The organism is Palleronia abyssalis, from assembly GCF_900302445.1.
In the GTDB taxonomy this organism is placed as follows: domain Bacteria; phylum Pseudomonadota; class Alphaproteobacteria; order Rhodobacterales; family Rhodobacteraceae; genus Palleronia; species Palleronia abyssalis.
Window position 1 is genome coordinate 504970 of sequence record NZ_ONZF01000001.1, and the last position, 55082, is coordinate 560051.

Sequence of the window (55082 nt, forward strand, 5' to 3'; positions counted from 1 at the left end):
TGCGGACTGCCCCGCGATCGCCTTCGTGCCGGGCCCGAACTTCGCCTACCTCACCGACGTGACCCTTGCCCTGATGGAACGGCCCACGATCCTGATCGTCACCGCCGCGGGCGAGATGCACGCGGCGATTCCAGCGCTGGAGCGGGACCGCTGGACCGCCGAGGTGCCGCAAGCGCAGACGATCTTCTGGCAGGATTCCGACGGCTATTCCGATGCCCTGGCGGCACTGGCGCGGCAGACCGGGCTGGATGGCATCGCGGTCGAGGGGAACCGGATGCGCCATTTCGAAGCCGCCGCCCTGGCCGAGGCGTTCGGCACCGCCCCGACCGACGGCACCGCGATGCTGGCCCCGTTGCGCCTGCTGAAGGATGCCGGGGAAGTCGCCGCGATCGAGACGGCCGTGAAGATCAGCGAGGATGCGCTGACAGCGACGCTGGCCGAGATCGGCGCGGGGATGACGGAAACGGAAATCCGCGCGAAGCTATACATCGCGATGCTGGAACGTGGCGCCGACGGGCCGGCCTTCGACATGATCGTCCTGGCGGGCGGCGCCGCCGCCGATTGCCACGGCGTCCCTTCGGCCCAACGGCGCCTGTCGCGGGGCGATGCGCTGTTGTTCGATTTCGGCGCGACCCTGGACGGCTACAGCGCCGATATCACCCGCACCTACTTCTGCGAGGAGATCCCGGATCGGCACCGCGCCCTCTACGACACCGTGATGCGCGCGAACGAGGTCGGGCGCGAGATGCTTCGCCCCGGGCTGACCCCGCACGAGCTGGACGAGGCCGTGCAAGGCGTGCTGCGCGATGCGGGATTCGCCGACAACATCCGTCACAAGGTGGGGCACGGTCTGGGGCGCGACATCCATGAGGCACCACAACTGATGATCGGGAACCACCAGCCGCTGGAAGCGGGCATGGTCCTGACGATCGAGCCTGGGCTCTACGATCCGGGCGTGATCGGCGTCAGGATCGAGGACGACATGCTGGTGACCGAAGACGGCGCACGCGCCCTGACCTCCCTGCCCCGCGGGCCGCAGATTCTTGGATGACCGGAAGGATGCGCAGATCCGACCGGCGGGGTTAGGATCGCGGCGTGTTGGAGTGCGCATCACCCGGCAATCCACTGCGCGGCGGTTCCGCACCACGCCGGTTCATGCGTCCGTCAGGCCGACCAGTCCGCGTACCAGGCCTTGAACTGGGCATATTGCCGCTCGACATAGACGCGTTGGGCGTCGGACAGCGCATCGCTCTCGTTGAAATGCAAGCGGTATTCCTCGTCCCCGTTCAGGACCATCAGATACTTGTAGAACAGCACCAGATCGACACCCTCGTCGAAGGTGGACAGCACCATCAGCGCCTCTTCCAGTTCCTTCGCTTTGGCCCGCGCGGTTGCATCGCCGGTGGCGGCGGCCTTCGACAGCTCGACCAAATGCAGCACCTCGCGGGGCAGCGCGTTGCCGACCCCGGTGATGGCGCCGGTCGCGCCGCAATTGACGAAACCGTGGTAGACCTGCGTGTCGACGCCCACCATCAGGGTCAGATCCGCGCTGCCCGAGGTGATGTGCTGCGCGGCATAGCTCAGATCGTCCGCGCCGCCGAATTCCTTGAAGCCGATCAGGTTCGGATGCGCCGCGCGCAGGTCGAAGAACAGATCGGCGCGCGTGGGAAACCCGTAATATGGGCTGTTGTAGATGACGGCTGCCAGGTCAGGCGCCGTGTCGAGCACGGCGGCGAAATGCGCCCTCTGCGCCGCGACCGAAGTGCCGCGCGACAGCACACGCGGGATCACCATCAGCCCCTGCGCCCCGACCTTCGTGGCATGGGCGGCGTGGGCGACCGCGGACTTCGTGTTGACCGCGCCGGTGCCCACAATGACCGGCACGCCCGCCTCGACCAGCGCCTCGACCCCCGCCATCCGCTGGGCATCGGTCAGAAGCGGCCAATCGCCCATCGATCCGCAATAGACGACGGCGCTCATTCCAGCTTCGATCAGCTCCCGTCCTTTCCTGGCCAGGGCAGCAGGGTCAGGGGTCCGGTCGGGGGCGCAGGGCGTCATCAGCGCGGGTATGCATCCGCTGAAGATCTCGGTGTTCATCTGGGGTCCTTTCGAAAGCCGGGTCTGCGCCAAACAATTGCGCACCGACCGTGTGCCGTTGTGTTGTGTCTAGCCGACTTTCTGTCGACATGAAATATATTAGGGCGATCTGTTCGACCCGGGTGAGGGCCATAGATGACGCAATTACGCGGGATCGGATCCGCGGCGTCCTACAGAACGAGGCTGTTGCTATTGCGCCGGTCCGCCGAGATATAGGACTGGATCTGCCGCACGATCTGGTCCGCGTGGGCGATGGCCAGCGCGTCGGCCTTCTCGACATCCTTCGCCGCGATCGCCTCGATCATCTCGTCATGCTCGACCACATACCGTCGTGGAAGCACGTCGTTGAAGGTGGAATAGTACAGCCGCAGGATGCGCCGCCCCTCGTCCAGCAGCCGCGCAAAGAGCTCGGTGTAGTAGCCGTTTCCGCCGGCCCGCGCGATGGCGACGTGAAAGTCGCGGTTCGTCGCGATCATGTCGAAGGCATCCCCCGCTTCGACACTGCGTGCGAAGGCATGCTGGCACGCGCGGATCTCGTCGAGGGCGGCCTCGTCCCGCCGGGTGGCCGCCTCGCGAATGGTGACGCGATACATCAGGGTCAGGGCGTCGAAGAACGCGGACAGGTTCAGGAAATCGATCGGCGCCACCACCGTCGCGCGGTTCGTCAGCGTGACGATCAAGTTTTCCGATGCCAGCCGGACCAGCGCCTCGCGGATGGGGGTACGCGACATTTGGAACCGCTCGGACAGGTGTGCCTCGTCGATGGGACTTCCGGGCGCCAGCGTCAGGTCGATGATCTCGCGACGCAGCGTTTCATAGACGGTCGAAACGCCCGATCCCCGCTTGCGCTCGGGGCCGGTTGCAGTCTTCGCGCCCGTCCGCATACGCCCACCTGTCCGCTATCAATCGTACGTCCGTTATCGGCCAATCCCGCCAAAGTTCAATTCGTATTCTCCTTGTCGACAGACTGAACCTTCGGGAATATGGGGTAAATCTACCCACCGGGAAAGGTCGTGCCGTGCGGATCTGTGTCGTAGGAGCGGGGGTGATCGGCGTCAGCGCTGCCCACGCCCTTGTGCGCGACGGGCACGACGTCGTCATCTATGATCGCGCCGGTGTGGCGGCGGGCGCGTCGGGCGGGAATGCGGGTGCGTTCGCGTTCTCGGACATCATCCCGCTGGCCAGTCCCGGAATGCTGCGGCAGGCGCCGCGATGGCTGCTGGATCCGCTGGGCCCCCTCGCGATCCGGCCTGCATATGCATTGCACGCCCTACCGTGGTTCCTGCGCTTCGCCCGTGCCTCCCTGCCCGGTCCCTTCGCGGCGGCGCGCGATGCGCAGGCGGCGTTGATGCGCCTTTCCGCGACCTCACTCGATCATCTGTTGGACGCCATCTGTGGCGAGCGTCTTCTGCGCCGCGAGGGGCAGCTTCAGATCTACGACAGCGCGGCCGAACTGCGCGCCGCCAAACCGGGCTGGGACGCGCGAGCCGAGGCCGGGATCGACTTCCGGATCCTCACGTCGCCCGACGCGATCCGCGAGATCCAGCCGGGTCTCAATCCTTGTATCCAGACTGCAGTCTTCACCCCCGACTGGATCAACGTGACCGACCCCAAAGCCTGGGTCGAACACCTGGCCGAGGATTTCACCCGTCGCGGCGGCCGGATCGAACGGAAGTCGGTGCGCGCCCTCCAGCCCGATGGCGAGGGCATGGCCGTGGCGACGGAGGACGGGCGCACACCCTTCGAACGGGTCCTGTTGGCGACCGGCGCCGAGGCGAACGCCCTTCTGCGCCCCTTGGGTGCGACGGTCCCGCTGGATACCGAACGCGGCTATAACACCACCCTGCCCGCCGGCGCGTTCGACCTGCGCACGCACCTGACCTTTGCCTCGCACGGTTTCGTCGTAACCCGGATCGGCGATGGCGTGCGCGTCGGCGGCGCGGTTGAGTTCGCAGGCCTGACCGCGCCGCCCAACATGAAGCGGGCCGATGCGATGCTGGGCAAGGCTCGCAGGTTCCTGCCCGACCTAGACTCGGCAGGCGGGACGCAATGGATGGGGTTCCGCCCCTCGATGCCCGACAGCCTGCCGGTGATCGGCGCCGCGCCTGGCCATCCCAGCCTGCTGCTTGCCTTCGGCCACGGGCATCTGGGGCTGACGCAATCCGCCGGCACCGCTGACCTGATCGCGGATCTGGTTGCCGGACGCCCGCCTTCCATCGACATGGCCCCGTATCGCGCGGGCCGATTCCGGAAAACCGCCGTATGACGAACCACACCTTCAGCTGCATCGACGGTCACACCTGCGGCAATCCCGTCCGGCTGGTCGCCGGGGGCGGTCCGCGCCTTGACGGGGCGACCATGACCGAGAAGCGCGCCCATTTCCTGGCCGAGTTCGATTGGATCCGCACCGGCCTGATGTTCGAGCCGCGCGGCCACGACATGATGTCGGGCTCGATCCTCTACCCCCCGACGCGCGACGATTGCGATGTCGCCGTCCTGTTCATCGAGACGTCGGGCTGCCTGCCGATGTGCGGGCACGGCACCATCGGGACCGTGACGATGGCGCTGGAAAACGGGCTCGTCACCCCACGCGAGCCGGGCAAGCTGGTCCTCGACACACCGGCGGGTGTCGTCACCGTGGCCTACCGGCAGAAAGGCCGCTTCGTCGAAGAAGTCCGGCTGACCAACGTGCCGGCCTACCTGCACGCCCAAGGCCTGACCGCTACGGTCGACGGGTTGGGCATGGTCACCGTGGACGTCGCCTATGGCGGCAATTTCTATGCCATCGTCGAGCCGCAGGAGACCTTCCGCGACATCGCCGATTTCACCGCCGGCGAGTTGATCGGCCTCAGCCCGAAGCTCCGCGCCGCGCTGAACGACGCGCACGCGTTCGTCCACCCCGAGAATCCCGCGATCCGGGGCCTGACGCATATCCTTTGGACCGGCGCCCCCACCCATCCCCGCGCGACCGCGCGCAACGCGGTGTTCTACGGCGACAAGGCCATCGACCGCTCGCCCTGCGGGACTGGCACGTCGGCCCGCATGGCGCAATGGGCCGCCCGCGGGCAGCTGTCGGTCGGAGATGACTTCGTCCACGAAAGCATCATCGGCAGCCTGTTCGAGGGCCGCGTCGAGGCCGCGGCGACCGTGGGCGACCACACCGCCATCGTTCCCTCGATCAGCGGCTGGGCCCGCCAGACCGGCCTCAACACCATCTTCATCGACGACCGCGATCCTTACGCGCACGGATTCGTCGTCACCTGATAGATGGACATGGCCTGAATCGCCTTCCTGGCTGCATACCCCGGCCGACCACAACGCCGGGTTCGGTGCGCCACGGGACAGTTCTCCCCTCGGGCGACTGCATGATGCAGCTTGGCACGCCCGCGCTGTTCGCCCGGCAATACGGCCTGCTAATCATTCTGGTCGCGCTTCTGCCTGGCCTCGGCATCGCGCCCCAGAGCTTCTTCACCGCGCATGCGAACTGTTCGGTCCGACAACACGCGGCCAAACCCAACGATGGGAAGGTGGGACCTGATCACCACCCGCGACGATCACGCCTCGATCGAGATCTGCTGCAGCATCCATCCGGATTTCTTCCTCCTGAACTCCGAAAAGTCCGCCCTTCGTGCCTCATTAACTGCCGCGCGAGATCGAGGTTCGGGAACTATCAGGGCCAGGAGGTAACGCCTGTGTCCTATGACTGGCCGGATGAAACGCTGGAGCCGTTCAGGAGCAATAAGCGGCAACATCAGCCCGCTTTCGTCGCGGTGCAGAAAGTGGACCAGGATGGTCCCTATCACCCTGGTCGAAACCTGTCCCGCCTCATGCTTCTGAAGCGATGCTGGCAGGATGTGACCACGACCGCCGTCAACCGCTTGCTTGGCCGGATCAACCGCAATGACTTCGGCGGCAGCACGGTCTAGGCGGACATACGCGCTGGACACGAGGTTCGAAGCCTCGTCGACAAGGATGGGCGTCTCATCGGTCGAGGTTGCCCGGCATCATTCGCATTGCCAGCTCGCACAGGATCAACGCGCCTAAGCTGGCGTCGGTGAACCGCGGACGCGACCCGCGCGACTTCGCCCTCGCGGTGTTTGGTGGCCGCGGCTCGGTGCATGGCGTCGCGTTAATGGAAGCTTGGGGCAAAAAGTCGTGGTTCCGTGCGGAACGCAGGCCCGCCCTAAGGCTTCCGACTAGCGCCGCGACGACGACTCAGCCCCGCTTTTGGGGTGCCAACGTCATCAAGGGGCTAGACCAGACGCTGCACAGTGTGGTGGAACTTGAACGCGACGGGATCGCCGCCAACGGCTTGGACCTCAGCGCGACCTCGCTGATCCCGCTGAGCCACTACCGCTATCAGAACCAGGAATTTGAAGGCGAGTTCGAGGGCACGCGGGCTCGACACACGTAAGACGATCCCCCCAAGTATCGTTCCGTTTTACTCAACCTATGAGCGTGGCCGAACCCGGGGCGCATCGGACGACCACACGTCTGAGTGCATCGTCCGCAACAACCGCGGAGCCGACTTCAAGCTCTTACTAGCCCGACGGGACGGCTGACCGGGTCCCATTTCGACGGACTCAATCCCCTATGCCCGGCGCGGCGCCTTCGCCCGGGTATCTTCCACCGCCTGCGTATCTCTGAAGTGCGCGACATTCCGGTCGCACCGTCTGGCAAGCATGACAGCGGCACCCCTACCGATGCCTCTATTCATCCACCGTGCTTCGCAGCTCAGGCGTCGTCACCGCTGAGGACTGGGCGAACCGGGGTTCATCGACCCGGCGGCCCTGAAACGCCATGGCCCGAGGCATGGTCACGGCCGATCGTTCGCCGAGAGCGGGAACGAAGCCCAAGGGATCAGCCAGGGTCAGTTTCTGAGTCTCCTCAAGTCCCCGCGGCATACGCTGTTCGATTAGCGCCCATTTCGTGTGTAATCCCAAATGTCCCCTAGCAAACCGCGATAGCTGTCGGTGTTTGCAGGGCGGGGCGCAGTACACCCCAGGGTTCCTTCCGGTGCTGACCATCGGCTTTCCCTATACTTTCGACGTGGATTCGATGACATTCGGTAGGAGAGCCACGATATTGGCCCGAAAGCTATATACCTGACGGCTTTCTCCGCAATTTTGGGCCCAAGCGTCGCCGGCAGGCTGCTCTTCGAAACTCTTGATTGCGTCCGCGGCGATATCGGGGCCAGCCTCTTTATTCGCAACCTTAATGCGTAATCGAACAACCGCCTGATCAAGACCAGCCGTCAACCCCTTTTCGCATATCCCGCCGCTTGGTCTTCCATGGTACCAGAAGGACGCGGTCCCAAACCTCCACGATAGTGTACTCGAGCGAAGGCACGCGCTTTGCCCAACCTCTGCACTCCCTCGTCGCACTTTGAACCCGGTATTTCGACGCTGCATTTCTCACAGAACTGCACGAGCTGCGTGGCGCGGTGACCTCATGGCCGAGGCGGCCGGTCTTACATCTCGGACCGACCTATCGCAAAGACGCAAGGTTCTGCGATCGGGTCCATCGCCAGAGATGCCTTTTCTGGACCTGCGACACTGTAGACCCGCATCTCGCTATCCGAGTGCTGCAGTCGCGTCTCCCAGGTAGTCGGTCACGACGCGCTTTAACGTGGTCATGTTCACCGGCTTGGCAATGAGCGAGTCGAACTCGGCCAGCGCGTAGTCGCCCTGGTGCCGGCTGTCGGGATAGGCCGTGACGGCGACGATCGGGATCCGAACGTTCGGGTGACGTGCGCGTATGGTGATTGCGGCTTCGATGCCGTTCATGCGGGGCATGTTGATATCCATCAGGATGAGCCGCGGAACATCGATCTCGGCCAGCGCGACCGCCTCGATCCCGTCCACAGCAGTTGCGGGGCACAACCCCATCTTCTTCAGCATCGCTTCCAGGACCAAAAGATTGCTTTTGCTGTCGTCCGCGACGATGATGTGGGTCCTCTCATACCTCCGTTCGGTTCTTGGTCCCGTCCGGGTCATGCCACCAGTCTTTCGGCGCAGTCGGCCGCAATTTCGGTCGGAATGCGGACGGTAAAGACCGTTCCCTTGCCCGGAGTGCTTTCCAGCTGGATCTGACCTTCCATCATCTCGACGATGGACCGGACGATCGAAAGACCCAGACCGGTGCCGGCAGCCCCGATATTCAGGCCCTCGCGCGTTCGGACGAAGCGATCGAAAATCCGGTCGTGATCCGCGTCGACGATGCCGATCCCGGTATCGCGCACCCGGAGGAGAAGCAGCGACCGCCCGACATCCGGCACGAGGTCGAGCGAGGCGCGTACCTCACCAGCCTGGGTGAATTTCACGGCATTTCCGAGCAGGTTCAGACAGACCTGTCGAAATGCGTATTCGTCACCCAGGACCTTGGGCATCGACGACGAGATAGCTTCCACATCAAGGACCAGGCCCTTGCGCTGAACCTCGGGTTCGAGAAGAACCGCAGACTCGTGCAGAACGGAGGCCGGGCAGAATGGCCGACGGTCCAGACGCGCCTCGCCGCTTTCGATCCGGGTCATGTCCAGAAGCGAGTTCACCAGGGTCATCAACTCGCAACCCGACGATTGCAGAACGCTCAGTAGTTCACGTCCGTCGTCGTCGAGTTCCTGGTCTTCCAGCAGTTCAGCCAAGCCGACGATGCCGTTCAGTGGGGTCCGCAGTTCGTGGCTGACATTGGCGAGAAACTCGGTCTTGGCCGCATCGGCAGACACGGCCCGCTCTCTCTCGATCTCAAGTTCGAGGTTCTGATGTCTCAGGCGGCGATGAACGATGATCAGGGCGACAATCGGAGATGCGACACCAAGGATGATCAGGGTCAGGATGCTGAGGCCGAACACGGCGAAATCCCGTCGCGTCGCGGCCAGCGCCTCGGTCTGGTCGAGATACACTTCGACGGCCCCGATGACACGGCCGTCCTTGTGAACGGGCAGATACGTTTCGCTATAGAGATCGGGCCGATCCGGCCTTTCCGAGCCGTCCTTGACGCGGCTATCCGGTGTCAGCGTCTCGATTACGGCGGCCGCGGTATCACTATGGTTTCGACGGTCGGCCTCGGGGGAAACCGGATTGTCCGAGACGAAACGCTGGGCGCCTTCGGGTCCAAAAAGCTTGAACAGGAAGACCTGTCCGAAGGTCTCCATCTCGGCAATGGCGCGCAAATCATCCGCGTCGGGGGCGGCCCCCTGGGCCAGTTCCTCGATCCGTGGGATTCGGTGGACGGCATATTCGGCCCAGGCGATGGACTGCCGTTCGGCATCGCGCACCACGCTGCGTTCGGCGAGGATGTAGAAGAGCCATAGCGCCGTCGCCGCGATCAACACGGCAAAAGCTATGAATCCTATGAGCCTGCTAAGCTTCATCTAAGGCCAATCCCGTACCACAGGGAGCCGAAAGCCCCATCGACCGTTAGATCGGCAAAGTGTGAACATAGCTTTAAAAGTTGAAAAGCGGCCCGCGCGGACCATCACGCGCCCCGTGGGTAGACCGCTGAGACATTGCCGGTCCAGCACGCCGCCCAAGCGACCGGCTTCCCTGAGCACAATTACCGCGGACGGCGATACAGGCCGAAACTCGGGCGCTGTTAACCCCTCACGGCCCAATAGATACCCTTTGCATAGGCTTAACTTTTGGGGCGTAGGGTTCGTTGCGAGCAAGCAGACAGGGTTCTCGCACGATGTCCCGGAAAATTTGGCACCTGGTTCCAGCGATCGCTGCGGTCATTCTTGGCTGCACGCATTCCGCCGCCGCCGAGCCGGTGAAGGTTGGCGGAACGGGCGGATCCCTCGCCTATCTCAGATTCCGTGGGTGGGTCGATGGCGGTCGAGGTCGTGGAAGGCCTGGGAAGCAGCGGCGCGAACCGGGCGGTGATCGCCGGAGCGCTCGACGTGTCGATTCCCGGTCGCCCCCTGAAGCTGGCCGAGAAAGATGCCGGGCTTGTCGCGCGCCCCTTGCCGAACACAGCCTTCGCCCTCTTCACGTCCCGCAAAGAACCGGTCGATATACCAAGTTCACGCGTCTGGGAGCTTTACGAGAATCCCCATAATGCCGAATGACCTGTTCGGCGACCAGCCGGTCCGGGTTATCCTGAGAGCAGAGGCCGACAGCGATCAGGCTTTTGCCAAGGCAAGCTTCGATGGTTTCGAAGCCGCCTACGAGGCCGCGCGTTCCGTGCCGGGCGTTCCTCTCGCCCAGACCGATCAGGACAATGCGGATCTGGCAGAAAAGCTGCCCAATTCCGTGACAACCGGGACTTTGCTTCAGATGATCAGTGAAGGCCGCGATCTGCGCCCGGTCAGCATCGATGGTGTGCTGCCTTCGCCACAGACGATCCGAAGCGCAGAGTATCCCTATGTGAAGACGTTCTACGTCGTTCACCGGCCCGATGCGGCCGCCGACGTCGCCGCATATGTCGATTATTTGTTCTCCCCGCCCGGAATCGGTAAGGCGGAGGAACTCGGCGCACTGGTCGTCAAGTAGCCTTCATGGCGATCGAAGTGCGCCCGGGTTCGGCCATTCTGGACGATCAAAACCAGATTCGTCGGATCGTTCGTTGGCTCGGACGCGCTATCATGATCCTGATGGGTCTCGTCGTGCCCGCCCGGGATCTCGGTGATAATCGTTCTCAATGTCTACTGGGAACGCCATGACGACGCCTCAAGGGCAGCTGGCACGATCGCCGGACACATCTACAGTACCCCGGGATTCTGGCAGTATCAGACCGAGCGCCTGGAAGGCCTTCTGGAGGGTGAAGGACGGCACGAAGTTGCGGTCGCTTTCACCCTCGAAGACGACACGGGAACGATCGCGCGGTCCCATGAGATTGTCGGCCCGGTTGCCATGACGGTGTGTCATCCCGTCCGGCTACAGAATACCAGCGTCGCCCAAACCTGCGCCTCCTCGGATGCGCTGCCCATGGTCGGAGGGCCGGGGGTGATGTGGCTGATATTCTTGGCGATAGGAGCCGCGGCGTATGAATTCCTTTCCGTCCGCCCGGTCGAAATCCTGGATTCGACAATTGCCAACCTCAAGTCGAAGGCGGAGGAGGCAAAATCTGTAGACCTCGCGAAAACCGAATTTCTTTCGGTCATGAACCACGAAATCCGAACCCCGATGAACGGTATTCTGGGCATGGTCGAATTGCTGCAGGACACGCGCCTGACGCCCGATCAGAAGGTTTTCATGGAAACGATCCGATCCTCCGGCACCTCGTTGCTCGCAATCATCAACGACATTCTCGACTTCTCCCGGGTCGATGCCGGCCACCTGCGCCTTGCCGATGAAGAGTTCGACCTGGGACGGATCGCGGACGAGGTTGGCAGGCTGCTTGGACCCTTTGCCCGCGAGAAAGGGGTCGAGCTGATGATACGTGTCGTATCCCAACCTCCCCCTGATGCTACGCGGCGATCCCTGCCGATTGCGCCAGATCGTGCTGAATTTGACGACGAACGCCATCAAGTTCACCCCGGAAGGGGAAGTCTTGCTGGATCTCTCCCGCGACGCGCAGGCTGCGGGTGATGGCATTGGGCTCCGCGTTTCGGTGCGTGATACCGGCGTGGGTCTTCCGGACGAGGCGCTGGCGACGATCTTCGACAAACTCACGCAATTGGATAGCTCGTACTCCCGCAGCCAGGAAGGAACCGGGCTTGGGCTTGCGATCAGCAAGGCCCTGGTCGAAGCCATGGGCGGCCGGATTTACGCGGAATCCAAACTGGGAGAAGGCTCTGTCTTCTGGTTTGCACTGAATCTCGGGCCCGCAGGATCGGCCGTGCGTCGCGCCGATACAGCCTTGCCATATACCGGGATCGTCGGTCGCCGGGTTCTCCTGATCAGTGACGCGTCGACCCGGCAATCGATCCTGACCGAGATGCTCGAAGCCTGGGGATTGGTTGTAAAGGTGCAGGGATACTTCTCTGAAATCATGGCAGGTCTGGCCCAGGCGTCGGAGCCGGAGGACTGGTACGATCTTCTTCTAATCGATGACCCCGGATCGGCCAACGCAGGCTCGGCCGAAACCCTGCGGGCACGGGCGGAGTCATCGGGGCTTCCGGTGATCTCGATATGCTCGCTGCGACATTTCCCGTCTGACGAGAGGCAGCATTCGACCCCGTGGTCGACCGTGGCAAAACCCGTCGTCGCGGACGAGTTGCTCGCCGAGATCGTTCGATCTCTGAGGCTGGATCAAAGCCGTGACCCGCAGATACACCCCGTAGATAGTGCCGAAAAAACGACGACCGCGGTCCCGACTGCGGCTGAAGGGCAACCGCCCGTCCTCGTGGTGGACGACAGTGCGACGAGCAGGCAACTGGCCCGAGCATTTCTGCACAAGATGGGCTTGGCAGCTGCAATGGCCAAAAATGGCGCGGAGGCGGTAGAGTACGTCCGAAACAGTCGACCGCGCATGATCCTTATGGACGTCTCGATGCCGCAAATGAACGGGCTGGATGCCACCCGGGCGATCCGGGCTTGGGAAGACGAAACGTGCGACCGCGCATTCATCGTAGGCCTTACCGCCCATGCGATGCCCGGGGATCGGGACGTCTGCCTTGAAGCGGGCATGGAGGAATATCTTTCAAAGCCCTTCAGGCTAGTGGATTTTAAGCACCTTCTTGGAAAGATGGAAGGTCCGGAGAGTACCCCCGACCCGGCATAGCTCCCGCTCTGCGGTGGGCGACAGTAACGCCTTCAGGTTTCCACTCGAACCTCGGAATGGCGGTTCGCGCGTCTGCGACCGATGGCCGAACTTCTGGACGAGAGTTTCGCCCTCCTCCCGGAAGATGTCGCCGACGAGCCGTCCGACGGCGCGTATCGCTGGGGTATCCAACCCGTCTGTATTCGGACGACAAACAGAGCCCCGGCCTGGTATCATGTGAACGAGGCGTCCAAGGGAAGGACCGGCCAACGGCAAAACGGATCAGGAATACCGCGAACTATGGGCGTCAGGCCCTCGGGGGAGCGGGACAGCTGGTACAATCCGCGCGCGAAGCGACGGGAAAATGGCAGCTTGAGAGGATTGTGGCGCACCCATCAGGATTCGAACCTGAGGCCTTCGCCTTCGGAGGGCGACGCTCTATCCAGCTGAGCTATGGGTGCGTGCACGTTTTGACAACGTGCGCCGTGCCTACACGATCCTTTCCCCGGTGAAAAGGCCAGATCAAAGGGGGCGCCACCTTTCCCCGGGTGTCCGCCGTCCGTGCGCGCGCCGGGCCAACGCGATTTTTACCGAAGCCCGGATAAACCCGCCCGGCGCACACAGGAAGACCAGCGAAATCGGGAGGGGCCGTCCGGCCTGGCAATCGGGCAGTCCTGATCACGGGTTTCACCGGTGAAATCGACGGCCGGGGGTGACGCCCCGTCCCAGACTCGCGACCGGGCGGCGCCGCCCCCTTCGTAGCATCAGACCAGACTGCACGGGATCGCCCGGCGCCGGACAGCGGCGCGCGGGACCTTCAGCGTGGGAAATTTTCGGATCGAAAATTTCCGGCGCGGCTTCAGGCGAACAGCTCGTGGCAGAGCTCCAAAGCGTCGACAAGTGTGTCGACCTCGGACCGCGTGTTGTAGACCGCGAAGGACGCGCGGCACGTAGCCGTTACCCCCAAATGGTCCATCAAAGGCCCCGCGCAGTGATGGCCCGCCCGCACCGCAACGCCCTTCTTGTCGAGCACCGTCGAGATGTCATGCGCATGCGCCGCCCCTTCCAGCGTGAAAGAAAAGATCGCCCCCTTGCCCGGCGCGTCGCCCTGCACGTTCAGCCAGTTCAGGCCGAACAGCCTTTCGCGCGCATAGTCGCGCAAGGACACCTCGTGCGCAGCGATGCTGTCCATCCCGACGCCCGTCATCCAGTCGAGCGCCGCGCCCAGCCCGATCTGGGCGACGATGCCGGGGGTGCCGGCCTCAAACTTCATTGGCGCGTCGTTATAGGTGATCTCGTCGCGGTGAACCTCGCGGATCATATCGCCGCCGCCCATGAAGGGACGCATCTCGGCCATGCGCTCGGGACGGATGTAGATCGCGCCGGAACCGCTCGGCCCATAGAGCTTGTGGCCCGTGATCGCGTAGAAATCGCAGCCGATATCGGCCACGTCCACCTTCATGTGAACCGCGCCCTGGCTGCCATCGACCAGCACAGGCACGCCCTTTGCATGCGCCCCCGAGGTGATCGCCTTCACGTCCACCACGGTGCCCAGCACGTTCGACATATGCGTCACCGCGATCAGGCGGGTGCGGTCGGTCACGGCCTCCAGCACCTTTTCCGCCGGCAGCGATCCGTCGGCCTCGGGCTCGACCCAGACCAGCTTGACGCCCATCCGCTCGCGCAGGAAATGCCAGGGCACGATGTTGGCGTGATGCTCCATGACCGACAGGACGATCTCGTCGCCGGCCTCCATCCGCGGCATGGCCCAGCCATAGGCGACGGTGTTGATCCCCTCGGTCGTGCCGGTGTTCATCACGATCGACGCCTCGGACGCCGCCCCCAGGAAATCGGCGATCTTGCCGCGCACCGCCTCGTAATTCTCGGTCGAGATGGTGGACAAGGTGTGCAAGCCCCGGTGGACGTTGGAATAGTCCTCGGCATAGGCGCGCTGGATGGTGTCCAGCACGACCTGCGGTTTCTGGGCCGAGGCGCCGCTGTCGAGATAGACCAGCGGCTTGCCATTCACCTCGCGCGACAGGATCGGAAAGTCCTTCCGGACCGCGTCGATATCGAACATGGGGGGTCCTCCTTACCGGGGCACCGTGACCCCGGTGAGGGTCAGAATGAAAGAGAGACCGAGTGCCACACCCACCAGCACGACAAGGATCATGCCGAAGACCCGGCCCATCGAGGCAAAGCCGTGCAGCTCGGCCACGAAGGCCGTCAGCAGGTAAAGAAACAGACCGATCCCGGCGATCAGGATCAGCCCGGCGACACCCGGCAGGATGAACAGGAACGCTGATTGGACGACCTGAAGGCAGATCATGATGAACTGAAGCCAGACGACGGCCAGAAGCGCGTCCTCGACCCGCCCCTCGCCGCCCATGGCGCGGCCGACGCGGTCGATCAGAATGACCGATACGGCAAGGATCACGAATTGCAGCGCGCCGAAGACGAAGGGACTGAGGAATTGCGGTGCGTCGGTCCCCTCGGGGATCGTCGCCAGAAGCAGCATGTTGCCAAGCTCGGCCATAAGAACCGAGACGACGACGACCAGAACCAGCGCTTCCCACAGGGCGCCCTGCGGCAGGTCGAGGTTGCGCAGCCGCGCGAAAGTCACACGCGGATCGCGCACGGTTTCGCCCGCAAGGCGCAAAAGGGTGCCGAAAGACAGATCGCTCATCCGCGCTCCACAGAATAAAGACCGCCCGCCCAGACGCCGAGGAACGCCAGAAGCGCCACAATCCCCACGACGTCGAGAGCCGGCCCGGGTCCGACGAACCCGGCCACCAGCCCCCACAGAAGCCACAAGGGGGACGCGGCCAGAAGCGCCCAGAACAGGGCCATCCGCGCCTCGGTATAGGTGGCGTGCCCGCCGATGCGGCGGGCGACGAAATGCGTCAGTCCCGCCAACCCGTAAAGGGCCAGCGGAACGATGAATATCCAAGCCAGAAGCGCGCCGCCCAGCATGGGTTGCAGCTCTTGCCCCGTCAGAAACGAGTCCCGCGACAGCCGCGGCCACTGCGCGACGAAGATCAGGAAGCACGCCAGGAACACCGTGATCAGCGCACGCGCCTCGGCCCGCTCGCTGCTGCCCAGGCGGCGTCGGACAACGTCGCCCGGCCTCCGGTAGGACGCCACGATATCCCTTGCCAGTGCCACGTCAGTCCGCGTGCCGGTCGAGCCAGTTTTCCAGCCGCGTGCGCAGGCTTTCAGCGATGTCATCGCTCTCGATCTCGTGCAGGGATTCCGCCAGGAACGCCAGGACAAGAAGGTCCATCGCGCGCCGATGCGGCACACCGCGAGCCTTGAGGTAGAACAGCATGTCCTCGTCGATCGAGCCGGTCGTGGACCCGTGCGAGCAAGCCACGTCGTCGGCATAGATCTCAAGCTCGGGCTTGGCGAGGAACTGGCTGTCGTCGTCCAGCAACAGCGCCTGGCTGATCTGATAACCGTCGGTCTTCTGCGCGCCGGGCTTGACCAGGATCTTGCCTTGGAACACTCCCACGGCACCGTTCTTCAGCACCTTCTTGAAGACCTGCCGCGATTCGCAATTTACCGCGTCATGAGTCACGAACACCGTGTCGTCATGGTGGAACGGGGCAATCCGACCGTCCCCAATGGCGGCGCCCGCAACATGGGCCACGGCATTGTCGCCGGTGAATTCCACGATATGCTCGTTGCGGGTCAGCGCGCCGTTCAGCGAAAGCGTAAAGGATTTCAGCACGCTCTCGCGACCCAAACGGCCGAAGGTGTGGGTATTGGCACGACGCTCGCGGTTGCGGCCCTGCGCGCGAACGTGGTGGAACGTGCCCGTGTCGGCCACATCCGCCTCAAGCACGGTATTGAACCGCGCGCCCGGGGCCCCGGCTTCCAGCAGTGTGACCGCGGCGCCTTCGTCCACCTTCACGACGTGGTGCAGGATCGGGTCGCTATCGGACTTCTCATGTACGTAGCGGATGCAGATCGGCCGCGTTCCGGTGCCGGTGGCGTGGATCAGCACGCCGTCAGCGGCGAAGGCGGTGTTCAGCGCCGCGAAGGGACGCCAGACGGGATCCTGCCCCTTGGCCTCCAGCGTGCCGTAAAGGTCCTTGGCCCAGTGGATATCCGCGCCCTGAACCGAGGCAAGGCGCGAGATCTCGACCCCTTCGAGCCTCAGATCGTCCGAGGCGTCGGCGTCGAACACACCGTCGCGGAAGACCAGCGTCAGTGCGTCGATCCCATCGAATATCGGGGCCTCGTCGCTTTCGTCCATGGGCGCCGCGCCCGGCACCTCGGTCGCGTTCAGGTCGGTCGGCCGGGTGAAGCGCCAGTATTCGTCGCGCGCGGCCGGCAGGCCCCGGGCCGTCAGCCGCGACAGCGCATCGGCGCGCGCAGACCGGGTCCAGCCGTCCTGCACCGGCAGGCTGAGCGTCGACAGCCGCGCGTCGGTGGCGTCCTGCTTGACTTGCGGCAAGGCCATCATGCGCTCTCCTTCATGATGTCCGCATAGCCGTTCTTCTCGACCTCGAGGGCCAGCTCGGGGCCGCCGGTCTTCACGATGCGACCGTCATACATGATGTGCACGACGTCCGGTTTGATGTGGTCCAGAAGCCGCTGGTAGTGCGTGATCACAAGGAACCCGCGATCCGGGCTGCGCAGCGCGTTCACGCCGTCGGCCACCAGCTTCATCGCATCCACGTCAAGGCCGGAATCGGTCTCGTCCATAATGCACATCTTGGGTTCCAGCATGGCCATCTGCAGGATCTCGTTGCGCTTCTTCTCACCGCCCGAGAAGCCCACGTTCACGGGCCGCTTCAGCATGTCGGCGTCGATCTGAAGATCCTTCGCCTTGGCCCGCACTTCCTTGAGGAAATCGGCCGAGGACATCTCCTCCTGACCGCGGGCCTTGCGTTGGGCGTTCACGGCTGTGCGCATGAAGGTCATGTTGCCGACGCCGGGGATTTCGACCGGGTACTGGAACGCCAGGAACATGCCAGCGGCGGCGCGTTCCTCGACTTCCATGCCCAGGATATCCTCGCCCAGCAATGTGGCCGATCCGTCGGTGACCTCATAGCCGTCGCGGCCCGACAGGACATAGGACAGGGTCGACTTGCCCGACCCGTTCGGGCCCATGATGGCATGCACCTTGCCGGCCTCGACCGTCAGGTCTACGCCCTTGAGGATCGCTTTATCCTCTTCCTCAAGTTTGCAGTGCAGGTTCTTGATCTCAAGCATCTTTTCTTCCTTGCATTCTGTATCGGTCAATCGACCGTGACGGCCGTTCCGGAGGCCGAGACCATCAGCATGGACCCTTCCTTCCCGATGACCTCGTAATCCAGATCGACACCCACGACGGCATTCGCGCCCGCGTCCCGCGCCCGATCTTCCAGTTCCTTCAGCGCGGTCTCGCGCGCCTCGTTCAGCGATTTTTCGTACGACCCCGAACGGCCGCCCAGCACGTCAGTGATCCCGGCGAAGAAGTCGCGAAAGACGTTCGCGCCCAGGATGGCCTCGCCCACGACGATGCCGCGGTATTCGGTGATCCTGCGCCCCTCAATACCGGGGGTGGTGGTGATGATCATGTCCGATTTCGACCAGATGCTCATTTCCGTCTCCGTTTGAACATGAGCCGCCCGGCGACCCATCCGATGGCGGCCGACACGGCCAGAACAATCAGAACGCGGGGCATGGGGCTTTGCAGCCACCACGCCAAGCTTGCGATCAGGCCCATGACCACCGCGACGCCGACCGTCAGGGTGACGAAGAACCGCGCCTTTTCCGGCGCCCTGATGGGGTCCAGTTCACCCAATTCAGCCCACCGAACCTTCGAGGCTGATCGCGACCAGCTGCTGCGCTTCCATCGCGAATTCCATCGGCAGCGCCTGCAGGACCTCCTTGCAGAAGCCGTTGACGATCAGCGCGACCGCTTCTTCCTCGTCCATGCCGCGCTGTTGGCAATAGAACATCTGGTCGTCATCCACCTTCGACGTCGTCGCCTCGTGCTCGACCCGGCTGCTGTTGTTCTTGACCTCGATATAGGGAACCGTGTGGGCCCCGCACTGGTCGCCGATCAAAAGGCTGTCGCACTGGGTATAGTTGCGGCTGTTCCTGGCCTTGGGGTGCATCGACACCAGCCCGCGATAGGTGTTCTGCGCATGGCCCGCGCTGATCCCCTTCGACACAATCCGCGACCGGGTGTTTTTCCCAAGGTGGATCATCTTGGTGCCGGTATCGGCCTGCTGCCAGTTGTTGGTGATGGCGATCGAATAAAACTCGCCCTGGCTTTCGTCGCCGCGCAGGATGCAGGACGGGTACTTCCACGTCAGCGCGGACCCGGTCTCGACCTGCGTCCACGACACCTTCGACCGGTCGCCCCGGCAATCGGCACGCTTGGTGACGAAGTTGTAGATGCCGCCCTTCCCGTTCTCGTCGCCCGGATACCAATTCTGCACGGTGGAATACTTCACCTCGGCATCGTCGAGCGCGACGATCTCGACCACCGCAGCGTGCAACTGGTTGGTGTCGCGCATGGGCGCCGTGCAGCCTTCGAGGTAGCTGACGTAAGAGCCTTCGTCGGCGATGATCAGCGTGCGCTCGAACTGGCCGGTATCGGCGGCGTTGATGCGGAAATAGGTCGACAGCTCCATCGGACACCGCGTGCCCTTGGGAATGTAGACGAACGACCCGTCCGAGAACACGGCCGCGTTCAGCGTCGCGAAGTAGTTGTCCTGCACCGGCACGACGCTGGCGAGGTATTTCTTCACCAGATCGGGGTGCTCGCGCACCGCTTCGGAGATCGAACAGAAGATGACGCCCGCCTGCGCAAGCTCCTTCTTGAAGGTCGTGCCGACGCTGACGCTGTCGAACACCGCGTCCACAGCAACCTTGCGCCCGCCGCTTGCGTCATCGTCGATATCCTTCGATTCCGCAGGGGTCTTGCCCTCGGCGCCTTCGACACCGGCCAGGATCATCTGCTCCTTCAGCGGAATACCCAGCTTTTCATAGGTCTCCAACAACTTGGGATCGACCTCGTCCAGCGACTTGGGCTTCTCTTTCATCGAAGACGGCTTGGCGTAGTAATACTGCTCCTGGTAATCCACGGGCGCGTATTTCAGCATGGACCAGTCCGGCTCGGCCATCTGCTGCCAGCGGCGGAACGCGTCCAGACGGAACTCGAGCATCCACTCAGGCTCTTCGTTGCGTTCCGAGATCAGGCGCACGATGTCCTCGGTCAGCCCCTTGGGGGCGAAGTCCATCTCGATCTCGGTATTCCAGCCATGCTTGTAGGCCCCCGAGAGTTGCTTGACGGCGTCGACGGTTTCCTGGTCGACACCTTCCTTCACTTGCGAGTCCAGAACGGTCTGATCGGTCATCCGAGTTCTCCTTGCTCAGGCGGCGCGCGCCCGGTGCTTGTTCCGTTGGGCCAGCCACGCCTCGGCGAAGCGGCCCAGATCATCTTCTGTCGTGTCCGGCCCGAGGGAGATGCGGATCGCGCATCCCGCGACATCAGGGTCGATCCCCATCGCCGCCAATGTCCCCGACCCGCGCAGCTTGCCCGACGAACAGGCCGACCCGGCCGAGACCGCGAAGCCCTTAAGGTCCATCTGCATCACCTGCGTCTCGCCCTTCCAGCCGGGGCTGACGATCAGGCTGGTATTGGGAAGGCGGGTCGCGTCCTTGCCCATGCAGATAAGATCGCCGTCGCCATCCATCAACGCGGATTCCAATCTGTCGCGCCGCGCCGCGACGTCGTTCCACACCCCGGCGTCCAGGTCGGACGCAGCCGCCGCGGCCGCGGCACCGAAGCCCGCGATCGCGGCCACGTTCTCGGTCCCCGCGCGGCGCCCCATCTCCTGCCCGCCGCCCTTGGTGCGGGCGGCGATGTCGAGGCCCCGTCGCAGGAACACCGCGCCAACCCCTTTGGGTCCGCCGATCTTGTGGGCCGAGACGAAGGCCAAGTCCGCCCCGGTCCAATCGAAAGCGAAGGGAAGCTTGCCGAACGCCTGCGTGGCGTCGACGACGGCCAGCCCTTCGGGCAGGGCCTGGACCACGCCGGTTTCCGAATTGGCCGCCTGAAGCGCGGTGCGGGCGGGGTCGGTCACGGTGACGCGGCCCTGCCCGTCGACGGGCAGCGACGGGTCGCACCAGGCCAGCACGGCCTCATGCTCGACCGGGGCGCAGCTCAGGTCCCGCCCCGCGCAGGTCAGTGCCGCGGCCTCGGTTGCGCCCGAGACGAACACGACGTCGGCCGCCGATGCCCCGGCCGCCGTGGCGACCTGCGCCCGGGCGGCTTCGACAAGCGCACGGGCCGCGCGCCCTTCGGCATGGATCGAGGACGGGTTGCCCGTCACGTCAAGCGCTTCGACCATGGCCGCGCGCGCCTCGGGCCGCATCGGCGCCGTGGCGTTCCAATCGAGATATGTTCGCGTCCGGCTCATCGGGTGATCTCAGGCCTCGTCCACGACCTGGAACAGCGCGGGCACGGCCGGACAGGGGACCAGCGCATTGCCGACGATGTCCGAAAGCCGGGTCTGGTGGAGGAAGACATAGACATGGGCCGACAACCCCTCCCACAGGCGGTTGTTCAACGATTGCGCGCGGGTACCTGACAGGCCGCCCTTGGCCCCTGCCCCGGTCTCCATCGCCGACACGGTCTCGTCCACCGCTTCCAGCACGTCCGAGACGCGGATCTCCGATGTCGGCTTGGCCAGGCGGTATCCGCCGCCGGGGCCGCGGACCGATTCGACCAGTCCGGCGCGCCGCAGCTTGACGAACAGTTGTTCAAGATACGCCAGCGACACGTTCTGCCGCTTCGACAGCTCGCCCAGAGAGACCAGTCCATCGCCACCTTGCAGGGCAAGATCGGTCAGCGCGACCATGGCATAGCGTCCCTTCGTGCTCAGCTTCATTCCAGCGCGCCCCCGGCCATTGACGATAGTCCGCCCTGCAGCTACCTGCATGCGTCGATTGCGGACCCCGCGTCCGCATGAATTTAGAAAGGTTCTAAGGTTTCCGATCAATGGCGTCAACATTGACCGGACCCCCGGCCTTCCTTGCTAGAACGGAGCGCCCCATATGCCCGAGGTGATCTTTCCCGGCCCCGAAGGCCGACTGGAAGGCCGCTACCACCCCCAGCGCAAGCACGATGCGCCCATCGCCATCGTCCTGCATCCGCATCCGCAGTTCGGCGGAACGATGAACAACCGGGTGGTCTACAACCTGCACTATGCCTTCCACAGCCTGGGCTTCACGGTCCTGCGCTTCAACTTCCGTGGCGTCGGCCGCAGCCAAGGCGAATACGACCAGGGCGTGGGCGAGCTTTCGGACGCGGCCTCGGCGCTGGATTACCTCCAGTCGATGAACCCCAACGCCAAGCATTGCTGGGTCGCGGGGTTCAGCTTCGGCGCGTGGATAGGGATGCAGCTTCTGATGCGCCGCCCCGAGATCACGGGCTTCATCAGCGTCTCGCCCCCGGCCAATATGTACGACTTCTCGTTCCTGGCGCCCTGCCCGTCTTCGGGCCTGGTGGTCAACGGCACCGCCGACCGCGTGGCGCCGCCCAAGGACACGCACAGCCTGGTCAAGAAGCTGCACGAGCAGAAGGGCATCACCATCACCCACGAAGAGCTTGAGGGCGCGGGCCACTTCTTCGAGGACCCGCACATGGAGCCGATGATCGGCATGGTGCAGGACTACGTGAAGCGCCGCCTGACCGAATCCACACGCTGATCTGATGACGATCACCGTTCACCACCTGGAGAACTCTCGCTCGCAACGCGTGTTGTGGATGCTGGAGGAACTGGGCGAGACCTACGAGGTGCGCCGCTACGAGCGGAACCCGAAGACGATGCTGGCCCCGCCGGAGCTGAAGCAGGTCCACCCGCTGGGCAAGTCGCCGGTCATCGAGGATTCCGAGACCGGGCTGGTCGTGGCCGAAACCGCGGCGATCCTGTCGTACCTCGTGGACCGCGCAGGTGGGGCGTTCGGCGCGCCGATGGATGACGAGGACGGGCTGCGCTGGCGCTTCTGGATGCATTACGCCGAAGGGTCGATGATGCCGCCGCTTCTGCTGAAACTGGCAATGTCGAAGGTGCCGCTGATGGGGCGTCTGGCGATGAAGCGAATTCAGCCGATGATCGACGTGCATCTGGACTTCGTCGAGGGTGAGCTTGCACAGCGATCCTGGTTCGCGGGCGAGGAGATCAGCGCGGCCGACGTGATGATGAGCTTCCCGCTGGAAGCCGCGACAAGCCGCGGCGGGCTTGATCGGTCGCGCCCGGCCACGATCGACTGGCTGGACCGGATCCATGCCCGCCCTGCGTTCCAGGCCGCGCTGGAGCGCGGCGGACCTTACGCCTACGCTTGAAGGGGCATGCCATGACCGATTTCGCACTCTACTACTGGCCGCTGCCGGCGCGGGGCCATTTCGTCCGGATCGTCCTGGCGCATGTCGGTGCCAGCTGGTCCGAAGCGGCCGTCGATGCGGTCGCGGACCTTCGGCAGGCCGCGCCCGAGGAGCAGCCGGTGGCGCATATGGGGCCGCCGGTCCTGACCGACCGGGCCAGCGGGCTCAGCCTGTCGCAGATGCCGGCGATCCTGGGCTTTCTGGGCCAGCGCTATGGCCTCTACCCCGGCGATCCGGCGCGGGATGCGCTGAGCGACAAGATCGTTCTGGATGCGAACGACGTGCTGTACGAGATGACCCGCTACAACGGCGCCCAGATGTGGACTGACGCGGCGTGGTCGGAGTTCCAGCCACGCCTGCGGCGGTGGATGCGGATCTTCCAGACGCATCTGGCCCGGACCGAGGGGCGGGATTACATGCTGGACGGCGACACGCCGGGGCTGGCTGATCTGGCGACTTATTCATTGTGGGGCACGATGACCGACAAGCTGCCTTCGCTGCGTCCGGTCCTTGAGGATGCGGCTCCCCGGATTGCCGATCTGTGCGACCGGATCGCGGCGCGGCCTGAACAGGCAAAACTGCGCGACTGGGCAGCCGCCGAATACGGGGATCAATGGTGCGGCGGAGAGATCGAAGCCTCTCTCCGCCGCGTTCTGGGGGACTGAGCGAAGACAGATTTTCGGATTGAAAATCTGCTTCTCCGGCTCAGGCGACCAGTTTCGTCGTCACTTCGACAAGGCGCCGTGCTTGGTAGGCGATGGAGCGTTTGGCGACGTCGTCCAGTTCGCCAGCGACGCCGGACCAGCCATAGGGGTTGCCGCCATCCTCGAACTTGACGGGGTCGGCATAGCCCGGCGGCACCAGGATCGCGCCCCAATGCGTCGCCGTTACATAAAGCGAGGTCAGCGTCGTCTCGTGCCCGCCATGCAGGGTCGAGGCGCTGGTGGTCGCGGTGAAGGTCTTGTTCGCCAGCTTGCCCTCTTGCCAGATCGGGCCCAGCGTGTCGATGAAGGCGCGCATCTGGCTGGCCACGACTCCATACCGGGTGGGCGAGGACAGGAAGTAGCCGTCGGCCCAAACCATATCGTCGGGCGTGGCCACGGGGATGTCGTCCATCGTCTGAAGCTGCTGCTTCCAGGCATCCTGTCCCTCTACGACCTCTTTGGGTGCGGTTTCGGCTGCGCGGCGCAGGCGGACCTCGGCGCCGGCCTCCTCGGCCGCGCGGGCGGCTTCAAGGGCCACGGCGTGGTTCGTGCCGTAGGTTGAATAGAACAGGACGGTGATCTTCGGCGTGCTCATCTCGGGGGCTCCGGTTAGTTTCCTTCGGCCCCCAGATGAGACGTGATGCGCGTTCTGTCGATTGCGCACCGTTAGAGAGGATCTGTGCGCTATCGCTTGATGATGATCCATAGCGCGTGGACGATGCCGGGGATGTAGCCCAGGATCGTCAGGATGACGTTGATCCAGAAGTGCTTGCCCAGCCCTTCCTGAAGGAACACGCCAAGCGGCGGGATGAAGATGGCGATGATGATGCGGATGATATCCATGGGGGGTCTCCTTTCCCCACTGACGCGCGCGCCTGCCATTCGTTCCACGGCATGCGAACGGTATTCCGTTGTATACCCTTTTCACGAGGCCCGCCTTCGTCTATGACGCGCACCAACCGCAAATCCATCTGACGAGGCACACATGGCGAAGATCAAGGTCGACAACCCGGTCGTCGAGCTCGACGGCGACGAGATGACCCGCATCATCTGGGACTTCATCAAGCAAAAGCTGATCCTGCCCTACCTGGACATCGATCTGCTGTATTACGACCTCGGCATGGAAGAGCGGGACCGCACCGACGACCAGATCACGGTCGACGCGGCCGAGAAAATCAAGGAAGTCGGCTGCGGAGTTAAATGCGCCACGATCACGCCCGACGAGGCCCGCGTCGAGGAGTTCGGCCTGAAGAAGATGTGGCGGTCCCCGAACGGGACGATCCGCAACATCCTGGGCGGCGTTGTCTTCCGCGAGCCGATCATCTGCAGCAACGTACCGCGGCTTGTCCCGGGGTGGACCAAGCCGATCATCATCGGCCGCCACGCATATGGCGACCAGTACCGCGCGACGGACATGAAGTTCCCCGGGCCCGGCACGCTGACGATGAAATTCGTGGGCGAAGACGGCACCGAGATCGAGGAAGAGGTGTTCAAGGCCCCGTCCTCGGGCGTGTTCATGGGCATGTACAACCTGGACGATTCGATCCGCGACTTCGCGCGGGCCTCGTTCAACTACGGCCTGAACCGCGGATACCCGGTCTACCTGTCGACCAAGAACACGATCCTGAAGACCTATGACGGCCGCTTCATGATCCTGTTCCAGGAAGTCTTCGACGCCGAGTTCGCCGACAAGTTCAAGGAAGCCGGTCTGACCTACGAGCACCGCCTGATCGACGACATGGTCGCGGCCTCGATGAAGTGGTCGGGCGGCTATGTCTGGGCGTGCAAGAACTATGACGGCGACGTGCAGTCCGACACCGTGGCGCAAGGCTTCGGCAGCCTTGGCCTGATGACAAGCCGCCTGATGACGCCGGACGGGAAGATCGTGGAATCCGAGGCCGCGCACGGCACCGTGACACGCCACTTCCGCCAGCACCAAAAGGGCGAGCAGACCTCGACGAACTCGATCGCGTCGATCTTCGCATGGACCGGCGGCCTGCGCCACCGCGCCAAGCTGGACGACAATGCCAAGCTGGCCGAGTTCGCCGACACGCTGGAAAAGGTCGTCGTGGACACCGTGGAATCGGGCCACATGACCAAGGATCTGGCGCTGCTGGTCGGCCCGGACCAGAAATGGCTGACCACGACCGGGTTTCTCGACAAGGTCGAGGCGAACTTGCAGCAGGCGCTGTCATAAGGGGGCGCTGCCCCCGGCCGCCCATCCGGGCGACCTCCCCCGGGGTATTTCAGCAAGGATGAAGAAGCGGCGTCCCGGGATCGGGGCGCCGTTTCGCGTTCGGGCCCGCCATGGGGCTTGAGCGTTCGGGCCGCGCGGTGCATGGAGCGGGACATGAGCGAGACAGCCAATCACACCTTTCTGGACGATGCGCAGGGCATCGCCTTCGGCACGTTCTGCTGCGCCATCGGGCTGCAGGTCCTGACGTTTCTGGGACTGATCACCGGTCAGACTGCGGGGCTGGCCGTCGTGATCTCGTACCTGTCGGGGTGGTCCTTCGGGGCTGTGTTCTTCGTGGTGAACCTGCCCTTCTACTGGCTGGCCTGGAAGCGCCTGGGCCCTGTCTTCACCGCCAAGAGCCTTCTGTCGGTGACTATCCTGTCGGTCCTGACCGAGATTTTGCCCATGGGCTTCGCGATCGAGCGGCTGAACCCGGCACTGGGCGCACTGATCTTCGGGGCGTTGACTGGGATGGGGCTTCTGGCGCTGTTCCGGCATGGCGGCAGTCTGGGTGGGATCGGGGTCGTCGCGTTGATGGTGCAGGATCGGACCGCGTTCCGGGCGGGCCATGTCCAGCTTCTGTTCGACCTGTGCCTGTTTTCCGCCGCGGCGTTCATCTTTCCGCTGTCGGTCATCGTCTGGTCGCTTCTGGGGGCAGTCGTGTTGAACCTGGTCATCGCGATCAACCACCGCCGCGACCGATACGTGGCGACCTGAGAGGGGACCTGAGATGGCATGGCTTTACCTCGTGCTGGCCGTCGCGGCCGAAACCGTGGGCACCTCGGCCCTGCAGGCCAGCCAGCAGTTCACGCGGCCCCTTCCGTCGGTGCTGGTGGTGCTGGGCTATGGCGTGGCCTTCTGGTTCCTTTCGCTGACCCTGCGGACGATCCCGGTGGGCGTGGCCTATGCCGTTTGGTCGGGGCTGGGGATCGTGTTCATCGGGGCCATCGGCTGGATCGTCTTTCGCCAGCCCCTGGACCTGCCGGCGATCCTGGGCATGGCGCTGATCCTGTCGGGCATCCTGGTAATCCAACTTTTCTCGGGGGCGACGCCGCACTAACTCGCTTTTTCGTGATGGGCCTCTAACTTGGGCAACATGGAACAGATCCTGGGGCCCGTGTGGGACACCCTTCCCGAGCCGATGCGCGTCCAGATGGGCGGCTATGCCACCGCGTTCTGGCGCGCGCTGCCGCAGATCGTGCTGGCGGTCGTGTTCCTGGCGCTGGTGTGGCTGGCGGTCAGGATGGTCAACTGGATCGTCCCAAAGGCACTGGGGCGCGCGCGGATGCGGCGGGCCATGCGCGACGTGATCGTGATGCTGCTGACCGTGGGCCTGTGGTTGATGGGGGTGTTGACCGCGGCGACGATCGCCTTTCCGTCGATCACGCCAGGAGAGGCGCTGGCGGCGTTGGGCGTCGGCGGCGTGGCCATTGGCTTTGCCTTTCGCGACGTGTTCGAGAATTTTCTGGCCGGGATCCTTCTGTTGATCCGAGAGCCGTTTTCGAAGTCGGATTTCATCGAATGCCAGGGCATCGACGGCCAGGTCGAGGATATCACCATTCGCGATACCCATATCCGCCAGACGGACGGGCAGCTGGTGGTCGCGCCCAACGCGATGTTCTTCAAGAACCCCGTCACGATCCGCACCGCGACCGGGCTGCGCCGGACGACGATCATCGTCGGCGTCGCCTATGGCGAAGATGTGGATGCCGCGCGCGAGGTCATCACCGAGGCGGTGCGGCACGTGGATACAGTCCGTGACGATGTGAAGGACGTGCAGATCTTCGCGCAGGAATTCGGCGACAGCTCGATCAATTTCGAGGTCACGTGGTGGACCGGATCGAAGCCGGTCGACATTCGCCGGTCGCGCGACAAGGTGGTGGCCGCGGTCAAGCGCGCCCTCGACGAAACGGGGATCGAGATCCCGTTCCCCTATCGCACCCTGACCTTCAAGGAGCCGCTGCCGATCCGGCAGCGCGACGACGATGCTTAAGGCGCATGAGGCGGCGTTCGACGCGGCTTTACCCTGGGTGGCAGAGGCCAGGCGGTTCGCGGTCGAGGGACTGGCCATCGACCGGCCGCATCCCGGGCCCCACCAGCCGGTGTTTCGCTGGGTTTACGGGCTGAACCGTGTGACACCGTTGCGCCTGCCATGGTGCGGATTGTTCGTCGCTCATTGCCTCCGCCGTTCATTCGGCGAGATCCCCCTGCCTCGCGGTCATGCCCGCGCGCGGCCCTGGATGGGATGGGCCGATCCGAGCGAGCCGCAGATCGGCGCGGTGATGGTCTTCTGGCACTACCATCCGCGCCTTCCGTTCGGGCATGTCGCCTTCTATGTCGCCGAGGACGATACGGCGTTCCACGTTCTGGGCGGGAACCAGTTGAACAAGGTCTGCATCATGCGCTATCCCAAGGTACGGCTTCTGGATTGCCGATGGCCCGGCGGCCCTGTCCCCACGGGACAGCGTATTTTCGCGCCGCCCGGGCACGCGCATCCGTTCGGCTGAGCGTATTGCCGCTTTCCATTGCTGCGGTTGCACGGTAAGGCGCGCGCGACCCCGGAAAGGACCTGACTCATGGATCTGCGCAATATCGCGATCATCGCCCACGTCGACCACGGCAAGACCACGCTTGTCGACGAGCTTCTCAAGCAATCCGGCGCGTTTCGCGAGAACCAGCAGGTTGCCGAACGCGCAATGGATTCCAACGACCTGGAACGCGAACGCGGGATCACGATCCTTGCCAAGAACACCTCGGTCGAGTGGAAGACCACCCGTATCAACATCGTCGACACCCCCGGTCACGCCGATTTTGGCGGCGAGGTCGAGCGGATTCTGTCGATGGTCGATGGTGTCGTTCTGCTGGTCGATGCCGCCGAAGGCCCGATGCCGCAGACGAAGTTCGTGACCTCCAAGGCGCTGGCGCTGGGTCTGCGGCCGATCGTGGTGCTGAACAAGGTCGACAAGCCCGATGCCGAGCCGGACCGCGCGCTGGACGAGGTGTTCGACCTGTTCGCCTCGCTGGACGCGGACGAGGATCAACTGGATTTCCCCCATCTCTACGCCTCGGGCCGCAACGGCTGGTGCGACAGCGAGCTGGACGGCCCGCGCAAGAACCTGGATGCGCTGTTCAACCTGGTAGTGCGCCACGTGCCGCGCCCCAAGCAGCAATCGCGCCAGGACGAGGATTTCACCATGCTGGCGACGACCCTGTCGGCTGACGCCTTCCTGGGCCGCCTGCTGACGGGCCGCGTCGAATCGGGCAAGCTGAAGGCGGGCGCCACGGTGAAGGCGCTGTCGCGCCAGGGCCAGCATATCGAACAGTTCCGCGTCAGCCGCATCCGCGCGTTCCGGGGTCTGGACTATACCGATATAGACGAGGCCGTGGCGGGCGACATCGTCACCCTGTCGGGCATGTCGAAGGCCACCGTGGCCGACACGATCTGCGCGCTGGCGGTGGATGAGCCGTTGGAAGCCCAGCCCATCGACCCGCCGACCATCACCGTCACCTTCGGCATCAACGACAGCCCGCTGGCGGGTCGCGACGGCAAAAAGGTGCAGTCCCGCGTCATCCGCGAGCGGCTGATGAAGGAGGCCGAGACCAACGTCGCCATCAAGGTGACCGACACCCCCGGAGGCGAGGCGTTCGAGGTTGCCGGTCGGGGCGAACTTCAGATGGGCGTGCTGATCGAGAACATGCGCCGCGAGGGGTTCGAGCTGTCGATCTCCCGCCCCCGCGTGCTGACGCGCGACATCGACGGAGTCGAGCACGAGCCGATCGAGGAAGCCACCATCGACGTGGATGACGAGTATTCCGGCGCCGTGATCGAAAAGCTGACCGGGCCCCGCAAGGGCGATCTGGTCGAGATGAAACAGGCCGGCGCGGGCAAGACGCGGATCGTCGCGCATATCCCCTCGCGCGGCCTGATCGGGTATCACGGCGAGTTCCTGACCGACACGCGCGGCACGGGCGTGCTGAACCGGGTGTTCCACGAATGGGCGCCACACAAGGGACCGATCCCCGGGCGGCGTCAAGGTGTCCTGATCTCGATGGAATCGGGGCAGTCCGTGGCCTACGCGCTGTGGAAGCTGGAAGACCGCGGCAAGTTCTTCATCGGCTCGCAGGAGCAGGTGTATCAGGGCATGATCCTGGGCGAGCACAACCGCGACAACGACCTCGAGATCAACCCGTTGAAAGGCAAGCAGCTGACCAACGTGCGCGCCTCCGGCACGGACGAGGCTGTGCGCCTGACGACGCCGGTGACGATGACGCTGGAACAGGCCATCGCCTATATCGACGACGACGAACTGGTCGAGGTGACGCCCAACGCCATCCGCCTGCGCAAGCGGTTCCTTGACCCGCACGAGCGCAAGCGCAGCGCCAAGGCCAGCTGACGAACGGACAAGCGCCCGGGGATCGTCCCCGGGCGCTTTCGTTTCAGGCAGGGTGAAGGACTAGTCTGCCGACAGGAAATCCAGGATCGCCTGCGCTGAGTCGTTGGGATTCTCGAACACGGCGGCATGGCTTGCCCCGTCGATCACCGCCAGCGTGCCGTCCTGCGCGGCATCGACCATCTGCTGGCTGATGGCCACCGGGTAGACCGGATCCTCGATCCCCACCAGCGCCAGCACCGGAACGTCGACCGATTGCAGCGTCTCGGTGCTGTCGGGACGGTCGGCCGGTGCGGTTGAACCGCCAAGCGCACCGTCGATCGAGGCCTGCTCGATCATCGTGGTCAGGTCGTCTGGCATCGTCGCCTGCTCGCCCGGGTGCGCCTCGCCGGTCAGCATCTTGGACATTATTAACAGGATTGTCCTGCTGCTCCTCCAGAACGGTATACGCGCCGTCCCAGATGCCGGCCGGGTGTGGATCCTCGATCAACAGCATGTGGCGCAAGACGTTTGGGCTCTGGCGAGACATCTCGAACCCGATAGGGCCGCCCATGGACATCCCACCGACCGCCGGCGTGGTCGTTGCCGTAGCCGCGGTGGTCAATGGTCACGACGTGGTGGTCGTCTGGCGTGCCACGTATTCATCCGAACAGCGCGCCCGACATGGGATTACCGTACAGCAGAAGCAGCGCATCGCCTTGGCCGCTTTCGCACTGGACGATCTTCGCGCAGTTGACGCTGACGGTCTGGCCGTCGCGCGCGTCAGGGGGTCAGGGGCCGGAGGATCAAGGCTGGCCCTGCGCGGCGGCTGGCAGCGAGGGCACCCATCAGCGGGACGGGGGCGGCGAAACGGTGGAGGTGGGGGGTATGCTCACCTCTCGGGCCCCGTACGAACTGCAGTGCCTACGCAAAGTCAGGAGAGGTTCCCGGGGTGCGACCGAAGTGCCGCACCCCGGGGTCGGTATCGGGCCGCTCAGCGCGTATAGACGACAACCTCGGGGATGTCGGTCAGGGGAATCTCCAGAAGCCGCATAGCCGCTATGGACAGGGTCGCGCCGCCATCGCCGGGACGCAGTTCGACCAGACCGCTCTGGCCGTTGGCGGGGTTCTCGATCCGCCCGGGCTGGACCGAGGTCACTAGGTCAGTGCGGATCCAGAGGCCCGGATCACCGACGTCGCCCAGCGATGCCGTGACCTGCCCCAGGCGCTGCCCCCCTTCGGAGGGCGCCTGTGCCGCGGCTTTCTGCGCGTCCGTGGTGGTGTCGAACTCCGCGGCCGTGCGCGCGCCCGAAGATGGCGCCGGGGCCTGGACGACGGCGGCCACCTCGTCGTCGGTTTCGGGCGCGACGGGGGCCGGGGCCGCGGCGGGCGCGTCCGGAACCGGGGCGGTGTCCTGGCGGTTGAAGGTCTCGGACACCTGCGAGCAGGCCCCGAGGGCGATGACGAGCGCAATGGCGCTGAACGGAACGATACGAGTCATGCCCGCAGGTTAGCCACAAGCCCTGCGCAGTCACAACGACCAAAGCACCCTTGCCGACCCCCGGGCCGGCCCATAGGTATCGAGATATGACAGCACCCCTCATCGACCCGTTCCAGCGCGCGATCAGCTATCTGCGTGTCTCCGTCACGGACCGCTGCGACTTTCGCTGCGTCTATTGCATGTCCGAGAACATGCAGTTCCTGCCCAAGAAAGAGCTTCTGACCCTGGAGGAGCTGGACCGGATGTGTTCAACCTTCATCCGGCTGGGCGTGAAGAAGCTGCGCATCACCGGCGGTGAGCCTCTGGTGCGGCGCGATATCATGACGTTCTTCCACGGAATGCGCCGCCATCTGGAAGCCGGAACGCTGGAGGAGCTGACGCTGACCACCAATGGTAGCCAGCTGCACCGTTTCGCGGACGATCTGTATGCCGCGGGCGTGCGGCGGGTGAACGTCTCGCTCGATACGCTGGACGAGGACAAGTTCGCCCGCGTCACTCGCTGGGGCCGCCTGCCGCAGGTGCTGAAGGGGATCGACGCGGCCCAAAAGGCGGGGCTGCGCGTCAAGATCAACGTCGTCGCGCTGAAGGGTTTCAACGAGGAAGAGCTGTTCGACATCGTGGACTGGTGCGCCGAGCGCGGCATGGACCTGACCTTCATCGAGGTCATGCCGATGGGCGATCTGGGCAACGAGGACCGCGTGGGGCAGTACTGGTCGATGAAGGATCTGCGCGGCCAGCTGCAACAGCGGTTCACCCTGACCGACCTGACCAAGCGCACCGGGGGACCGGCGCGCTATGTGAAGATCGAGGAGACGGGGCAGGATATCGGCTTCATCACCCCGCTGACGCATAATTTCTGCGAAAGCTGCAATCGTGTGCGCCTGACCTGCACGGGCGAACTTTACATGTGCCTGGGCCAGGAAGACATGGCCGACCTGCGCGCGCCGTTGAGGTCATCCGAGGACGACCGCGTGCTGGAGGAAGCGATCCGGGCGGCGATCTCTCTGAAGCCCAAGGGGCATGATTTCGACTATTCCCGGCAGGAAGCGGGCGGTCAGATGACCCGCCACATGAGCCACACCGGCGGCTGATGCGGGGCGGTCTGCGCCTGACGGCCATCGGCGGCGCCGAGCGGCTGATCTGGCCCCTGATCGCGCGCCGGACCCGGCGTCGGTTCGTCCGGAATGGCGGTCCGCCGGATCGTTGGTCCGAACGTCTGGGCCACACCCACGGGCGACCCGACGGTGCTGTGATCTGGGTCCACGCCGTCAGCGTGGGCGAGATGATGAGCGCCCTGCCCCTGATCGACGCGATCCTCGACGCCCGGCCCGACGCGCATGTGCTTCTGACGACCACCACTGCATCCTCGGCCGCTTTGGCCGGAATGCGACTGCCCGACCGCGCGCTGCACCGGTTTGCCCCCATCGACCACCCCGCGGCCGTGCGCCGGTTCCTGGACCACTGGGCGCCGGAACGCGCCGTGTTCCTGGAAAGCGAGCTGTGGCCGACGCAGATCGCGGCCCTTTACCGCCGCGGCATCCCATTGGCGCTGGCCTCGGCCCGAATCTCGGCGCGGGCGGCGAAGGGCTGGGGGCGGTCGCCACGGCTGGCGCGCGCTGTGTTCGGGCGGATCGGGTTGATCCTTGCGCAGGACGCGGACACGGCCGAGCGGGCGCGCAGCCTCGGCGCGCCACGGGTCGAGATCGGTGGGTCGCTGAAGCTGGCCTCGGCCAAGCTGCCCGTGGACCCGGAAGAACGCGCTCGCTTTGCCGACGCGATCGGGACCTCTCCGGTCTGGGTCGCCGCATCGACCCACCCGGGCGAGGAGGAGATCGTCCTGCGCGCTCAGGACCGGATCCTGACCGCGCGGCCCGGCACGATCTGCATCCTGGCGCCGCGGCACAAGGAACGGGGCGACGAGGTGTCGATCCTGCTGACCGAACCGGCGCGCCGCAGCCGCGGGGGGCTGCCCCGGCCCGGGCGCGTCTATCTGGCCGACAGCTACGGCGAGCTGGGGCTGTGGTTCTCGCTGACGGGGACGGTGTTCCTGGGCGGGTCGATGATCCCCGGCATCGGGGGGCACAACCCGTTGGAGCCTGCGGGCTTCGGGTGCCGCATCATCACCGGGCCGCACACGGAAAACGCGACGGCGGATTTCACCACGCTGGCGCGTGAGGGACGGGTCACGCGGGTGCGCGACGACATGGAGCTTGCGACGGCCGTGCTGGCGACGCTGGACACGGCCCCCGATGCGGGGCTGACGGGCGACCCGGACCGCGCAAGGCGCATCGCGGCGGCGTGCCTGACGCTCTGAGCCTCGACAAATCTTGCGCGGAAGGCCACACCCAGACCATGCCCGAGCTTTTTGTTACCAACTACAACACGCGCTTCACCGGCGTCTCGTCCACCGCGCAGCGCATGGCGCGGCACCACATGGGCCGCTACGACCTTGCGCTGGTGGGCCACCCCCTGCCCGGCCTGCCCGACCCGATCACGGCGAAACGGGCGCGGCGGCTGTCGCGCAGCCCGTCGAACGGGCGGCCCTGCGCCATCTGGCACGTGCGCCGCGACCCCGAGATGATCTCGGCCCTCTATGCCCGCGACGTGCTGCGGCTGCCGATCCGCACGGTCTTCACCTCGGCCGCGAAGCATCGCCATTCGGCCTTCCCGCGCTGGCTGATCGGGCGGATGGACGCGGTGATCGCCACGTCGCCCGATGCGGCGGCGTTCTTTCCGGACGTGGCCGCGACCCTGCCCCATGGTGTGGATGTCGAGAATTACCGCCCCGCGCCCGACCGTCGCGCGGCGTGGAAGGCGCTGGGATATGGCGGCGAGACGGGCGTCGCCATCGTCGGCCGCGTCCGCCCCGAGAAGGGCACCGACGTCTTCGTCGATGCGATGATCCGCGTGATGCAGGACGATCCGGACGTGACCGCCCTTGTCATCGGCATGGCCAAACCGTCCGAGGCCGAGTTCCAGGCAGGGCTGGAGCGGCGCGTGACCGAGGCGGGCCTGCGCGACCGGTTCCACTTTCTGGGCTTCGTCGAGGGCGACGTGCAGGCCGATATCATGCCAGCGCTATCGCTGATCGTGAACGTCGCGCGTTATGAACCCTTCGGCGTGGTTCCGGCGGAAGGCATGGCCGCGGGCACGCCCTTCGTGTGCTCGGACACTGGGCATTACCGCGCGTTCTCGGACGGGGGGCGGACCGGGCTGATCGTCCCGCCGGGCGATGTCGCGGCGGCGGCGCAGGCGGTGGCCGAATTGCTGGCCGATCCCGATCGGATCGAGGCGATGGGCCGCGCCGCGCGCGATAAGGCCGTGCGCGATCATTCCATCGGGGCAGAGGCGGATGGCGCGGCCGAAATCTATGAACGCCTCTGGGCGGGCGAGGATCTGGCGGTTCACCGCGCGGGGCGGACGTAACGCTCGATGAAGTTGCGCAGGATGCGCCCCGCATGGGGCGTCTTCACCGCGCCAATCCGGTCGATCAGCTGCGCGGCCTCGGCCGGGGCGAAATAGCCGCGGTCGGCATAGACGCGGATGCGCAGGGCGAAGCTGGCGCCGTCCGCCTCGGGGTGGAACTGCGTGGCATAGACATGGCGGCCGTGGCGGATCATATGGAACGGGCAGGTGTCGCCCCGCACCAGGTGGACGGCGCCAGCGGGCAGCTCCTGCACCGCTTCCTTGTGGGCGGTCAGGCCGGTGAAGCTGTCGGGAACGCCCGCCAGGATCGGATCGGCGCGACCGTCTTCGGTGACGGTCAGGGGCGCGGCCGAGATCGGCTCGGCCCCCGCTGACTTGTCCACCCGCGCGCCCAGATGCGCGGCCAGCGCGCCGATCCCGTAACACAGGCCAAGGAACGGCAGATCCCGCGCGGCGGCCTCGGCCACGACGGCGGCACTGCGGGCGGCGATGCGCGCCTCGGCCGCCGGGACTGTGTCGGGCGGATCGCTGACGCAAGCCGGGCCGCCGCCAAGGATCACGGCCCGGGCTCCTTCAAGCGGCGGGGGATCGTCGCGTTCCAGCCGGACGCGACGGACCTGCGCTTCGGTCAAGCCCCCGCGCGACAGGATGGCGCGGTATTCCTCTTCAGCGGCCTCGTCCTCGGGGCGGCCTTGCAGCAGAAGGACGCTCACCCCTGGGGCAGGCGCTGTTCGGCCAGCGTCGCCCAGTAGGCCACGCCTGCGGGGATCGCGTCGTCGGTGAAATCGTAATCCGACGCGTGAAGCGGTGCGGTCTCTCCGTTGCCCACCAGGATATAGGCCCCCGGTCGCGCCTCGAGCATGAAGGCGAAATCCTCGCCCCCCATGATCAAGTCGGCCGCACTGCAGTCGCCTGCCACCGCGCGCGCGGCGTCGGCGGCGTATTCGGTCTGGGTCGCGTGGTTGGCCATGACCGGATAGTTGCGGTCGTATCGCAGCTCGGCCCGGGCACCGTGGGCGGCGGCGATGCCGGTCGAGATCTGCGCGATCCGGTCCTCGGCCATGTCGCGCATCGCGGGGACCATGGTGCGCACGGTGCCCTTCAGATGCACGCGCGAAGGGATCACGTTGTCCGCCTGGCTGGAGCTTTCGATGCCGGTCACCGACACGACAAGCTGCTGCGTGGGGTCCGCGACGCGGCTGGCCAGCGTCTGCAGCGCGGTGACGATCTGGGCCGAGATCACGATGGGGTCCACCGTCTCGTGCGGTTTGGCGGCGTGGCCCCCCTGCCCGATCACGTCGATACCGAAGATGTCCGTCGCGGCGAAGAAGGCGCCGGGGCGGATCGCGAATTCGCCCACCGGGATCCCGGGCCAGTTGTGCATGCCGTAGACTTCCTGAATCGCGAAGCGGTCCATCATGCCGTCCTTCACCATCTCGTCCCCGCCGCCGCCGCCTTCCTCGGCGGGCTGGAAGATCACCGCGACGGTGCCGTCGAAGGCGCGCGTCTCGGCCAGGTAGCGCGCGGCGCCCAGCAGCATGGCGGTGTGCCCGTCATGACCGCAGGCGTGCATCTTGCCGGGGATTTCGCTGGCGTAGGGGGCGCCGGTCGTTTCGGTGATGGGCAGGGCGTCCATGTCCGCGCGCAGGCCGATGCAGCGCCCCGGTCCGGTGGTGCCGTGGATCAGGCCGACGACACCGGTGCGGCCGATGCCCTCGACCACCTCGTCGCAGCCGAAGGCGCGCAGCTTGTCGGCCACGAAGCGCGCGGTCTTGTGCGTTTCGAACAGGATCTCGGGGTTGCGATGCAGGGTCTGGCGCCAATCGGCGATCTCGGGGGCCATGTCGGCGATGCGGTTGCGGATGGGCATGGGATCCTCACAGGTGGAACGCGGCGCGCCTTGTCCCGTCGGAGAAGCGCGCGAAGCGGAACGGGGACAGGTCGTGGCCCGGATCGCGGCCGAGCGCAAGGTCGGCAGTGACGCGGCCCACCCCGGGCCCGATGCCGAACCCGTGACCTGATAGTCCTGTCAGGCAGATCAGTCCGGGCAGGTCGGGGACGTGGTCGATCACGGGGATCATGTCGGGCAGGCCGTCGATCATGCCTGCCCAGGCCTTCGTGACGCGCACCTCGCCCAGATGGGGGAACGCGGCGGCGAACTGGCGGGCCATGCGGCGCACGAAGCGCAGGTTCGGGGGCGGGTCGAGGACGCGCATCGCCTCGAACGGGCCGGGGGCGTCCTCGGACCACGTCCGGGGCAGTGTCCAGGCGTCGGGGTAGCTGCGGGGGGACGCGGGGCGCAGGTTCGTCGACAGGATGTCGCGGCGGAAGACAGGCCAGTAATCGCGGGCGTGGCGAAATGCGGCCGGGCCCAGGAAGAAGTCGTGATCGAAGGACGGGGCCAGCGAATAGGCCCCGTCGGTGCGACGTCGGAAGGCGAAACGGTCGTCGACGCCCTGCCCGGCGAAGACCTCGGGCAGGACCTGAGTTCGCCCCACTGTCGCGCGGACCGAAAGTTGTGGCAGCGCGACGCCATGGCGCTTGAGCAGTTTCGCCGACCACGCGCCGCCGGCGAGCACCACGCGCGGCGCGCGGATGCGGCCCGCCTCGGTGACGACGCCCGTGACCTGCCTCCCTTCGAGGTCGAGCGCGCGAACCGCGCAATTCTCGCGGATAGTCACGCCGGTGCGCGCGGCCAGACGGGCCAGAGCGGGGACGGCCACCCAAGGCTCGGCCCGACAGTCCGAGGGGGTCCAGAGGGCGCCGATCCAGTCGGCGCGGGCATCGGGCAGCATACTCGACATCTCTGTCGAGCCCACGACACGGCTGTCGAGTCCGTGGCCCGCGGCGATCTGCGCCCAATTCCGGTATCGCTGCAGCGTCGCCTCGTCCGACGCGAAATAGAGCGTCCCTGTCTGCCGAAGGCCCAGATCCTCGTTGGTTTCGGCTTGCAACGCGTGCCAGTTCGCGACCGCTTCGATCACCAGCGGAAGCTCGTCCGGGTCGCGACCCTGCTGGCGGATCCAGCCCCAGTTGCGCGAGGATTGCTCGCCCGCGATGCGCCCCTTCTCGCACAGGACCACGCGGGCGCCGGATTTCGCGGCGTAATAGGCGGTGGTGACGCCCGCCACCCCGCCGCCGATCACGATGAGATCGGCGGCGGACGGGAGGGGGCTGTCATGATGTACAGGGGTGTCGAGTGTCACGGGTCCGGTGGGTGTCATGGGCCGAAGGCTGTGCCGCCTGCGTCGAAAGGTCAAGCGGGGCTGGACGCGACGCGGCCCGCCCTATCTGCGCCCTGACGAAGGAAAGTGCATGCCCGATCAAAATCTCGCCGAAGGTTCGGTGACCCGCGCCGTTCTCAAGGTTTCGGCCCCCATGACGCTGGGTATTTTCGGCGTGATCTCGGTCGGGCTGGCGGACGCGTATTTCCTGGGCCGGGTCGGGCAGACGCAGCTTGCCGCGGTGGGATACATCTATCCGGTGACGGTGGCAGTGACGTCCTTGTCCATCGGCCTGTCGGCAGGGGCGAACGCCGCGCTCAGCCAGTCGATCGGACGGGGCGACGACAGCAACGACACGATCCGGATGGGGATGCACGCGCTGGGTCTGGGGCTTCTGGTCGGCCTTTTCGTGGGCGGTGCGCTGTGGGCCGTGCAGGGCCCGCTGTTCGCGGCCATCGGCGCGGGCGAGGCCGTGCGGCCCGAAATCGCCGCCTACGTGTTCTGGTGGGCCATGTCCTTCCCGTTCCTCGTCCTGTCCATGCTGATCGGCGCGATGTTCCGCGCGCGTGGTGACGGGGTGACGGCGGCCACGATCATGGTCACGCAGGCGGCCGGGAACATCGCGCTAGATCCGCTTCTGATCTTCGGGGTCGGCCCCTTCCCCGAGATGTCGACGGGCGGCGCGGGCTTTGCGACTTTCGCGGTGCGCATGGGGGCGACCGTGGGCGGCCTTCTGTGGGCTTGGCACAAGGGGCTTTTGACGACTTGTCGTGATCCGTTCGCATGCATCGGCACCTCCGGACGCCTGATCGGCCAGGTCGGCTTGCCCGCCGCCTTGTCGAACGCGATCAACCCCGCGGGCATGGCGATGGTGACAGCTGCCGTCGCCACCCTGGGCGAGGCCGCGGTCGCGGGCTTCGGGGCGGCCACGCGGGTGCAGACGTTGGCGCTGGTTCCGCTTCTGGCGCTGTCTTCAGGGATCGGGCCGGTGGTCGGGCAGAACTGGGGCGCGCGGCGTACCGGGCGGGCGCGATCCTCGGTCCGGGTGACGTGGATGATGTGCGTGGGCTACGGCGCAGCGGTGGGACTGGTGCTGCTGCTGTTCGGCCAGACGATCTCGGGCTGGATCGCATCGGGCGCCGAGGACGCGGCGATCTCGACCACTTACCTTCGGATCGTCGGGTTTTCGCTGTTCGGATACGGGGTGCTGGTGACCGGGAACGCGGCGCTGAACGCGCGATCCAAGGCGGTTTGGTCCATGGGCCTGTCGCTGTCGCGGATCTCCGCGGTCTATCTGCCGCTGGCCTGGATCCTCGTGGGCGTAATGGGGTTCACCGGCATCGCCATCGCGGCGGCCACGGCGAATGTCGCGGGGGCGCTGGCGACCCTTTGGGCCACGAGCCGCACCGGGCTGTGGCCGTTGGGGATCCGGGCCGAGCCACACGGCGCGCCCGTCGCGGGGGAGTAGAGCCGGATCAGTGCAGCGCGCGCTTCACCCGCCAGAGTGCGAAAGCAGTCAGCGCCACGACGATTGGTACCAAAAGCGCGGTGCCGACAGCCTCCGAAAGGCCCGCGGCCTCCATCGCAGGGGCGAAGGCGTAGGCGGCCAGGCTGACGGCATAGTAGCTGATCGCGACGATCGACAGCCCCTCGACCGTACGTTGCAGGCGCAGCTGCAGGTCGGCGCGGCGATCCATGCTTTCCAGAAGCTCCTGGTTCTGGGCCGAGCGATCCACGTCCACACGTGTGCGCAGAAGGTCGCCCGCGCGCAGGGCACGCTCGCTCATCTCGCGCAGGCGGGTGCGGGTGGCCTTGACCGTACGCATCGCGGGATCGAAGCGGCGCATCATGAACTCGGCGAAGGTCTGGCGCCCCTCGAACCGGGTTTCGCGCAGCGCACCGATGCGTTGCGTGACCAACGCCTCGTAGGCCTCGGTCGCACCGAAGCGGAACGAGGATTGCGCCAGCACCGTCTCGAGCTCGGCCCAGACGCTGAGCAGGCCCTTCAGCGTCGTCTCCGGCCGGCTCGCCTCGCCCGTCATCTCGTCCATCAGGCGTGACAGGTTGCGGTCGAGCTCGCTCATCTTCGGCGACAGTTGACGTACGCGGGCGAGGCCCAGCATCGACATGGTCTTGTAGGTCTCGATCTCGGCCAGGCGCTGAACGATGCGGCCCGTGCGCCGCTGACCGATGCCGGGCGAGGTGAAGACCACCATGCGCATGTGCCCGCCCCCGTCGATGCGGAAATCGGACGCGATCAGTGCGGCCCCTTCCAGAACCTCGCTAACTGCTAGGCTTTCGGGGACGAACCACTTCGCCAGGCGGTCGCGAATTTCGGCCGTCTCGGGGCGATCCTCGACCCGGATCAGGGCCGAGGTGATGCGCACGCCGGGGCTTTCCTTCAGCCAGTCTGCGGGAAAGACGTCGAACACGCCGCGGTCGAACGCCTTTTCGGCCACGCCGTCGCCGAATATCGTGTAGGTCACGAACTCGGTATGGCTTTCCCATTTCAGACGATGGCGCCCGATCTCTCCGAACCAGTGGGTCGCGCCGGGCTTGGGGTGCTGGGCGCCGAACCTGTCGAGCAGCGCGATCAGATGCGCGCGGTCCCGGTCCCGGTCACGGCGGGCGGCGTCCTGAGGGGCCTTGATCGCCAGGTAGGCGGCGTAGCACGGGGCCGACAGGGACGGGAACGGGCGGGCGTGAAGCTCGTTGGCGAGATCGTAGCGCAGCTCGTGATCCGCGATCCCGGTCATGTGTGCGGCCCGCTTGGCGCGCAACAACGTGGCACGTATGCAGCGATCACGCCGTGCCCCCCGGGATCAGGTCTTGGACGCCTTCTTGGCTGATTCCTCGACCTTGCGGACCGATTCCGACAGCTGTTCCTGCATGGACTTGTAGGCGTCCTCGTTCGCCTCGCGGGCGTTGTCGGCCATCTTGCGCATCAGCATCAGCGCCTCTTCCACGGCGTCGTTCACGGCCGCGGTACGGGCCTTCATCGCATCGGGGCCGGCATTCTCCTCGGCCCATTCGTATTGCTGGCGCGCGGCATGGGTCATCTTCTCGAAGATCTCCATCTGCTTGTCGAGAAGGTCCTTGTACGCCTCGGCCGCCGCCTTGTTGGATTCGGACATGGCCTCAAAATTGCGCTGATTGGCGCGGATCACCTGCTCCATGTCGAACATCTGCGCCTGCGGCTGCTGGAACGCCTGCATCATGGCCTGGGGGTTCCACATCCGCTGGATGCGTTCGGGGTCGAACGCATCCATCAGGCTGCTCATGTCGAAGGGGTTGTTCGGATTACGCGCCATTTTGGGTCCTCCCATGGATCCGGCCTATGCGGCTCACGATAAAGGGAACGGGCCCGCGATCAAGCGTGGCGGTCGATGTCAGGGACGTTTCTGTCGGACGTGATCCGCGAAAAGGGGCGACCCGGATCCGCGGATCCGGGTCAGCAGTGCTATTTCTTCTTCGGGGGCATCAGGTCGGTGATCGTGCCCTCGAACATCTCGGCCGCGAAGTTTACCGTTTCCGAAAGCGTCGGATGCGGGTGGATCGTGTGGCCCAGATCGACCGCATCGGCCCCCATCTCGATGGCCAGCGCCACTTCCGAGATCAGGTCGCCCGCGTTGGTGCCGACGATGGCGCCGCCGATCACGCGGTCGTCCTCGGGGTCGAAGATCAGCTTGGTGATCCCTTCCGAGCGCGCGTTCGACAGGGCCCGCCCGGACGCCGCCCACGGGAAGACGCCCTTGTGGATCTTGATCCCCTGCTGTTTCGCCTGCTCTTCTGTCATGCCGACCCAAGCGACCTCGGGGTCGGTATAGGCGACCGAGGGGATGACGCGCGCGTCGAAGGCGCGTTTCTCGCCCGCGCAGACCTCGGCCGCGACCTTGCCCTCGTGCACCGCCTTGTGGGCCAGCATCGGCTGGCCGACCACGTCGCCGATGGCGAAGATATGGTTCGCATTGGTGCGCTGCTGGTGATCGACCTCGATGAAGCCACGATCGGTGACCTGAACGCCCGCCTTGTCGGCCGCGATCTTCTTGCCGTTGGGCGTGCGGCCCACGGCGACCAGCATCTTGTCGAAGGTCTCGGTCGTGGTTTCACCCTTGGCGTCCTCCCATGTGACGGTCAAGCCGTCGTCGCCGGACTTCACCTCGGTCACCTTGGACTTGGTGCGAATGGTCATGCGCTTTTCCATCCGCTTCTGCAGGGGCTTCACGATGTCCTTGTCGCAGCCGGGGATGATCTGGTCCATCATCTCGATCACGGTCACGTCCGACCCCAGCGCGTCATAGACGGTCGCCATCTCGAACCCGATGATCCCGCCGCCCAGAACGCACATGCGCTTGGGGATCGGGTCCAGCTCCAGCGCCCCGGTCGAGGTAACTACGCGCGGGTCGTCATGGGGCACGAAGGGCAGCTTCACCGCCTCGGACCCAGCGGCGATGATGCATTGGTCGAAGGTAACGGTCTTGGCGCCGTCCTCGGTCTCGATCGAGATCGAGTTCGCGCCGGTAAATTCACCCCAGCCGTGGACGACCGTCACCTTGCGCTGTTTCGCCAGCCCGGCAAGACCGCCGGTCAGCTGCTTGACCACGTCGTTCTTCCAGCTGCGCAACCCGTCGGCATCGATTTCGGGCTTCTGGAACTTCAACCCGTGGGACGACATCTCCTCGGTCTCGGTGACGATCTTGGCGGCGTGCAGAAGCGCCTTCGAGGGGATGCAGCCCACGTTCAGGCAGACGCCGCCGAGGCTGGCGTATTTCTCGATCAGCACGACCTTCTTGCCCAGATCGGCGGCGCGGAACGCAGCCGAATAGCCGCCGGGGCCGGAGCCGAGGACAACTACCTCGGCATGCAGGTCGCCCGAGCCGGAAGCGGTGCCTTCGGCGGCCTTGGGCGCAGGGCTGTCGGCCTTCGCGCGCTCTTCGGTCTTCTCCTTAGGGGCATCTTCCCCCTCTTCGGCGTCAGCACCTTCCAGCACCAGGATCACGTCGCCTTGGGTGACTGAATCTCCCTCCTTCACGCGGATCTCGGTGATCTTCCCGGCCGCGCTCGACGGGACTTCCATCGTCGCCTTGTCGGATTCAAGCTCGATCAGCGGATCTTCCTTGGCGACCGTGTCGCCGACAGAGACCAGAACGGCCACCACGGGCACGTCCTGGAAATCGCCGATATCGGGAACCTTCACATCGGTCATATCGGGTTCCTTACAGCATCAGCCGGCGCACGTCGCCGAGCAGGTATTTCAGGTGCGCCGCAAAGCGTGCGGCCAGCGCGCCGTCGATGGCGCGGTGATCGTAGGACAGGCTCATCGGCAGCATGTTGCGCGGCTCGAACTCCTGCCCGTTCCAGACTGGCTTCATGGCCGAGCGCGTCAGGCCCAGGATTGCCACCTCGGGCGCGTTGACGATCGGGGTGAACGAGGTGCCGCCGATCCCGCCGAGACTGGAGATCGTGAAGGTCGCGCCCTTCATGTCGTCGCCCTTCAGCTTGCCCTCGCGCGCGGCTGAAGACAGCTCCATCAGGTCGCGGCTGATCTGCTCGATCCCCTTGCGGTCGGCATCCTTGATCACCGGCACCATCAGGCCGTTCGGCGTATCCGCCGCGAAGCCGATGTTGTAGAAGTCCTTCTTGATCAGCTTGTCGCCGTCGGGATGCAGGGAGGAATTGAACTCCCAATGCTTGCGCAGCGCGCTGACGCTGGCCTTGATGACGAAGGACAGAAGCGTGACGCGATAGCCCTCTTCCTTGGCGGCGGTGTCAAGCTCCTTGCGGTACTTGTCCAGCTCGGTGATGTCCGCATCCTCGTTATGCGTCACATGTGGGATGTTCAGCCAAGAGCGGTGCAGCGCGGGCCCCGAGATCTTCTTGATCCGGGACATCTCGACCTCTTCCACGGGGCCGAACTTGGAGAAATCGACAGCCGGGATCGGCGGAATGCCCATGCCGCCCTGCGCCTGCGCCTGGCCACCCGCGGGGGCCTGGGACTTCAGCGCCTTCTCGACATCCTCGCGCAGGATCCGGCCCTTGCGGCCCGACCCGTTGACCTGGCGCAAATCCACCTCGACCCGGCGGGCGAAGGCCCGGACGGAAGGCGAGGCGTGGAACTTCGACGATCCGGTATCGACCACGGTGTTTGACGCGGGCTGCGGCGCGGTACCCTGACTTGGCCCGCCATCGCCATACCCTTCGCGGCTGCCCTTGGCGGCTGTCTCCTTCGGGGCGTCGTCTTTAGGGGATTCTTTCTTCGCCGCGTCGGCCTTGGCGTCAGCCTTTTTGTCGTCACCGTCACCAGCGTCGCTGTCGCCTCCGGCATCTTCTTCCTCGAGGATCAGGATGACGGTGCCTTCCGCGGCGGTGTCGCCTTCCTTGAGCTTGATTTCCTTGACCACGCCGGCGTGCGAGGACGGAACCTCCATCGTTGCCTTGTCGGATTCGAGTTCGATCAGCGGGTCTTCCTTGGCGACGGTGTCGCCTTCCGAGACCAAGACCGCCACGACCGGAACGTCGTCGAAATCGCCGATATCCGGAACTTTGACTTCTATCGCCATATCTCTGTATTCCCTCGTTCTTTTCCGGTCGCGCTCAGCTTAGGCGCGGGTTGGGCTTGGCGCCGTCGATGGCGTATTTCTGCACGGCCTTCTGCATCTCGTCCTTGGTGACGGTGCCCGCGCGGTAAAGCTCGTGCATCGCGGCCGCGGCGATGTGGTTGGCATCGACCTCGAAGAAGCGGCGCAGGTTCTCGCGGCTGTCCGACCGGCCGAAGCCGTCCGTGCCGAGAACCGTGAAGGGCTGCTCCACGAACCCGCGGATCTGCTCGGCATAGGTCTTCATGTAGTCGGTCGCCGCGATGATCGGTCCTTTCGCATTCTGAAGTGTCTGGGTGACGTAAGGCACCTTTGGCTCGTCCAGCGGGTTCAGGCGATTCCAGCGCACCGCGTCCTGACCGTCGCGCGCCAGTTCGTTGAACGAGGTGGCGGACCAAAGATCGGAGGTTACGCCAAAATCCTCTTCCAGCATCTCGGCCGCCTTCACGCTTTGCATGAAGATCGTACCGGAACCCATTAGATTCACGTGCTTCTCACCGGGCTTATCGGTCTTCTTGAACCGGTAAAGCCCGCGCTTGATCCCCTCTTCCGCGCCCATCGGCATTTCGGGGTGGACGTAGTTCTCATTCATCAGGGTCAGGTAGTAATAGACATCCTCCTGCTCGGCGAACATGCGGCGCATGCCGTCCTGCACGATCACCGCGACCTCGTAGCTGAAGGTCGGGTCATAGCTGATGCAGTTCGGCACCGTGGAGGCCAGGACAAGGCTGTGCCCGTCCTCGTGCTGCAACCCTTCGCCGTTCAGTGTGGTCCGGCCCGCAGTGCCGCCCAGAAGGAAACCCCGGGCACGGCTGTCGCCGGCGGCCCAGCATAGATCGCCCACCCGCTGGAACCCGAACATCGAATAGAAGATGTAGAACGGGATCATCGGGACGCCGTGGTTGGAATAGGACGTCGCCGCCGCGATCCAGTCAGCCATTGCACCGGCTTCGTTGATGCCTTCCTGCAGCACTTGGCCGTCTTGCGACTCCTTGTAGAACGACATCTGCTCGGCGTCTTGGGGCGTATAGTTCTGCCCCAAAGGGTTGTAGATCCCGACCGAGCGGAACAGCCCCTCCATCCCGAAGGTCCGGGATTCGTCCGGCACGATGGGCACCACGCGTTCGCCGATCTTCTTGTCGCGCAGAAGCGTCGTAAGGATCCGGACGAAGGCCATCGTGGTCGAGACCTCGCGATCCCCCGTCGATTGCAGTTCGCGCTTGAACGCGTCCAGCGCTGGCACCTCCAGCGCGGGCGCGCCGGTATAGCGCGACGGGAACGGCCCGCCCAGATCCTTGCGCCGGTCGGCCAGATAAGCCTTCTGTGCGTTGTTCAGCGTGACGAAGGGCGCCTTGGCGATGTCCTTGTCGTCCACCGGGATCTTGAAGCGGTCGCGCATGGCGCGCAGCTGCTCCTCGTCCATCTTCTTCTGCTGGTGGGTGGTGTTCTGCCCCTCGCCGGCCTTGCCCATGCCGTAGCCCTTGACCGTCTTGACCAACAGGCAGGACGGGCGACCGGTTGTCTCGGTCGCGCGCTTGTAGGCGGTATAGACCTTCTGCGCGTCGTGGCCACCGCGGCGCAGGCCGAAGATCTCCTCGTCGGTCCAGTCCTCGACCAGGGCGGCCGTCTCGGGGTACTTGCCGAAGAAATGCTCGCGGATATAGGCGCCGTCCTTCGATTTGAAGGTCTGGTAGTCGCCGTCGACAGTCTCGTCCATCAACTGACGCAGTTTGCCGGAGGTGTCGCGTTCCAGCAGGTCGTCCCAGCCCTTGCCCCAGAGGACCTTGAACACCTCCCAGCCCGAACCGCGGAAGCTGCCCTCAAGCTCCTGCACGATCTTGTGGTTGCCCCGGACGGGGCCATCCAGTCGCTGCAGGTTGCAGTTCACGACGAAGATCAGGTTGTCCAGCTTCTCGCGGGCGGCAAGGTTGATGGCGCCCAGGGACTCGGGCTCGTCCATCTCGCCGTCGCCGAGGAAGCACCAGACCTTGCGGTCCGACTTCTCGATCAGGCCGCGGTTCTCCATGTATTTCATGAAGCGCGCCTGATAGATCGCCATCAACGGCCCCAGACCCATGGAAACGGTGGGAAACTGCCAGTAGTCGGGCATCAGCCATGGGTGCGGATAGGAAGACAGGCCCGATCCGCCCGTCTCCATCCGGAAGCTGGCCAGATCCTCCTCGCTGATGCGGCCCTCCATGAAGGACCGGGCATAGATGCCGGGGATCACGTGGCCCTGGAAGAATACCAGGTCGCCGCCATGGGTCGCCGAGCGCGCGCGCCAGAAATGGTTCAGGCCTAGATCGTACATCACGGCCGAGGACGCGAAGGACGCGATATGCCCACCGATCCCATCGGTTGCCTTGTTCGCCCGCACAACCGTCGCCATCGCGTTCCAGCGGTTGATCGACCGGATGCGCTTTTCCATGTCCGCGTCGCCGGGGATCTCGACCAAGTCGTCGGCGGGGATCGTGTTCTGATAGGGCGTGGTGGAGGAAAACGGCAATTGCGCGCCCGAGGCCCGCGCCTGGCTGACCGCCTTGTCCAGCAGGAAATGCGCGCGGTCCGGGCCGTCGCGGGCGATCACATCCTCGATCGCCTCCTGCCATTCCTGGCTTTCCACCGGATCGATGTCGTCGTGGCCGTCTTTCATTGCGGGACTCCCTACCGTCTGGTCGAGGGAGGTCCGCGCGGCGGCATGGCACCAACGCAGCCCGCCTCCCTCAGGCTACATTTCGTCACTTAACTCATACAAAGCATGCTTCCACGGCAGCAGCCACAACCTCAACAAGTCTGCCATGCAATTTCGTCAACACGCTTGCAGTTTCTGCATGGCAGCGAAATTTCCTTTCCCTGCAAGGCCCTCAACCCCCTGCAAACATGCGCGCAAGATCGTTGCGCGTCGCCGTAGCCCTTCCCTCTGCACCGCGCGGCGGCTAAGGGAGGCGCGAACCGACGACGCCAGGAAGGGCTACACGATGCGCAGCGCCTCGATCACCCGCAAGACCAACGAGACCGACATCACCGTGATGGTCGACCTCGACGGGACGGGCACGGCTGACATGCATACGGGGGTGGGATTCTTCGACCACATGCTGGACCAGCTGGCGCGCCATTCGCTGATCGACATGAAGGTGCGGACCGACGGCGACCGGCATATCGACGACCACCACACGGTCGAGGATACGGGCATCACCCTGGGTCAGGCCCTGCGCGAGGCACTCGGCGAAAAACGCGGCATACAGCGATATGGCCAATGCGCGCTGCCGATGGACGACACGCTGGTGACGGCCGCGCTGGACCTGTCCGGTCGGCCCTGGCTGGCGTGGAACCTGCCCATGACGGCCGAGAAGATCGGCACCTTCGACACCGAGCTGGTGCGCGAGTTCTTCCAGGCGCTGGCGACCCATGGCGGCATCACGCTGCACGTGGATCTGGTGCGCGGCGTCAACAGCCACCACATCGCCGAGGCCGCGTTCAAGGCCGTCGCCCGCGCCCTGCGCACGGCGGTCGAGACCGATCCGCGCAAGGGGCACGCCGTCCCGTCCACCAAGGGCACCCTCTGACCGCGATGACCACCGTTCTGATCGACACCGACAGCGGCAACCTGCACTCGGCCGAGAAAGCGTTCCAGCGCATGGCCCGCGAGGCCGGCGCGGGGCCAGTCCTCGTGACCTCGGACCCTGATGAGGTCGCGCGCGCCGACCGCATCGTCCTGCCCGGCGACGGCGCTTTTCCCGCCTGCGCCCGCGCGCTGATGCGCGACCGCGCCGCGCTGCACCAGGCGCTTCTGGAAGCCGTGGAAGGGCGCGGCCGTCCTTTCCTGGGGATATGCGTCGGCATGCAACTGATGGCCAAGCGCGGGTTCGAGTATGAAGAGGCCGAGGGGCTGGGCTGGATCGACGGCGAGGTCGTCCCCATAGCGCCCGCCGATCCGACCCTCAAGGTGCCCCACATGGGGTGGAACGATCTGGTGATCGACCGCGCGCACCCGGTGCTGGACGGGGTCGAAACCGGGGATCACGCGTATTTCGTCCACTCGTTCCACATGGCCATGACCGTGCCTTCGGAACGTCTGGCCCATGTCGACTATGGCGCCGCGTTGACGGCGATCGTCGCCAACGGCACCTGTGTCGGCACCCAGTTCCACCCCGAGAAAAGCCAGGCCACCGGCCTGCGCCTGATCCGGAACTTCCTTGAATGGACGCCTTGAGCCATGGCCGGATGCCCATTACATTGAAGGGCACCTGACCGAAGAGGCCACCATGTTCGCCATTCCCGGCAAGCAAGCCGTCACCATCACCCCCACCGCGATCCGCCAGATCGTCAAGCTCATGGATGCCAAGGGCCATAAGGGCCTCCGCGTGGGCGTCAAGAAGGGCGGCTGCGCGGGAATGGAATACACCATGGATTATGTCGACGAGATCGACGCCCATGATGAGCTGGTCGAACAGGACGGCGCACGGGTGATGATTGCCCCCATGGCGCAGATGTTCCTGTTCGGAACCGAGATCGACTATGAGACCTCGCTGCTGGAATCGGGCTTCAAGTTCCGCAATCCCAACGTGGTCGACGCCTGCGGCTGCGGCGAATCGATCAAGTTCAAGGACGTCGAGGAACTGAGCGCCGAACGCGACGCCTGAAGCGCACGACCAAGGCGCGCCAGCCCATGCGCTTGGATCCGGCGCGAAGCTCCCGATAGATCAATTGCTCCAGCTCGTATTCCGTCAGCGGGCGGGTGTCGCGATATTGCTGGGGTGTCTGTCTCATGCCAATCTCCTTTCGTTTCTAAAAGAATGAGGCATTGATGCCGCCTGATCAGCGCCCGAGATTGCAAGCCGGTTTGCAAAAATGAAAGATGGTCCCGACTGGTCCGACCTGCGGCTGTTCGTGGCCGTGGCACGCGAGGGCGGGATCGGCCGTGCCGCGCCCGTGACCGGCGTCAGCCCCGCGACCCTGTCGCGGCGGATGCGCGCGCTGGAATCCGATTTGGGCCGCGCCCTGTTCCGCCGCGGGCCCAAAGCCTATGCCCTGACCGCCGAGGGGCATGCCCTGGCCGCACAGTTGCGCCCGATGGAGGAGGCCGCCGCCGGTCTGGTCCGCCCCCTGCCCCAGCGCGTGCGCATCTCGGCCGGGACTTGGACCACGCTGGACCTTGCACGGAATATCGACCGGATTTGGCGGTGCGACGCCGATTGGGTCCCGGAATTCGTCTATTGTGACCGGCCCCTGGATATCGCCCGGCGTGAAGTGGATATCGGCATCCGCAATCGCGCGCCCGACCAGCCATGGCTGGCCGGACGGCGCGTCGGATACGTGGACTATGGCGTCTATGCCGCGAATGAGGGGATCGAGGGGTGGATCGGCCCGGCCGAAGGGACGGCGCCCGTTCCGTCTGGCCTCTGGATCGAGGCGACCCATGGCACCGATATCGTCACACGCGCCAACACGCCAATCGTTGCCGCGACCTTGGCCGAAGCCGGGCTGGGCCGCGTGGTCCTGCCGACCTTCATCGGCGAAAGCCGCGATGGCCTGACCCGCCTCGGTCCGACGATATCCGACCTGCGCAGCGAGGAATGGCTGGTTGCCCATCACGAAGGGCGGCACCTGCGCCCCGTCCGACGCGCGCTTGCGGCCCTGTCGCGCTATCTCAGGCGGAGATCGGCCTGATCACTCGGCGGCTTCCACGGCCTCTTCGGCCTCGATCTGGGCGGCACGCTTCTCGACCTGTTCGACGATGTGATCGACCATCTGGTCGTTCGACATCTTGTGGCTCTGCTTGCCGGCCAGATAGACCATGCCCGACCCCGCACCGCCGCCGGTGAAGCCGACATCGGTCATCAGCGCCTCGCCCGGGCCGTTCACCACGCAGCCGATGATCGACAGCGACATGGGCGTCTTGATATGGGCCAGCCGGTCCTCCAGCGCCTCGACCGTCTTGATGACATCGAAGCCCTGCCGCGCGCAGGACGGGCACGAGATGATATTGACCCCACGGTGGCGCAAGCCCAGCGACTTCAGGATCTCGTAGCCGACTTTCACCTCTTCGACCGGATCGGCCGACAGGCTGACACGCAGCGTGTCGCCGATACCCATCCACAGCAGGTTGCCCAGCCCGATGGCCGACTTGATCGTGCCGGACATCAGGCCCCCGGCTTCCGTGATGCCCAGGTGGATGGGGGCGTCGGTCGCCTCGGCGATGCCCTGATAGGCGGCGGCCGACAGGAACACGTCGGACGCCTTCACGCTGATCTTGAACTCGTGGAAATCATTGTCCTGCAGGATCTTGATGTGATCCATGCCGGATTCGACCATCGCGTCGGGGCACGGCTCGCCATACTTTTCAAGGAGGTCCCGCTCCAGCGAGCCGGCGTTGACGCCGATCCGGATGGAGCAGCCATGATCCTTCGCCGCCCGGATCACTTCCTTCACGCGGGTGTCGTCGCCGATATTGCCCGGGTTGATCCGGAGGCAGGCAGCACCCGCCTCGGCCGCCTCGATCGCGCGCTTGTAGTGGAAATGGATGTCCGCGACGATCGGCACAGGGCTTTCGCGGCAAATTTCCTTCATGGCCTGCGTCGTCGCCTGATCCGGGCACGAGACACGGACGATGTCGGCGCCCGCTTCGGCGCAGGCCTCGATCTGCTTCAGCGTGGCCTTGGCGTCCGTCCCGTCGGTATTCGTCATCGTCTGGACGGCGATGGGGGCGTCGCCGCCGACAGGCACGTTGCCCACCATGATCTGCCGGGATTTCCGCCGATAGATGTTCTTCCAGGGGCGAACGTGATTGAGGGTCATGGGACTGGATGCTCCGCGATGCGTGTCGCGCCACACCTAGGCGTTCTGTCCGGGCGTGCCAAGCGGGGCGCGGCAATCACTCCGCCGGGGCGGGCGCATCCTGTCCGGGCAGGCGGGGTGGATCTTCTTGCAACTCGGCAACCACGCGGGCCAACGCGGTATCCTGCGTAATATTGGCAACCTCGTAGGTCGAGGTCAGGTTATCGGCCGACAGCGCAAGGTTGCCCGTGACCTGACCCGCGCCACCGGCCGGGCCGTACGGGTCGCCGTTGACCGCGAAATAGATCGCGCCGGACTCGCCCGTGCGCAGGGTCGCAGGCTCTTCGGTTCGGGGCAGGACGAAGCGGTCGCCCTCGTCCATGATTTTCTCGTAAAGGGTGGTACCATCGGCCGAGCGGACGCGCACCCACGAGGGGCGGACGGCGAAAACCACGACCTCGGGGATCGTGTCGGCGACGACCTGCGGTCCCTCCTGCCCTTCGGGCCCCGCGGAGTCCGCCAGGGCCGCGAGGACGGCAGCCTCGGTCGCATCATCGAACTCGGTCTCGAGACCCGCGACGCGACTGGCGTCCGGGATCGACTCGACGGGCGTGCTGGCGGGACCTGTGCCGCGGAACGTCCCCGACTCGCGCGGGTCGATGGTTCCGATGGGGCCGTCACGCGCCACCATCACCGGCACATCAAGCGCCTGCGGGCGATACAGCCGGTCGAACCCGTCGCGGGCGGCGGCCACGGCCGGGTCGTCTGAATTCTCGTCGGCTGGGGCGACGCCGTCCAGCGGATCGATATCGGCGATCACCTCGGGGGCGCGGTTCACCGGGACGACCTGCACCCGTTGCACCTCGCGCAGCACCGAATAGCCGCCATATCCCAGAAGACCGATGAGGCCGACCAGCACGGCGATGGACCCGATGGCCCCGGGCTCGATCCGCGCCAGGAAGCTTTCCCCTTTCAGGGCGACGCCCAGGTTGCGGCTGCCGAAGGGCGACGGCTCGCGCAGATTGTCCTGCCGCTTGCCGGCCGATGCGGCCTCGCTCATCCCGTGGGCGGTGGAGAATCCGGATTCGACGCAGAACGCCTTGAACGCCCATTCGGGGTCCAACCCCAGGAACCGCGCATAGGACCTGACGTAGCCTGCGATGAAACCCGGCGTCTCGAACGCCGAAGGATCAGCATTCTCGATGGCGGCGATATAGGTGGCCTTGATTTTCAGTTCGCGCTGGACGTCCAGAAGCGATTTGCCCAGCGTCGCACGCTCGCCCCGCATCATGTCGCCCAAGCGCAGGTCGTAATCGTCGAAGCCCTTCGGCTCGCTGAGCAGTTCGTCCTGTTGACGGAAACGCCCGATCATCTGCCAGTCCCTTCGACCTGCCACCCGAGAGCCTTGCCCGCCGCGAAGACTATTCCCCGCACCGGCCCGGCGCTGCTCATTACTAAATGATTAGCACAAGACGGGGGAAACGGAACACAGAGAATTGTGGCTTATGCAATCATTTCGGCACGATTTAGCGCACAATGCGACCATAGCGTGTCTAGCGCATGGACCAGCGCATCCATTTCGCGCGGTCCGTGAACGGGCGACGGGGTGAAGCGCAGACGCTCGGTCCCGCGCGGTACGGTGGGGAAGTTGATCGGCTGGACGTAGATGCCAAAATCCTCGAGCAGCATGTCCGACAGCATCTTGCAGTGGACCGGATCGCCCACATGCACTGGCACGATATGGCTGCCATGGTCGATGAACGGCAGCCCCATGCCCTTCAAACGGGTCTTCAGGATGCGCGCCTGCGTCTGGTGGCGATCACGAAGCTCCTGCGCGGTTTTGAGGTGCCGCACGCTGGCTGCAGCCCCTGCGGCAACGCTGGGCGGCAGGGAGGTCGTGAAGATGAATCCCGGCGCGTAAGACCTTACGGCATCACACATTTTCGCGCTGGCGGCGATGTACCCGCCCATAACGCCATACGCCTTGGCCAGCGTGCCGTTGATGATGTCGATGCGATCCGCCAGGCCGTCAAGCTCGGTCACGCCGCCGCCACGGGGGCCGTACATTCCGACCGCGTGCACCTCGTCGATGTAGGTCAGTGCGCCGAATTCCTCTGCCAGGTCGCAGATCTCGGCGATGGGGCCGAAATCGCCATCCATGGAATACACGCTCTCGAACGCGATCAGCTTGGGCAACGCGGGGTCGTCCGCCTGAAGCAATTCACGCAGATGCGCCACGTCGTTGTGACGGAAGATGCGCTTGGCCCCGCCATTGCGGCGCACCCCTTCGATCATCGAGGCGTGGTTCAGCGAGTCGGAATAGATGATCAATCCGGGAAAGATCTTCGGCAGTGTCGACAGCGTCGCGTCGTTGGCGATGTAGGCGCTGGTGAACAGCAGGGCCGATTCCTTGCGGTGCAGGTCGGCCAGCTCGGCCTCCAGCCGCTTGTGATAGACTGTCGTGCCGCTGATGTTGCGCGTGCCGCCCGACCCCGCGCCGGTCCGCTCGACCGCTTCCTGCATGGCCGCGATGACCACGGGATTCTGGCCCATGCCCAGATAGTCGTTGCCGCACCACACCGTCACCGGGCTTTCGGTGCCATCGGGGCGGGTCCAGACGGCGTGGGGGAAATTGCCGCGTGTCCGCTCGATATCGATGAAGGTGCGATAGCGTCCTTCGTCATGCAGCTTCTGGATGGCGGCATCGATACTGGCGTCGTAATTCACGCGGTCGCTCCTTGTCTCTCGCCGGGCTTACATAATCACGCGACGCCCGGTGTCACGGGGCCAATCTGTCGCCCCGGTCTGCCCCTCGTTCAGGTTTGGCCCATATTTTGGGCAAGGTCCACCGCTGGACACCAAAAATACCCCTGATACTTTCGCCATCGATCCCACCCGAAATGCCGGAGCCCCCATGTCCCTGTCTGCCGTCCTCGACCGTATCGATGCCGATCTCGACCCCGCGCTGGACCGGCTGATGGCGTTCCTGCGCATCCCGTCCATCTCGACCGACCCGGCCTATGACGGCGACACCCGCCGGGCCGCCGCGTGGTTGCGCGACGAGCTGGAAAGCTTGGGCTGCAGCGCCGAACTGCGCGAGACGACGGGCCATCCGATGGT

At 65.2% G+C, this 55082-nt stretch carries 56 protein-coding genes and 1 tRNA gene (2 of these 57 only partly in view); 27 read left to right on the top strand and 30 right to left on the bottom strand.

Going from position 1 to position 55082, the window contains the following annotated elements:
• On the top strand, window positions 1-1051 hold the 3' portion of the coding sequence (locus PAA8504_RS02520) for a M24 family metallopeptidase (protein WP_108892561.1). It extends 47 nt beyond the left edge of the window; the window shows 1051 of its 1098 coding nt (coding positions 48-1098); the start codon falls outside the window, past its left edge; it ends in the stop codon at window positions 1049-1051.
• 113 nt (window positions 1052-1164) lie between these two features.
• Here PAA8504_RS02520 and PAA8504_RS02525 read toward each other — a convergent pair whose 3' ends face one another.
• Both PAA8504_RS02525 and PAA8504_RS02530 read right to left on the bottom strand, forming a co-directional pair.
• Window positions 1165-2097 carry a dihydrodipicolinate synthase family protein gene (locus PAA8504_RS02525; protein WP_108892562.1) on the bottom strand — a complete coding sequence of 311 codons (933 nt, stop codon included), beginning with the start codon at window positions 2095-2097 and terminating at the stop codon, window positions 1165-1167.
• 170 nt (window positions 2098-2267) lie between these two features.
• Window positions 2268-2981, bottom strand: coding sequence for a GntR family transcriptional regulator (locus tag PAA8504_RS02530; protein WP_108892563.1), 714 nt, complete (start codon window positions 2979-2981; stop codon window positions 2268-2270).
• Between the two features lie 134 nt (window positions 2982-3115).
• Between PAA8504_RS02530 and PAA8504_RS02535 the strand changes: the two genes are divergently transcribed.
• The 4 genes from PAA8504_RS02535 (at window position 3116) to PAA8504_RS02550 (ending at window position 6511) form a co-directional block, all read left to right on the top strand.
• Window positions 3116-4363 carry an NAD(P)/FAD-dependent oxidoreductase gene (locus PAA8504_RS02535; protein ID WP_108892564.1) on the top strand — a complete coding sequence of 416 codons (1248 nt, stop codon included), beginning with the start codon at window positions 3116-3118 and terminating at the stop codon, window positions 4361-4363.
• Complete coding sequence (locus PAA8504_RS02540) at window positions 4360-5361, top strand: 4-hydroxyproline epimerase (RefSeq protein WP_108892565.1); 1002 nt, start codon at window positions 4360-4362, stop codon at window positions 5359-5361. The genes PAA8504_RS02535 and PAA8504_RS02540 overlap by 4 nt, the downstream gene beginning before the upstream one ends.
• Before the next feature lie 101 nt (window positions 5362-5462).
• Window positions 5463-6023 (top strand): hypothetical protein, encoded by a 561-nt coding sequence (locus PAA8504_RS21755; RefSeq protein ID WP_146190438.1) that lies wholly within the window; start codon window positions 5463-5465, stop codon window positions 6021-6023.
• Between the two features lie 68 nt (window positions 6024-6091).
• A complete protein-coding gene (locus PAA8504_RS02550) occupies window positions 6092-6511 on the top strand; it encodes a hypothetical protein (RefSeq protein ID WP_108892567.1) in 420 nt (139 codons plus the stop codon).
• Between the two features lie 1159 nt (window positions 6512-7670).
• Here the strand turns inward: PAA8504_RS02550 and PAA8504_RS02560 are convergent.
• Window positions 7671-8093: a response regulator gene (locus tag PAA8504_RS02560; protein ID WP_108892569.1), complete on the bottom strand. Its 423-nt coding sequence runs from the start codon at window positions 8091-8093 to the stop codon at window positions 7671-7673.
• Complete coding sequence (locus PAA8504_RS02565; RefSeq protein WP_108892570.1) at window positions 8090-9469, bottom strand: sensor histidine kinase; 1380 nt, start codon at window positions 9467-9469, stop codon at window positions 8090-8092. The genes PAA8504_RS02560 and PAA8504_RS02565 overlap by 4 nt, the downstream gene beginning before the upstream one ends.
• Before the next feature lie 453 nt (window positions 9470-9922).
• Here PAA8504_RS02565 and PAA8504_RS02570 point away from each other — a divergent pair, with 453 nt between their 5' ends.
• The 4 genes from PAA8504_RS02570 (at window position 9923) to PAA8504_RS02585 (ending at window position 12759) form a co-directional block, all read left to right on the top strand.
• A complete protein-coding gene (locus PAA8504_RS02570; RefSeq protein ID WP_108892571.1) occupies window positions 9923-10162 on the top strand; it encodes a hypothetical protein in 240 nt (79 codons plus the stop codon).
• The gene (locus PAA8504_RS02575) at window positions 10152-10586 is read left to right on the top strand and encodes a type 2 periplasmic-binding domain-containing protein (RefSeq protein WP_108892572.1); all 435 of its coding nucleotides are present in this window, start codon (window positions 10152-10154) and stop codon (window positions 10584-10586) included. Before PAA8504_RS02570 ends, PAA8504_RS02575 begins: the two co-directional genes overlap by 11 nt.
• A gap of 132 nt (window positions 10587-10718) precedes the next feature.
• Window positions 10719-11624 (top strand): histidine kinase dimerization/phospho-acceptor domain-containing protein, encoded by a 906-nt coding sequence (locus tag PAA8504_RS02580; RefSeq protein ID WP_108892573.1) that lies wholly within the window; start codon window positions 10719-10721, stop codon window positions 11622-11624.
• The gene (locus tag PAA8504_RS02585; RefSeq protein ID WP_181375668.1) at window positions 11536-12759 is read left to right on the top strand and encodes a response regulator; all 1224 of its coding nucleotides are present in this window, start codon (window positions 11536-11538) and stop codon (window positions 12757-12759) included. The genes PAA8504_RS02580 and PAA8504_RS02585 overlap by 89 nt, the downstream gene beginning before the upstream one ends.
• 363 nt (window positions 12760-13122) lie before the next feature.
• On the opposite strand, the gene PAA8504_RS02590 is transcribed toward PAA8504_RS02585, so the two are convergent.
• The 11 genes from PAA8504_RS02590 to iscR form a co-directional block, all read right to left on the bottom strand.
• Window positions 13123-13199, bottom strand: a tRNA-Arg gene (locus PAA8504_RS02590).
• A 398-nt stretch (window positions 13200-13597) separates the two neighbouring features.
• The gene (locus PAA8504_RS02595) at window positions 13598-14818 is read right to left on the bottom strand and encodes a cysteine desulfurase (protein WP_108892575.1); all 1221 of its coding nucleotides are present in this window, start codon (window positions 14816-14818) and stop codon (window positions 13598-13600) included.
• 12 nt (window positions 14819-14830) lie between these two features.
• A complete protein-coding gene (locus PAA8504_RS02600) occupies window positions 14831-15424 on the bottom strand; it encodes a Yip1 family protein (RefSeq protein WP_108892576.1) in 594 nt (197 codons plus the stop codon).
• Window positions 15421-15966 carry a YIP1 family protein gene (locus PAA8504_RS02605; protein WP_306419514.1) on the bottom strand — a complete coding sequence of 182 codons (546 nt, stop codon included), beginning with the start codon at window positions 15964-15966 and terminating at the stop codon, window positions 15421-15423. The genes PAA8504_RS02600 and PAA8504_RS02605 overlap by 4 nt, the downstream gene beginning before the upstream one ends.
• On the bottom strand, window positions 15905-17203 hold the full coding sequence (locus PAA8504_RS02610; RefSeq protein ID WP_108892814.1) for a SufB/SufD family protein: 1299 nt from the start codon (window positions 17201-17203) through the stop codon (window positions 15905-15907). The genes PAA8504_RS02605 and PAA8504_RS02610 overlap by 62 nt, the downstream gene beginning before the upstream one ends.
• On the bottom strand, window positions 17203-17958 hold the full coding sequence (gene sufC / locus PAA8504_RS02615; protein WP_108892578.1) for a Fe-S cluster assembly ATPase SufC: 756 nt from the start codon (window positions 17956-17958) through the stop codon (window positions 17203-17205). Before sufC ends, PAA8504_RS02610 begins: the two co-directional genes overlap by 1 nt.
• 26 nt (window positions 17959-17984) lie before the next feature.
• Entirely contained in the window at window positions 17985-18305 is a 321-nt protein-coding gene (locus tag PAA8504_RS02620) for a heavy metal-binding domain-containing protein (protein WP_108892815.1), read from the bottom strand.
• A 20-nt stretch (window positions 18306-18325) separates the two neighbouring features.
• Window positions 18326-18532 carry a hypothetical protein gene (locus PAA8504_RS02625; protein ID WP_108892579.1) on the bottom strand — a complete coding sequence of 69 codons (207 nt, stop codon included), beginning with the start codon at window positions 18530-18532 and terminating at the stop codon, window positions 18326-18328.
• Window position 18533: 1 nt separating this feature from the next.
• Complete coding sequence (gene sufB / locus PAA8504_RS02630; protein WP_108892580.1) at window positions 18534-20096, bottom strand: Fe-S cluster assembly protein SufB; 1563 nt, start codon at window positions 20094-20096, stop codon at window positions 18534-18536.
• 15 nt (window positions 20097-20111) lie between these two features.
• Entirely contained in the window at window positions 20112-21161 is a 1050-nt protein-coding gene (locus tag PAA8504_RS02635) for a cysteine desulfurase family protein (RefSeq protein ID WP_108892581.1), read from the bottom strand.
• A 9-nt stretch (window positions 21162-21170) separates the two neighbouring features.
• A complete protein-coding gene (iscR, locus tag PAA8504_RS02640) occupies window positions 21171-21632 on the bottom strand; it encodes a Fe-S cluster assembly transcriptional regulator IscR (RefSeq protein ID WP_108892582.1) in 462 nt (153 codons plus the stop codon).
• 166 nt (window positions 21633-21798) lie between these two features.
• Here iscR and PAA8504_RS02645 point away from each other — a divergent pair, with 166 nt between their 5' ends.
• Genes PAA8504_RS02645 through gst form a run of 3 tightly spaced genes read left to right on the top strand, consistent with a single transcriptional unit; the run spans window position 21799 to window position 23793 of the window.
• Window positions 21799-22452, top strand: a complete 654-nt coding sequence (locus PAA8504_RS02645) for an alpha/beta hydrolase (protein ID WP_108892583.1) — start codon at window positions 21799-21801, stop codon at window positions 22450-22452.
• A 4-nt stretch (window positions 22453-22456) separates the two neighbouring features.
• Complete coding sequence (locus PAA8504_RS02650; protein WP_108892584.1) at window positions 22457-23089, top strand: glutathione S-transferase family protein; 633 nt, start codon at window positions 22457-22459, stop codon at window positions 23087-23089.
• A gap of 11 nt (window positions 23090-23100) precedes the next feature.
• A complete protein-coding gene (gst, locus tag PAA8504_RS02655; RefSeq protein ID WP_108892585.1) occupies window positions 23101-23793 on the top strand; it encodes a glutathione transferase, Atu5508 family in 693 nt (230 codons plus the stop codon).
• Between the two features lie 40 nt (window positions 23794-23833).
• Here gst and wrbA read toward each other — a convergent pair whose 3' ends face one another.
• Complete coding sequence (gene wrbA / locus PAA8504_RS02660; protein WP_108892586.1) at window positions 23834-24427, bottom strand: NAD(P)H:quinone oxidoreductase type IV; 594 nt, start codon at window positions 24425-24427, stop codon at window positions 23834-23836.
• 89 nt (window positions 24428-24516) lie between these two features.
• Window positions 24517-24675, bottom strand: a complete 159-nt coding sequence (locus tag PAA8504_RS02665) for a YqaE/Pmp3 family membrane protein (protein WP_108892587.1) — start codon at window positions 24673-24675, stop codon at window positions 24517-24519.
• A 142-nt stretch (window positions 24676-24817) separates the two neighbouring features.
• On the opposite strand from PAA8504_RS02665, the gene PAA8504_RS02670 reads away from it, so the two are divergent.
• The 6 genes from PAA8504_RS02670 (at window position 24818) to typA (ending at window position 30462) form a co-directional block, all read left to right on the top strand.
• Complete coding sequence (locus tag PAA8504_RS02670) at window positions 24818-26029, top strand: NADP-dependent isocitrate dehydrogenase (RefSeq protein ID WP_108892588.1); 1212 nt, start codon at window positions 24818-24820, stop codon at window positions 26027-26029.
• Window positions 26030-26182: 153 nt separating this feature from the next.
• Window positions 26183-26785, top strand: coding sequence for a YitT family protein (locus tag PAA8504_RS02675; protein ID WP_108892589.1), 603 nt, complete (start codon window positions 26183-26185; stop codon window positions 26783-26785).
• A gap of 13 nt (window positions 26786-26798) precedes the next feature.
• Window positions 26799-27128, top strand: a complete 330-nt coding sequence (locus tag PAA8504_RS02680; RefSeq protein WP_108892590.1) for a DMT family transporter — start codon at window positions 26799-26801, stop codon at window positions 27126-27128.
• Window positions 27129-27164: 36 nt separating this feature from the next.
• Window positions 27165-28061 carry a mechanosensitive ion channel family protein gene (locus tag PAA8504_RS02685; protein ID WP_370739665.1) on the top strand — a complete coding sequence of 299 codons (897 nt, stop codon included), beginning with the start codon at window positions 27165-27167 and terminating at the stop codon, window positions 28059-28061.
• Window positions 28054-28575, top strand: coding sequence for a CHAP domain-containing protein (locus tag PAA8504_RS02690; protein WP_108892591.1), 522 nt, complete (start codon window positions 28054-28056; stop codon window positions 28573-28575). The genes PAA8504_RS02685 and PAA8504_RS02690 overlap by 8 nt, the downstream gene beginning before the upstream one ends.
• Window positions 28576-28644: 69 nt before the next feature.
• The gene (typA, locus tag PAA8504_RS02695; protein WP_108892592.1) at window positions 28645-30462 is read left to right on the top strand and encodes a translational GTPase TypA; all 1818 of its coding nucleotides are present in this window, start codon (window positions 28645-28647) and stop codon (window positions 30460-30462) included.
• Between the two features lie 60 nt (window positions 30463-30522).
• Here the strand turns inward: typA and PAA8504_RS02700 are convergent, their stop codons facing one another.
• Both PAA8504_RS02700 and PAA8504_RS02705 read right to left on the bottom strand, forming a co-directional pair.
• Window positions 30523-30867: an alpha/beta fold hydrolase gene (locus PAA8504_RS02700; protein ID WP_108892593.1), complete on the bottom strand. Its 345-nt coding sequence runs from the start codon at window positions 30865-30867 to the stop codon at window positions 30523-30525.
• A gap of 565 nt (window positions 30868-31432) precedes the next feature.
• Window positions 31433-31939: a hypothetical protein gene (locus PAA8504_RS02705; RefSeq protein WP_108892594.1), complete on the bottom strand. Its 507-nt coding sequence runs from the start codon at window positions 31937-31939 to the stop codon at window positions 31433-31435.
• 86 nt (window positions 31940-32025) lie between these two features.
• On the opposite strand from PAA8504_RS02705, the gene moaA reads away from it, so the two are divergent.
• Genes moaA through PAA8504_RS02720 form a run of 3 tightly spaced genes read left to right on the top strand, consistent with a single transcriptional unit; the run spans window position 32026 to window position 35365 of the window.
• The gene (moaA, locus tag PAA8504_RS02710; RefSeq protein ID WP_108892595.1) at window positions 32026-33030 is read left to right on the top strand and encodes a GTP 3',8-cyclase MoaA; all 1005 of its coding nucleotides are present in this window, start codon (window positions 32026-32028) and stop codon (window positions 33028-33030) included.
• Complete coding sequence (locus PAA8504_RS02715; RefSeq protein WP_108892596.1) at window positions 33030-34253, top strand: 3-deoxy-D-manno-octulosonic acid transferase; 1224 nt, start codon at window positions 33030-33032, stop codon at window positions 34251-34253. Before moaA ends, PAA8504_RS02715 begins: the two co-directional genes overlap by 1 nt.
• 38 nt (window positions 34254-34291) lie before the next feature.
• Complete coding sequence (locus tag PAA8504_RS02720) at window positions 34292-35365, top strand: glycosyltransferase family 4 protein (protein WP_108892597.1); 1074 nt, start codon at window positions 34292-34294, stop codon at window positions 35363-35365.
• On the opposite strand, the gene PAA8504_RS02725 is transcribed toward PAA8504_RS02720, so the two are convergent.
• The 3 genes from PAA8504_RS02725 to PAA8504_RS02735 are packed head-to-tail and all read right to left on the bottom strand — an operon-like array spanning window position 35344 to window position 38589.
• Entirely contained in the window at window positions 35344-36078 is a 735-nt protein-coding gene (locus PAA8504_RS02725) for a glutamine amidotransferase (protein ID WP_108892598.1), read from the bottom strand. The two genes, PAA8504_RS02720 and PAA8504_RS02725, sit on opposite strands and share 22 nt — an antisense overlap.
• Complete coding sequence (locus tag PAA8504_RS02730) at window positions 36075-37235, bottom strand: M20 aminoacylase family protein (RefSeq protein WP_108892599.1); 1161 nt, start codon at window positions 37233-37235, stop codon at window positions 36075-36077. The genes PAA8504_RS02725 and PAA8504_RS02730 overlap by 4 nt, the downstream gene beginning before the upstream one ends.
• A 7-nt stretch (window positions 37236-37242) precedes the next feature.
• On the bottom strand, window positions 37243-38589 hold the full coding sequence (locus PAA8504_RS02735; protein ID WP_108892600.1) for an NAD(P)/FAD-dependent oxidoreductase: 1347 nt from the start codon (window positions 38587-38589) through the stop codon (window positions 37243-37245).
• A gap of 91 nt (window positions 38590-38680) precedes the next feature.
• Here PAA8504_RS02735 and PAA8504_RS02740 point away from each other — a divergent pair, with 91 nt between their 5' ends.
• Window positions 38681-40057, top strand: a complete 1377-nt coding sequence (locus tag PAA8504_RS02740; protein ID WP_108892601.1) for an MATE family efflux transporter — start codon at window positions 38681-38683, stop codon at window positions 40055-40057.
• Window positions 40058-40064: 7 nt separating this feature from the next.
• Here PAA8504_RS02740 and PAA8504_RS02745 read toward each other — a convergent pair whose 3' ends face one another.
• The 5 genes from PAA8504_RS02745 to aceE form a co-directional block, all read right to left on the bottom strand.
• Window positions 40065-41345, bottom strand: coding sequence for a DUF3422 family protein (locus PAA8504_RS02745; RefSeq protein ID WP_108892602.1), 1281 nt, complete (start codon window positions 41343-41345; stop codon window positions 40065-40067).
• A gap of 66 nt (window positions 41346-41411) precedes the next feature.
• The gene (locus PAA8504_RS02750) at window positions 41412-41900 is read right to left on the bottom strand and encodes a phasin family protein (protein WP_181375669.1); all 489 of its coding nucleotides are present in this window, start codon (window positions 41898-41900) and stop codon (window positions 41412-41414) included.
• 149 nt (window positions 41901-42049) lie between these two features.
• Entirely contained in the window at window positions 42050-43795 is a 1746-nt protein-coding gene (gene lpdA / locus PAA8504_RS02755) for a dihydrolipoyl dehydrogenase (RefSeq protein ID WP_108892604.1), read from the bottom strand.
• 10 nt (window positions 43796-43805) lie between these two features.
• Window positions 43806-45149 carry a dihydrolipoyllysine-residue acetyltransferase gene (locus PAA8504_RS02760; protein ID WP_108892605.1) on the bottom strand — a complete coding sequence of 448 codons (1344 nt, stop codon included), beginning with the start codon at window positions 45147-45149 and terminating at the stop codon, window positions 43806-43808.
• Between the two features lie 34 nt (window positions 45150-45183).
• Complete coding sequence (aceE, locus tag PAA8504_RS02765; protein ID WP_108892606.1) at window positions 45184-47838, bottom strand: pyruvate dehydrogenase (acetyl-transferring), homodimeric type; 2655 nt, start codon at window positions 47836-47838, stop codon at window positions 45184-45186.
• Between the two features lie 325 nt (window positions 47839-48163).
• Between aceE and hisB the strand changes: the two genes are divergently transcribed.
• From hisB to PAA8504_RS02785, 4 genes are all read left to right on the top strand, one after another.
• Complete coding sequence (hisB, locus tag PAA8504_RS02770; protein WP_108892607.1) at window positions 48164-48751, top strand: imidazoleglycerol-phosphate dehydratase HisB; 588 nt, start codon at window positions 48164-48166, stop codon at window positions 48749-48751.
• A gap of 5 nt (window positions 48752-48756) precedes the next feature.
• Window positions 48757-49398: an imidazole glycerol phosphate synthase subunit HisH gene (hisH, locus tag PAA8504_RS02775; RefSeq protein ID WP_108892608.1), complete on the top strand. Its 642-nt coding sequence runs from the start codon at window positions 48757-48759 to the stop codon at window positions 49396-49398.
• Between the two features lie 52 nt (window positions 49399-49450).
• A complete protein-coding gene (locus PAA8504_RS02780) occupies window positions 49451-49828 on the top strand; it encodes a HesB/IscA family protein (protein WP_108892609.1) in 378 nt (125 codons plus the stop codon).
• Between the two features lie 208 nt (window positions 49829-50036).
• Entirely contained in the window at window positions 50037-50855 is an 819-nt protein-coding gene (locus PAA8504_RS02785; protein WP_108892610.1) for a LysR family transcriptional regulator, read from the top strand.
• Here PAA8504_RS02785 and ispG read toward each other — a convergent pair whose 3' ends face one another.
• From ispG to hemA, 3 genes are all read right to left on the bottom strand, one after another.
• On the bottom strand, window positions 50856-51983 hold the full coding sequence (gene ispG / locus PAA8504_RS02790) for a flavodoxin-dependent (E)-4-hydroxy-3-methylbut-2-enyl-diphosphate synthase (protein ID WP_108892611.1): 1128 nt from the start codon (window positions 51981-51983) through the stop codon (window positions 50856-50858).
• A gap of 76 nt (window positions 51984-52059) precedes the next feature.
• The gene (locus PAA8504_RS02795) at window positions 52060-53334 is read right to left on the bottom strand and encodes a helix-turn-helix domain-containing protein (RefSeq protein ID WP_108892612.1); all 1275 of its coding nucleotides are present in this window, start codon (window positions 53332-53334) and stop codon (window positions 52060-52062) included.
• A 131-nt stretch (window positions 53335-53465) separates the two neighbouring features.
• On the bottom strand, window positions 53466-54689 hold the full coding sequence (gene hemA, locus PAA8504_RS02800; RefSeq protein ID WP_108892613.1) for a 5-aminolevulinate synthase: 1224 nt from the start codon (window positions 54687-54689) through the stop codon (window positions 53466-53468).
• A 187-nt stretch (window positions 54690-54876) separates the two neighbouring features.
• On the opposite strand from hemA, the gene PAA8504_RS02805 reads away from it, so the two are divergent.
• Window positions 54877-55082, top strand: the 5' end (the start) of a protein-coding gene (locus tag PAA8504_RS02805; protein ID WP_108892614.1) for a M20/M25/M40 family metallo-hydrolase. 1195 nt of this gene lie beyond the right edge of the window; 206 of the gene's 1401 nt are visible here — the first part of the coding sequence; its start codon is at window positions 54877-54879; its stop codon lies off the right edge, out of view.

Excerpts from the sequence above, each read along its gene's own strand:
- PAA8504_RS02525 (WP_108892562.1), bottom strand. The coding sequence starts at position 2,097 with ATGAACACCGAGATCTTCAGCGGATGCATACCCGCGCTGATGACGCCC.
- PAA8504_RS02530 (WP_108892563.1), bottom strand. The coding sequence starts at position 2,981 with ATGCGGACGGGCGCGAAGACTGCAACCGGCCCCGAGCGCAAGCGGGGA.
- PAA8504_RS02540 (WP_108892565.1), top strand. The coding sequence starts at position 4,360 with ATGACGAACCACACCTTCAGCTGCATCGACGGTCACACCTGCGGCAAT.
- PAA8504_RS21755 (WP_146190438.1), top strand. The coding sequence starts at position 5,463 with ATGATGCAGCTTGGCACGCCCGCGCTGTTCGCCCGGCAATACGGCCTG.
- PAA8504_RS02560 (WP_108892569.1), bottom strand. The coding sequence starts at position 8,093 with ATGACCCGGACGGGACCAAGAACCGAACGGAGGTATGAGAGGACCCAC.
- PAA8504_RS02565 (WP_108892570.1), bottom strand. The coding sequence starts at position 9,469 with ATGAAGCTTAGCAGGCTCATAGGATTCATAGCTTTTGCCGTGTTGATC.
- PAA8504_RS02570 (WP_108892571.1), top strand. The coding sequence starts at position 9,923 with ATGGCGGTCGAGGTCGTGGAAGGCCTGGGAAGCAGCGGCGCGAACCGG.
- PAA8504_RS02575 (WP_108892572.1), top strand. The coding sequence starts at position 10,152 with ATGCCGAATGACCTGTTCGGCGACCAGCCGGTCCGGGTTATCCTGAGA.
- PAA8504_RS02595 (WP_108892575.1), bottom strand. The coding sequence starts at position 14,818 with ATGTTCGATATCGACGCGGTCCGGAAGGACTTTCCGATCCTGTCGCGC.
- PAA8504_RS02600 (WP_108892576.1), bottom strand. The coding sequence starts at position 15,424 with ATGAGCGATCTGTCTTTCGGCACCCTTTTGCGCCTTGCGGGCGAAACC.
- PAA8504_RS02605 (WP_306419514.1), bottom strand. The coding sequence starts at position 15,966 with ATGACATCGCTGAAAGCCTGCGCACGCGGCTGGAAAACTGGCTCGACC.
- PAA8504_RS02610 (WP_108892814.1), bottom strand. The coding sequence starts at position 17,203 with ATGGCCTTGCCGCAAGTCAAGCAGGACGCCACCGACGCGCGGCTGTCG.
- sufC (WP_108892578.1), bottom strand. The coding sequence starts at position 17,958 with ATGCTTGAGATCAAGAACCTGCACTGCAAACTTGAGGAAGAGGATAAA.
- PAA8504_RS02620 (WP_108892815.1), bottom strand. The coding sequence starts at position 18,305 with ATGATCATCACCACCACCCCCGGTATTGAGGGGCGCAGGATCACCGAA.
- sufB (WP_108892580.1), bottom strand. The coding sequence starts at position 20,096 with ATGACCGATCAGACCGTTCTGGACTCGCAAGTGAAGGAAGGTGTCGAC.
- PAA8504_RS02635 (WP_108892581.1), bottom strand. The coding sequence starts at position 21,161 with ATGAGCCGGACGCGAACATATCTCGATTGGAACGCCACGGCGCCGATG.
- iscR (WP_108892582.1), bottom strand. The coding sequence starts at position 21,632 with ATGAAGCTGAGCACGAAGGGACGCTATGCCATGGTCGCGCTGACCGAT.
- PAA8504_RS02645 (WP_108892583.1), top strand. The coding sequence starts at position 21,799 with ATGCCCGAGGTGATCTTTCCCGGCCCCGAAGGCCGACTGGAAGGCCGC.
- PAA8504_RS02650 (WP_108892584.1), top strand. The coding sequence starts at position 22,457 with ATGACGATCACCGTTCACCACCTGGAGAACTCTCGCTCGCAACGCGTG.
- gst (WP_108892585.1), top strand. The coding sequence starts at position 23,101 with ATGACCGATTTCGCACTCTACTACTGGCCGCTGCCGGCGCGGGGCCAT.
- wrbA (WP_108892586.1), bottom strand. The coding sequence starts at position 24,427 with ATGAGCACGCCGAAGATCACCGTCCTGTTCTATTCAACCTACGGCACG.
- PAA8504_RS02665 (WP_108892587.1), bottom strand. The coding sequence starts at position 24,675 with ATGGATATCATCCGCATCATCATCGCCATCTTCATCCCGCCGCTTGGC.
- PAA8504_RS02670 (WP_108892588.1), top strand. The coding sequence starts at position 24,818 with ATGGCGAAGATCAAGGTCGACAACCCGGTCGTCGAGCTCGACGGCGAC.
- PAA8504_RS02675 (WP_108892589.1), top strand. The coding sequence starts at position 26,183 with ATGAGCGAGACAGCCAATCACACCTTTCTGGACGATGCGCAGGGCATC.
- PAA8504_RS02680 (WP_108892590.1), top strand. The coding sequence starts at position 26,799 with ATGGCATGGCTTTACCTCGTGCTGGCCGTCGCGGCCGAAACCGTGGGC.
- PAA8504_RS02685 (WP_370739665.1), top strand. The coding sequence starts at position 27,165 with ATGGAACAGATCCTGGGGCCCGTGTGGGACACCCTTCCCGAGCCGATG.
- PAA8504_RS02690 (WP_108892591.1), top strand. The coding sequence starts at position 28,054 with ATGCTTAAGGCGCATGAGGCGGCGTTCGACGCGGCTTTACCCTGGGTG.
- typA (WP_108892592.1), top strand. The coding sequence starts at position 28,645 with ATGGATCTGCGCAATATCGCGATCATCGCCCACGTCGACCACGGCAAG.
- PAA8504_RS02700 (WP_108892593.1), bottom strand. The coding sequence starts at position 30,867 with ATGTCCAAGATGCTGACCGGCGAGGCGCACCCGGGCGAGCAGGCGACG.
- PAA8504_RS02705 (WP_108892594.1), bottom strand. The coding sequence starts at position 31,939 with ATGACTCGTATCGTTCCGTTCAGCGCCATTGCGCTCGTCATCGCCCTC.
- moaA (WP_108892595.1), top strand. The coding sequence starts at position 32,026 with ATGACAGCACCCCTCATCGACCCGTTCCAGCGCGCGATCAGCTATCTG.
- PAA8504_RS02715 (WP_108892596.1), top strand. The coding sequence starts at position 33,030 with ATGCGGGGCGGTCTGCGCCTGACGGCCATCGGCGGCGCCGAGCGGCTG.
- PAA8504_RS02720 (WP_108892597.1), top strand. The coding sequence starts at position 34,292 with ATGCCCGAGCTTTTTGTTACCAACTACAACACGCGCTTCACCGGCGTC.
- PAA8504_RS02730 (WP_108892599.1), bottom strand. The coding sequence starts at position 37,235 with ATGCCCATCCGCAACCGCATCGCCGACATGGCCCCCGAGATCGCCGAT.
- PAA8504_RS02735 (WP_108892600.1), bottom strand. The coding sequence starts at position 38,589 with ATGACACCCACCGGACCCGTGACACTCGACACCCCTGTACATCATGAC.
- PAA8504_RS02740 (WP_108892601.1), top strand. The coding sequence starts at position 38,681 with ATGCCCGATCAAAATCTCGCCGAAGGTTCGGTGACCCGCGCCGTTCTC.
- PAA8504_RS02745 (WP_108892602.1), bottom strand. The coding sequence starts at position 41,345 with ATGACCGGGATCGCGGATCACGAGCTGCGCTACGATCTCGCCAACGAG.
- PAA8504_RS02750 (WP_181375669.1), bottom strand. The coding sequence starts at position 41,900 with ATGGCGCGTAATCCGAACAACCCCTTCGACATGAGCAGCCTGATGGAT.
- lpdA (WP_108892604.1), bottom strand. The coding sequence starts at position 43,795 with ATGACCGATGTGAAGGTTCCCGATATCGGCGATTTCCAGGACGTGCCC.
- PAA8504_RS02760 (WP_108892605.1), bottom strand. The coding sequence starts at position 45,149 with ATGGCGATAGAAGTCAAAGTTCCGGATATCGGCGATTTCGACGACGTT.
- aceE (WP_108892606.1), bottom strand. The coding sequence starts at position 47,838 with ATGAAAGACGGCCACGACGACATCGATCCGGTGGAAAGCCAGGAATGG.
- hisB (WP_108892607.1), top strand. The coding sequence starts at position 48,164 with ATGCGCAGCGCCTCGATCACCCGCAAGACCAACGAGACCGACATCACC.
- hisH (WP_108892608.1), top strand. The coding sequence starts at position 48,757 with ATGACCACCGTTCTGATCGACACCGACAGCGGCAACCTGCACTCGGCC.
- PAA8504_RS02780 (WP_108892609.1), top strand. The coding sequence starts at position 49,451 with ATGTTCGCCATTCCCGGCAAGCAAGCCGTCACCATCACCCCCACCGCG.
- PAA8504_RS02785 (WP_108892610.1), top strand. The coding sequence starts at position 50,037 with ATGAAAGATGGTCCCGACTGGTCCGACCTGCGGCTGTTCGTGGCCGTG.
- ispG (WP_108892611.1), bottom strand. The coding sequence starts at position 51,983 with ATGACCCTCAATCACGTTCGCCCCTGGAAGAACATCTATCGGCGGAAA.
- PAA8504_RS02795 (WP_108892612.1), bottom strand. The coding sequence starts at position 53,334 with ATGATCGGGCGTTTCCGTCAACAGGACGAACTGCTCAGCGAGCCGAAG.